The following is a 57,235-nucleotide window of genomic DNA, read 5'->3' as shown; positions in this document are numbered from 1 at the left end:
CCAAGCTGACCACCGAGGAAGAAGCGCTCAAGCACCGGATCGTCACCCGCGCGGTGCACGAGGCGGGTGGCAAGATCTGCATGCAGATTCTTCATGCCGGGCGTTATGCCTACAGCCCGAAACAGGTGGCACCGAGCGCGATCCAGGCGCCGATCAACCCGTTCAAGCCTAAAGAGCTGGACGAGGAAGGCATCGAGAAGCAGATCAGCGATTTCGTTACCTGCTCGACCCTGGCGCAAAAAGCCGAGTACGACGGCGTCGAGATCATGGGTTCCGAAGGTTATTTCATTAACCAGTTCCTCGCGGCCCACACCAACCATCGCACTGACCGCTGGGGCGGCGCTTACGAAAACCGCATGCGCCTGCCGGTGGAAATTGTCCGTCGGGTACGCGAAGCGGTCGGCCCGAACTTCATCATTATCTTCCGCCTGTCGATGCTCGACCTGGTGGAGGGCGGCAGCACCTGGGAAGAAATCGTGCAATTGGCCAAGGCCATCGAGCAGGCCGGTGCGACGATCATCAACACCGGCATCGGCTGGCACGAAGCGCGGATTCCGACCATCGCCACCAAAGTGCCCCGGGCGGCGTTCAGCAAAGTCACGGCGAAACTGCGTGGTTCGGTGAGCATTCCGCTGATCACCACCAACCGCATCAACACCCCGGAAGTCGCTGAGCAGATCCTGGCCGAAGGCGATGCCGACATGGTGTCCATGGCGCGGCCGTTCCTCGCCGACCCGGACTTCGTCAACAAGGCGGCGGCCGGTCGTGGCGACGAAATCAACACCTGCATCGGTTGCAACCAGGCCTGCCTGGATCACACGTTCGGCGGCAAGTTGACCAGTTGCCTGGTGAACCCTAGGGCCTGCCATGAAACCGAACTCAATTACCTGCCGGTGCAGCAGATCAAGAAAATCGCCGTGGTTGGCGCCGGTCCTGCGGGGCTGTCCGCCGCGACTGTGGCGGCCGAACGCGGTCATCAGGTGACGCTGTTTGATTCGGCCAGTGAAATCGGCGGCCAGTTCAACATCGCCAAGCGCGTGCCGGGCAAGGAAGAGTTCTTCGAAACCCTGCGCTACTTCAACCGCAAGTTGCAGACCAGCAACGTCGAGCTGTGCCTGAACACCCGTGTGGACGTGGCGCAGTTGGTCGAGGGCGGTTACGACGAAATCATCCTGGCCACCGGCATTGCGCCACGGGTGCCGGCGATTCCGGGCGTCGAGAACGCCAAGGTGCTGAGCTACCTGGACGTAATCCTCGAGCGGAAACCGGTGGGCAAACGCGTCGCAGTGATCGGCGCTGGCGGTATCGGTTTCGACGTGTCGGAATTCCTTGTGCACCAGGGCGTGGCCACCAGTCAGGACCGCGAAGCGTTCTGGAAGGAGTGGGGCATTGATACGCATCTTGAAGCGCGTGGCGGTGTCGCGGGCATCAAGGCTGCGCCGCATGCGCCCGCCCGTGAAGTGTTCCTGCTGCAACGCAAGACATCCAAGGTCGGCGACGGCCTGGGCAAGACCACGGGCTGGATTCACCGCACCGGGCTGAAAAACAAAAAGGTGCAAATGCTCAACAGCGTCGAGTACCTGAAGATTGACGACGAAGGCCTGCACATCCGCATCGGCGAAAGCGGCGAACCGCAGGTGCTGCCAGTGGACAACATCGTGATCTGCGCCGGGCAGGATCCATTGCGCGAGTTGCACGACGGTCTGGTCGCCGCCGGGCAGAACGTGCACTTGATCGGCGGCGCGGACGTGGCGGCGGAGCTGGATGCCAAGCGTGCGATCAACCAGGGTTCGCGGTTGGCGGCTGAACTGTAATCAACACAAAATCTGTGGCGAGGGAGCTTGCTCCCGCTGGAGGCCGAAGGACTCCCTCTATCAGCGATGATGTAGTGTCTGGTTAATCAACGTCGCTGATTCTGTGGCTGCTGCGCAGCCAAGCGGGAGCAAGCTCCCTCGCCACATATCTGCTGTTAACATACCGGCTCTTTACCCAGAGCCGGCATCAATGCTTTCCCCTCCAACAGACTGGCTCCCCCAAGCCCCCCTCGAACCCCTTCACCTCGACTGGCTCACCACAGCCGGCATCGACGTCGCCATCCTGCGTCTGGACCGGATCGACCCGCTGATCAGCGGCAACAAGTGGTTCAAACTCATCGAACACCTGAAAGCTGCCGACCAGAACGGTGCCCAAGGCATCATCAGCCTGGGCGGTGCTCACTCCAACCATCTCCACGCCTTGGCCGCGGCGGGCAAGCGCTTCGGGTTCACCACCGTCGGTTTGCTGCGCGGGCATCCGCAAGACACCCCGACAGTAAAGGACTTGCAGGCGTTCGGCATGCAGTTGCACTGGTTGGGTTATGGCGGTTATCGGGCGCGGCATGAACCGGGCTTCTGGCAGCCGTGGCGGGAGCAGTATCCCGAGCTGCAACCGGTGCCGGAAGGTGGGGGCGGCTTGCGTGGGGCAAAGGGCTGCACGCAGTTGGTGGCACAGGCCCGTGAGCAACTGAGTGGCCTGGGCTGGAGCAACTATGATGGCTGGTGGCTGGCCTGCGGAACGGGCACGACCCTGGCCGGGCTGGTGCTGGCCGAGGCGGGTGAACACCCGGTGTATGGCGCGCTGGCGGTGCCCGACGATCATGGCGTGGCGCAGCAGGTCGAGATGATTGTGCAGGAAGCCGGCTTGGTCGATCCCTTGTATGAACTGCTGGACGCCAGCCGTGGCGGTTTTGCCAAAGTCGATCCGCAGCTGCTTGTATTCATCGAGCAGACCGAACAGGCCAGCGGCATTCCTTTCGAGCCGCTGTACACCGGCAAAGCGCTCATGGCACTCAAGCAACAGGTCGAAGCCGGTAAATTTCCTCAGGGCACGCGCCTGATCTTCATCCACACCGGCGGTTTGCAGGGCCGCCGGGGGTTCGAACAAGGTGGTCGCGACTAACCGCGTTTGGGCATCATCCGCAGCAAGGTGTTATCGCGCACCACATAGTGGTGGTAAAGCCCGGCCACCGCGTGCAGCCCGATCAGCCAATAACCGATGGTGGCGCCGAGCTCATGCCAGCCCTGGAACTGCTTGGCCAGCGGTTTGTTTTCTTCGATCAGCAATGGCAAGTCAACGCCATAGAACATCACCCGATGCCCCTCGGCGCTGGTAGTCAGCCAACCCAGAACCGGCACGGTGATCATGAAAATATACAGTGCCCAGTGCATCAGCTTGGCGAGCACGCTTTGCCAGTGAGGCGAGGCCGGGAAGATCTGCGGCGCTGGCCCCAGGCTGCGCGCGAACAACCGTAACCAGACCAACGCGAACACCGTCAGGCCGAGCATGAAATGCGCTTCCTTGATCAGCGTTCGGCCGCCACTGCCTTTGGGAAAGATCCCGCGAAATTCGATACAGGCGTAGACCAGTATTAACAGAACCAGCATCAACCAGTGCAGCGCGATCGATACGGTGCTGTAGCGTGATTCGGAATTCTTCCAGGGCATACGGTGTTTCCTCACAATTCTGGTCTGAAGTCACCGTTCTTGTTCGACGGCGTGCACTAACTGTAATCCTGTTTCGCAGGATTTGCCCGAGGCAAATGGGCCGTTCAATGCTCTAAATCAAGTGATCGACCACAGAAAGGCGCCAGCTCCATCAAAGGAACTGGCGCTTTTTTATGAGGCGAGAGGTGCAATCAGTTGGATTGCGGCATCTCGCCGTTGGCCAGGCGCTTGTTGATGTCGGCGATCACCTCGGGCAAGTCGGTGATGGTGTCGATCATGTAGTGCGGTCGCGAGCCTTCGAACAGGGCATGAATGCGCTTGCGCTCGCTGGCCAGTTTGCCGCTGCTCAGCGCGCGATAGCCTTCGTAGTCCAGACCCAGCGCATTGCCGGAGCAGATCAACGCCACGGTCCACATGCCGGCGCGGCGACCTTCGAGAATGCCCGGCACCGTGTCATCGACCTTCACGCAGGCCGCGACGTCGTCGATGCCCAGCGCAATCACGTTGGCCAGGGCCTGAGCGGGCCATGGGCGACCGTTGGGCACTTCGTCGGTGGCGACCACATAATCGGCGACGTAACCGTTGGTGGCGGCCAGTTCCACCACTTTGTCCATGACTTGTTTCGGGTAGCCGGAGCAGGAGCCGATCTTGATCCCTTGTTGGCGCAGGTTGGCGATGGTGTCCAGGGCGCCCGGAATCAGCGCCGAATGTTCGGCGATTTTTTCGATCTGCAGCGGCATGAAGCGTTGGTAGATGGCGGTGACGTCATCGTCGGTCGGCGTGCGGCCGAACACCTGGCGATAACGCTCGGCAACTGACGGCTGATCGCACAGGGTGCGGATGTGATCCCACTTGCCCATGCCCATCGGCCCGCGAGCTTCTTCGATGGAAACCTGGACGTCGAACTCGGCGAAGGCTTCGACGAAAATCTGCGTCGGGGCGAAGGAGCCGAAATCGACCACAGTGCCGGCCCAGTCGAGGATGGCGGCTTGCAGTTTGGTTGGGTTGCTGTAGTTCATGTCTCAAATCCTGTCTTGGGGAATGGTGATCCAGATCGTGGTGGATCAGATGTCGATGACTTCCATCTCGCTCAGCACCTCGGCGACGGCCGCCACTGCTGCGTGCATTTCGGCCTGGTTGACGTGGCCGATGCAGCCGACGCGGAAGGTTTCGACCTGGGTCAGTTTGCCGGGGTAGAGGATGAAACCCTTGGCCTTGACCCGTTCGTAGAATTCCTTGAACTGATAGCGAGGGTCTTTCGGCGCGTGGAACGTGACGATGATCGGCGCCTGGATCGCGGCGGGCAGGAAGCTGCGCAGGCCCAGTTTGGCCATGTCATCGAGCAGCACCTGGCAGTTGTTGGCGTAGCGCTGATGCCGGGCCGGCAAACCACCTTCTTCGTTGTATTGCAGCAAGGCTTCGTGCAGCGCCGCGACCACGTGGGTTGGCGGGGTGAAGCGCCATTGACCGGTCTTGGCCATGTAGGTGTGCTGATCAAACAAGTCCATCGCCAGTGAGTGCGAGTTGCCGGCGGCCTTCGCCAGCGCTTCTTTGCGCGCGAAGACGAAACCCATGCCCGGCACGCCTTCCAGGCATTTACCCGAGGCGGCAATCAGAGCGTCGAACGGCACCTGTTGTGCGTTGATCGGCAGCGCGCCAAACGAGCTCATCGCGTCGATGATCAGGCGTTTGCCGTGCTGCTCGATGACGTGGGCGATTTCCGCCAGCGGGTTGAGGATGCCGGTGCTGGTTTCGCAGTGAATCAATGCGACGTGGGTGATGCTGGTGTCGCCCCGCAGCAAGCGGTCGACGTCGGCGGCGGTGGTCGGTTCGTCTTCGGCGGTTTCGAAGGTGCTGAACGAACGGCCCAGCACCTCGCAGATTTTCGCCAGGCGTTTGCCGTAGGCGCCGTTGATCAGCACCAGCACTTTACCGTCCCGAGGCACCAGCGTGCCGATTGCCGCTTCGACCGCGAACGTGCCACTGCCTTGCAGGGGCACGCAGTGATGGCTGTCGCCGCCGTTGATGATCGCCAGCAATTGCTCGCACAGGCTGGCGGTCAGCTGGTTGAAGCGGTCATCCCATGAACCCCAGTCGACCATCATCGCCTGACGGGTGCGCTGCGATGTGGTCAATGGGCCGGGGGTGAGCAGGGTGGGCTCGGCAGTACGCATTCTTGTGTCCTTGCAAAAGCTCAGTGGGATGAAACTACGGGGCATAAATTGCAATTCGGCGTCTCATCAATCAAATTGTTTATTGTTATGCCAGCCATCAGTGAGGGTTATTCATGAATCTGTTCCAGCTGCGCGCCTTCGACGCCGTGGCCCGCGAGGGCAGCTTCACTCGTGCCGCAGCGCGCCTGTTCATCAGCCAACCGGCGGTCACCGGGCACATCAAGGCGCTGGAGGAGCACTACCAGATCACCTTGTTGCGGCGCACCGCGCGGCGGGTCGAGCTGACGGAGGAGGGCACCAGACTCGCGGCGATCACCCGGGCAATGTTCGGCCTGGCCGAAGAAGCGCAGGCGATGCTGGAGGCCAATCGGCAGTTACTCACCGGGCGCCTGGAAGTGGCGGCGGACGGGCCACACATGGTCATGCCGATGCTCGCCAGCCTGCGCGCGCGTTATCCGGGGATCACCGTGAATTTGCGGTTGGGCAATGCTCAGGAAACCCTCGCGGCGCTGCTGTCGGAGCATGCGGATGTGGCGGTGCTGACCGAAGTCGAGCCGCGTAAGGGCTTGCACCTGCAAGGGTTGAGCGAGTCGAGGATTTGCGCGTTGGTGCCCGCCGGCCATCCGTGGGCGCAGAAGTCGCAAGGGCTGCCGCTCAAGGAGCTGGACCAGGTGATCATGGTGTTGCGCGAGCCGAGTTCGATTACCCGACGCACGTTCGACGAGGCGTGCGTTCAGGCCGGGGTCAATCCGCGGGTGTTGCTGGAGCTGGACAGTCGCGAGGCCGTGACCGAGGCGGTGGCCGCCGAGTTGGGCGTAGGCGTGGTGGCGTCGGTGGAAGTCAGCCACGACCCGCGGGTGGCGGCGGTGCCGATCATTGGCGAGGGGCTGGTCAATCGGCACATGATCGGTTGCATGGAACGGCGGCGGGATTTGCGCTTGATACAGGCGTTTTTTGGGTTGGCGCCTGTCTGATCGACCGCGAAGGGGCCCGGTAAAATCATGGCATGAGATCCGAGCGGTTGATCAGCCAATCGAGCAGCAGACGGGTATCGCGGCGTGGTTCGGGAGTGGGTCGGGAAGGCTGGAGGCGGCCTATGCCGGCACACAACACCGGCCGGTCCGGATCACTGTCGAGAAAACTGACCAACACTTCGGTGCCGGCCATGGGCAGCCTGGACGGATCGATCCGACCGTCCGGTGCTGCGAGGGCGACCGGTAGCCAGAGCCCAACGGACTCATCCGCCTCGAACCCCGGTTTCGGCCACAAGCAGACCTGTATTCGGCCTTGCTCATCGAGCGCCGCCGGTTGCCCGACGGGGCCCAGCACCCGGGCGGTCTGATAGCCCGGGATGCTCGGCCTGGCCTGTTTGAGCGCCGGCCTGAATACCGTTGACCAGGGAATGGCGGTGAAACGATTGCTGTAGCGCCGGGCCATGTCATGGCCGGGCTTGTCTTCGGTGAGAATCGACGGCTGCTGCCCCTGGTGCTGGATGTCGGTAAGCAGCCACTGATCGTTGAAACTCGAGAGCGGGTGCTGCGCCACTTGTACGATTCGTCCACTGCGCAACTCATTCTGGGTGCTTTGGCCGTGGATCTGCCGATGCTGGCAACGCAGGCGTTCCAGCAAGCGGCGGCCGAGCTGCTCGCGATGAAGCTGTTCAGGCGCAGGTCTTGCCGTAACCGGGCCTGTTATGGCGAGCGGGTGGTTGGCCGCGCCGTCGCCGATCACGTGCGCGCCGCGGTTTCTGGCATCCCATTGTGCCGGGGCGGGGGCCGGGTCATGGCGCTGGAACAGTTCGCTGATCGCCGGCAAGAGCGGGTCGTTGAACACGTCGGCATGGAACGGCATCAGCAGCGGCTCCTGCGGGAAACTCAGGCTGTCATCGGCCAGGACCAGCACGTGCCCGTCGTGCTGATGTTCGAAGTGGAAGTGGATGCCTTCTTCTTCACACAGCCGCTGCATGAAGGCCAGATCGCTCTCATCGTACTGAATGCAAAAGGGCCGCAGCGGGTAGCGGCCGCAGGTCAGGTCGAAGCGATAACTGTGCTCGGGCAGCTGATGCTTCTCCAGCAACTGACGCACGATCGCCGGCACGCTGAGACGATGAAATACCCGACGCGAACTGTGCAGCTGAAGTCGTTGGACATGAGGCGCCAGCACCAGCGAGTAGCCGACCCGATGCGGGCCGCGATGTTCGCGGCTGACGCTGTGGATCACGCCGTGAATGCCCTGGTCGGCCGACAGCCTCAGGAACGCCGGTTGTTGCAGCAACCGGTCCAGGTTCATCGCCGGTGCGAGGCCGATCACCTCGATGTCGAATCGATAGGGCTGGTTGAGGCCTTCGCGGCCATTGAACTGCAACACCTGCAAACTCAAACCGCCGTCGAGGAGTGTCAGGGTGTAGGGGCTTTCCTGGTCGTTGTGCATCGAACGCGCTTCTGCCTTGGAGAACGGGCGCAGAGGGTACGAAACCACAGCCCAGAAGCGTCACCGCAAATCGACTTTTCAGAATCGCCCTACAAGCACTGGTGAAGATGTCGACCGGTCATGGGCTGAAGATGTTGGAATTTTTGGTCGATTGGCATCTTTAGGCCGTATAAACTTGCGCTACGCGTCGGCCAATAGATGTCTCGGCGCCACAGATCAAGAGAGTGAGTAATGGGCGCACAGTGGAAGGTTAAACACAAAGAAGCGGCAGCCAACGCCAAGGGCAAGATCTTCGGCAAACTGGTGAAGGAAATCACCATTGCTGCGCGCAACGGTGCCGATACCGCCACCAACGCACACCTGCGTCTGGTGGTCGAACAGGCGAAAAAAGCCTCGATGCCCCGCGAAACCCTGGAACGCGCGATCAAGAAAGGCTCCGGCCAGCTCGGCGAAACCGTGCAATACCATCGCGTGACGTATGAAGGGTTCGCACCGCATCAGGTGCCGCTGATCGTTGAATGCGTGACTGACAACATCAACCGCACCGTCGCTGAAATCCGCGTCGCGTTCCGCAAGGGCCAGTTGGGCGCTTCCGGTTCGGTGGCCTGGGACTTCAACCACGTCGGCATGATCGAGGCGTCCCCGGACAGCCCTGACGCCGATCCGGAAATGGCCGCGATCGAAGCCGGCGCCCAGGATTTCGAGCCGGGCGAAGACGGCGCGACGCTGTTCCTGACCGACCCTGCGGACCTGGATGCGGTACAGAAAGCGCTGCCGGAGCAGGGTTTCACCGTGTTGTCGGCCAAGTTGGGTTACCAGCCGAAGAACCCGGTGAGCGGCCTGAGCGACGAGCAGATGGCAGAAGTCGAAGCGTTCCTCGAAGGCCTCGATAACCACGATGACGTGCAGGATATGTTTGTCGGGTTGGCGGGTTAAGCGGTTCTGACAGCTGTGATTTAACCTGTGGCGAGGGAGCTTGCTCCCGCTGGGTTGCGAAGCGACCCCAAAAGCGACGGCTGCTGCGCAACCGAACGGGAGCAAGCTCCCTCGCCACAGGTTCTATATTTGCCGCTAGTTGAACGCGGCCATCTCCCGCACCACCTCACTGAACCCCGGCCGCGCCAGCACATCCGGCTGACAGCAGCGCTGCTGTAAATCCTCTAGCGCGCCCCGCTGTTCAGCGCTCAACCCCGAGTCGATCCGCTCCAGCAATTCCCCCAGCAAAATCCCGAACGCCCGCACCTCGAGCCGTTGCAGCGCGCGGCTTTCAAGGCTGTCCGAGGTGGCATGGAAAGACGCCGCGCCAAAATCCCCCAACAGACAATCACCGTGCTCGTTCCACAGAATGTTGTGGCCATAGAGGTCGCCGTGGGTGATGCCTTGGCGGTGCAGGTGCTCGGCCACCGAGGCGATGCCACTGGCGATGCGCATGGCCACGCTGGCGCTGAACCGGGTGTCGTCGGCATAGATGTCGCGGGAGCACGACGCCAGGCTCGGCAGGCTGGCCAGGTTGCGGTAGCTCGGATCGATCAGTTGCATCACCAGCCCGGCTTGCGCCTGTGGATGCCCGACGATCCGCCCTTCGACCCGGATCAGGTTGGGGTGGATGCCGGCGGTGATGCAGGCGTTCATTTCGTGCAACGGTGAGCCGTCGCTGGTCATTTCGCCTTTGTAGAGTTTTACCGCGACCTGTTTTGTCTGCTCCCACAACGCCTGATGAATGACCCCTGACGCGCCTTCGCCGAGTTTCTGCTCCAGGCTCAACTCGGACCAGGGAATGCTCGTCGTGGCTTCAAGCGCCGCCGCATCGGCTTCGGTTTCCAGCGGGTTACCGGCGTACGCCAGCCAGGTCAGGGCCGGAAGGGTCAGCAGCCACTCGGGAAGCTCGGTGAGCTGATTGGCGGCAATGCGGATCAGCTCAAGTCGATGACACTGGCTCAGGCTCTCGGGCAAACGCTGTAACCGGTTGCCGGCGAGCATGAGTTTTTGCAGATGCGGGCGTTCGCCCAGTTCGGTGGGCAGATCGGTGATGCGGTTGTCGGTCAGGATCAGCCAGCGCAACAGTGGCGGCAGGGCGGCGGCCGGCACGTGTTCGATGGCGTTGGCCTTGAAACCGATCATCGTCAGCGCCGTACACTGGCCGAGGCAGGCGGGCAGTTCGGTGAACTGATTGTCCGAGCAGAACAGCACGCGCAAACGGGTCAGGCGGTGCAGATCGTCCGGCAGGCTGCGCAAGGCGTTGCCGCTGAGGTTGAGCACTTCCAGCGAGTCCGCCAGGTCGAAGATTTCCCGGGGGAATTCGGTCAGGCCACAGACCAGGTCCAGGCGGGTGATGCCCGACAGTTGGCCGGCGCGCAGTTGTGCGAGGGTGTGCATAGGCAGGTTCGCTATTGATCTGAAGGAGGGCGCGGGGGCCTGGAAATGGGCGACATGATAGCGGGAAAGTGGTGGTGGCTGTCAGGCGAGTTCCCTGACTTCCACCAACTGCCCCAACCGGCTGCGCGTACGCGCCAGGTCGATGGCATCGCCACCCAGGCTTTCGCGCAATGACTGGTAGCCGAGCAGAATCAAGTGTTTATCCTGGTCGTACAAGACGTCGATCAGGTTGATGAAGCGCTGCTGGGCGGCGATTGAACAGTCGGCGAGGCTGGGCAGTTTGTCGATGATCCAGCGGTCGAACCGCCGGCACAGTTCCAGGTAGTCCATGACGGCGGTGGGGTGTTCGCACAGGTCGGCGAAGGTGAAGCCGATGGTTCGCCCTTCGCAGTATCGGGCTTGTAGGTGTCGTGTCCCGACGGGCAGTCGAATGGCCGGTGCGTCGTGTTCGAGCAGGTGCAGCGCCTGACGCTGGGTCACCGTGGCCGGCCAGACGTACTGGCCCTGGGTGAACAGCTGCTGCGCATGGGTTCGCGCCTGACTGCGGTAATCATGGGGGCCGCCGACTTCCATCACCTGCATGCGCGTGTTGATCAGGTCGATCACCGGTTTGAAACGGGCGTGGTAGAGCGGGTTGGGCAGTAAACCTTCCGGCGGGTAGTTTGAGGTCACCAGCAGCAGAATCCCCCGGCGAAACAGCGCCTTGAACAGCCGGGTGATGAGCATCGCATCGCCGATGTCATGCACGTGGAATTCATCGAAACACAGCACCCGGCAGTCTTGCAGCAGTTCGTCGAGGGTGGTTTCCAGCGCATCGGGCTGATCGCGATGGCTGAACATGCCCTGGTGCAATTGCGCAAAAAACTCATGGAAGTGCAGGCGCTGTTTTGCCGTGACGGGGATGGCCTGGAAAAAACCGTCGAGCAGCCAGCTCTTGCCGCGCCCGACCGCACCATGGAGGTAAAGCCCGGGGAGTGGCGCCGATGACCTCGGCAGCGCCGACGCGTGCTGCGCCATGCAGTCGATCACGCGCAACTGGCTGTGGCTGAGGGTGTAGCCCTGAACATGGGCCTTGTGACGGAAGTAGTCGTGGATCACCCGGCTTTGCGCGCTGCCACTGGTTGGCGCCGCGAATGCCTTGCCGAAAAAACGGCGTAGCGCGGGCCAGCGTGATGTGAGTCGCGGACGGTTGGGTGGTTGAACGGCCACTGTGATGTTACCCCCGTAGTCTTCAGGCCGGCTCCTCCTGAGCCGCGGCGGCGTAGTTTAACCAAGTGGGTAATTTCCCTTCCACTGCTGCCGACGAAGCTTTTGTGGTGAGAGGGTTTTTGTGGCGAGGGAGCAAGCTCCCTCGCCACAAAAGCCCTCTCACCACAGGCGATCTTTTGATCTTCGAGGTTAGCGCTCGATACTGCGATTCCACCGGTCATTCCACGCCGGGCGCTGTTCGTTGACCTGATCCCAATCGATGGCAATCGCCGTTTCCAGATAGTGCTTCATCGCCTCGACCTGACCGCGGGTCTTGTCGGTGGTCGGTGTATTCGGGTTGGACGGAATCTGATCGCCATCTTCAAGAGCGGCGGCCTGTGCTTCAGGTGTCAGCAAGAAGGCTGCGAGTTTCTGCGCCAGTTCCGGCTGGGTGTTGTTGGCAATGGCGCATTCGGCCACGTTGAGCACCACCGAACCTTCCTTCGGCTGCGCATATTCCACCGGCATGCCCTTGAGTTTCAGCGCGGTGACCTGGGTCGGGGTCAACGGGAACAGCGCCGCTTCGTCGGTCTGGAGCATTTCCGAGATTTTCGCCGAGCTCGGAATGTACTCCAGCACGTTGCGCCCGACGGTGTTCGGCCAGGCCTTGAACCCCGGTTCGACGTTGGTTTCACTGCCGCCCTGAATCCGGTTGAACATCAGGAAACCGTGCAGGCCGAAGGTCGAGGAGGCCATCGACTGGAACACCAGTTTGTCCTTGAACCGCGGGTCGGCCATGTCCATCCAGGAGGTCGGCGCGTTCCAGCCTTTTTCCTTGAACAGCCGGGTGTTGTACGCCAACCCGGTAACGCCGAGGCTGACTGCCACCGCTTGATCCTTGATGCGGCCCTTGGCCGGAATCTGCGCCAGCGTCGGGCTGTCTTCGAGTTTGTCGCACAAGCCCATGGCAATGGCGCGGTACATGATGCCGTCGTCGAGGAACATCACGTGCAATTGCGGGTTGCCTTTGCTGGCCTGGACCTTGGCCAGAATATCGGCCGAGGTTCCCGGCACGATCACCACTTTGACGTGATTGGCTTTCTCGAAAGCCGGCAGCACCTTGTCGGCGTAGAGCCGCTCCATGGTCCCGCCGTTCATACCCAGGTAAAGCGTCGGTTCGGCGTGGGCCTGAGTGACCGTGAGCAGGGCGCTCATGCAGGACAAACCGAGCAGTGCAGTGCGTTTGAGGTTATTCATTGGCGCGACCTTCCTCTATCAAGCTACGGAGATGGAGTGAAACCGGGTGATGGAAAACGCATCCAGCGGCGTCTTTGACGCGCCGCTACAGATGATCTCGGTGAGCGCCTGGCCCACCGCAGGCCCGATCTGAAAGCCCGCGCCGGCAAAGCCGAACGCGTGCAACAGACCGGGTTGCGTGCTGCTGTGGCCGATCACCGGTTGACGATCGGGTAAATAACCTTCGGTGCCGCTCCAGGTGCGAATCGCCTGGGCGCCTTCAAGAAACGGGTAGAGCTCGACGGCCTGACGCAGGATCTCGATCACCGCGCTCTGACCAGGCCGGGCGCGGGCGCCATCAAGGGCAAAGCCCTGGCCGCCGCCCAACACACAATTGCCCCGCGCGACCTGACGGGCGTAGATGCCGCCGCCCTCGACACCGGTGCTGGCATTCATCACCAGTGGCAATGGTTCGGTGACCAGCATCGCCGGGTGCCCGGCGTGCATCGGCACCGCTTCGCCGAATTGCGCGGCAAGGTTACCGGCCCAGGCGCCGGCGCAGTTGAGCAGCCAGGGTGCGTGCAGCTCGAGGCCGGATTGAGTGCTGACACGAAAGCGCTGACCATCGTGTTCCACCGCCGTGACTGCGCATTGCTCATGCACCTGCGCGCCGTGCCGACGTGCCGCTTGGGCAAACGCTGGAGACACCAGGCGCGGGTTGGCGTGGCCATCGTCCGGGCACAACGAAGCACCGACTGCGACGTCTCCGACCCACGGAAAACGCGCACGCAACTCATCGCGATCAAACAGCTGCAAATCAAGGCCGAACCCCTGGCTGCTGGCGGCGTAGTCCTGCAAGGCGTGCAGATCGTTGAGGCAGCGGGCGAGTTTCAAGTGGCCGCTGCGCTGGTACTCGCCGTCGATGCCGATCAATTGCGGCAGCTGTCCCCAGATTTCGTGGGCCCGTTGCGACAACGGCAATTGCGACAGCGGCCGGCCCTGACGACGCACGCCGCCATAGTTCACGCCGCTGGAATGCGAGCCGCAAAAGTCCCGTTCCAGCAGCGCCACACGTCGGCCGGCCTTGCTCAGAAACAGGGCGGCGGAAGCCCCGACAATGCCACCGCCAATGATGACTGCCTCGACTTCGATCATGGCTCGACCTCCAGACCGAACGGCAAGGGTTTGATCGGTGCCTGAGCCCGCAACCGACCGATGTCGGCTACCGAACGCTGGCTTTCGCAGGCAATGATTTCCGCCGCGGCGGCCCCGCACATCCGACCCTGACAGCGACCCATACCGACCCGGCAATGGGCCTTGACCCGGTTGATCTCCCAGTGACCTTCGCGCACCACCTGGCGGATGTCGCCGGCGCGTACTTCTTCGCAGCGACAGATCATCAGGTCATCCGCAGCGTCGGCGGCCCAGCTTTCGGGAAAGGCAAAGGCACGCTCAAGACCCTGGCGGAATTTGCCGATTTCTTTCAGCGACTGTTCCAGCTGGGTGGCACGTTGCGGCGGGAGCAGGTGACCGAGGTCTTCGAGCAGCGCCAAGGCTGTCCGTTCACCGGCCATTTCCGCCGCGTCGGCGCCCATGATGCCGGCACCGTCACCGGCCAGGTAGACCTCGGCGACACTGCTGCGCCCGGCACTGTCACGCTGTGGCAGCCAGGCGCGGTTGAGCGGGTTCCAGGTGAATTCGCAGCCCAGCAGGTCGGCGAGTTGGGTTTCGCTGCGCAGGCCATGGGCGAAGGCTACGGCGTCGCAATCGATTTGATGTTGGCCTTTTGCGTTGCGCCAGTTCAGCGATTGCACACGCCGTTGGCCATCGATGTCTGACAGGCTGGCGCCCTGATGCACCGGGATGCCGTGGGCGGTCAGCCAGGTGCGGTAATAGAGGCCTTTGGCGAGGGTGAGCGGTTGCGACAACAGACCGGGCAGGGCGTGGGCCTGAGCGCTGAACGGCGAACTGTCGAGCACCGCGACTACGTTCGCGCCGGCCTTGGCGTATTGATAGGCCACCAGGTACAGCAACGGTCCGCTGCCGGCGAACACCACGCGTTCACCAATGGCACAGCCCTGAAACTTCAAGGCGATCTGCGCCGCGCCGAGGCTGTACACCCCTGGCAACGTCCAGCCCGGCACCGGCAGAATCCGGTCGGTGGCGCCCGTGGCGACAATCACCCGGGAGAACGCCACACGTATGGCACGGCCATCGTGCAAGGTGTCGAGTGCGTTGGCCTCGGCGTTCCATACCAGCGTGTCGGGGCGGTAATCGAGTTGTTCGCGCAGTGCGTCGATGGTTTGATGCAGCGCGTTGGCCTTGGGGGCTTCGAAGCCGTACAACTTGACGGGCGAGCGCTTGAAGTTGGCCGGTTGTCGCCGATAAATCTGCCCGCCAGCGCGTGCGGCTTCATCCAGCAGAACCGGGCGCACGCCATGCGCCACCAACGTCTGTGCCGCACGAATCCCGGCGGGGCCGGCGCCGATGATCACTACAGCGTTCATACCGAGCGCCCCGGTTCGCGGCTGATGTGCTGTCCGGCTTCAAGCAGGGTCGAACAGGCCCGCACCCGGCGGCCATCGCCCAGGCGTACCCAGCAGTCCTGGCAGGCGCCCATCAGGCAGAAGCCGGCGCGGGGTTCGGCGCTGAAGTCGCTGCCGCGCAGGTGTTCGCTGCAGGTCAGCACGGCGGTCAGCAGGGTGTCGCCGAGCAAGCCACTGGCAGGCACGCCGTCGAGGGTAAAGTCCAGGGCCGGGCGGTCGCCTTCGGCCAGTCGTTTCAGCAGAGCCATGGCGCCCTCATTGTTTACCCACCAGAACCCGATCCAGGCCGTAGACCCGATCGAGCAGAATCATCGTCAGCGCGGTCAGCGCGATCACCAGGGCCGACACCGCCGCCATCATCGGATCGATGGATTCGGTGGCGTACACGTACATGCGCACCGGCAAGGTTTGCGTGGCCGGCGAGGTGACGAAGATCGACAACGTGACCTCGTCAAAACTGTTGATGAACGCCAGGAGCCAGCCACCGGCGACCCCCGGCAGAATCATCGGCAAGGTGATTTGCCGGAACAGCGTGAAGCGTCCGGCACCCAAGGATTGCGCGGCGTGTTCGGCGCTGCGGTCCAGGCCGATGGCCGACGCCAATACCAGTCGCAACACATACGGCGTGATTACCAGCACATGCGCGAAGATCAGCCAGGCGAAGCTGCCGTTGACGCCCATCAGCGCGAACAGGCGCAGCAACGCCACCCCCAGCACCAGGTGCGGAATGATGATCGGCGACAGGAACAGGGCGTTGAAAAAGTCCCGTCCGGGGAACTCGAAGCGGGTGATCGCCAGCGCCGCCGGCACCGCAATCAGCGTCGCCAGACTGGCCGCGCTGAAGGCCAGGATCAGGCTGTTGTAGAACGCATCGACAAAGTCCGCGCGTTCGAACACGGCGCGGAACCAGCGCAGGGAGAAATCCGTGGTCGGCAGGCTCAGGGTGTTTTCCGGGGTGAAGGCGACGAGGCACACCACCACCAGCGGCGCGAGCATGAACAGCACCACCAGGGCATGGAACAGCAGGGCGAAAGGACCGTTTCTGGACATGACGAATTATCCCAATGACTTCTTGTAGCGGCCTTCGATCATCCGGTTCCACGACAGCATGATCAGCAGGTTGAGCAACAGCAGGGCCACGGCAATCGCGGCGCCCATCGGCCAGTTCAGCTCCGACAGGTACTGGTCGTAGATCAGCGTGGCGACCATCTTCAGCCGGCGTCCGCCCAGCAGGCCGGGAATGGCGAAGGAACTGGCCGCGAGGCCGAACACGATCAAGGTGCCGGAGAGCACGCCGGGCATGACCTGCGGCAACACCACTTTGCGTATCACCGTGAAGTGGCTGGCGCCCAGTGACAGCGCAGCCTGCTCGGCGGCCGGGTCGAGTTTTTGCAGCGAGGTCCAGACCGGAATGATCATGAACGGCAGCATCACGTGGACCAGCGCGATCACCACTGCGAACGGCGTGTAGAGCAGCTTCATCGGCGAGCCACCGAAGGCTTGCAAGGTCTGGTTGACCAGCCCGTCGGCGCCCAGCAACAGGCTCCAGCCGAACGCCCGCACCACCACCGAAATCAGCAGCGGCGTGAGGATCAGAATCAGGAAAATCGAACGCCACGGTGCGCCCATGCGACTGAGGATGTAGGCCTCGGGCACGCCGATCAGCACGCAGAGCAGGGTGGTCAGGGCGCTGATCCACATCGTGCGCAGAAAGATCTCGTAGAAGTACGGATCGCCCAGCAGGCTGCTGTAGTGGGCGAAGGTGTAGGCGTCGCTGTTGATCCCCGCGCTGTAGTCGAAGACGTTCAACGACAACACCAGCGTCAGCAGCAGCGGGATTGCCAGCAGGCCGACGTACAACGCCAGGGCCGGCGCCGACAACACATACCCTTGGCGTCCCTGGCGGATGGCGGCGAGCGTATTCATGCCGACACCTCGTCGACACTCAGCACCCGCAGCAGTGCCGCGTCCCAGTCGAGGCCGACCGCCGTGCCTTCGGCCAGTGGCGCCGAGCCGTCGTTGCGACGCACCACGCAGAGTTCGCCCAGGGTTGTCGTTACGCCGTACAACCACTGGCTGCCGAGGAAGAAGCGGCTGGCGATCTTGCCTTGCAGACGACCATGGCCTTTTTCCCGCAGATCGATTTTTTCCGGGCGCAGGCTTAACGACAGTTCGCCGTTGCCGGTGTTGCACACCTGAACCACACCGGCGCCATCTCGCTCACCGGGCAGCAGATTGGCTTTGCCGACGAACCCGGAAATGAACTCGGTGCGCGGGTGTTCGTAGAGGGTGTAAGGGGCGTCGATCTGGGTGATGCGCCCGGCCTGCATCACCACCACCCGATCGCTGATCGACAGCGCTTCGGACTGGTCGTGGGTGACCATCAGCGTGGTGATCCCGACTTCGCGCTGGATGCGGCGGATTTCGAACTGCATCTCTTCGCGCAAATTGGCGTCGAGGTTGGACAGCGGTTCGTCGAGCAGCAACACCGGCGGCTCGATCACCAACGCCCGGGCCAGTGCAACACGCTGGCGCTGGCCGCCGGAAAGCTCTCGCGGGTAACGCTCGGCGTGCTGGTGCAGGCGAACCAGTTTCAGCACCCGGTCCACCCGTTGCTGCAACTCACTGCTGGGCACTTTGCGCATGTGCAGGCCGAAGGCGACGTTGTCTTGCACGGTCATGTGCGGGAACAGTGCGTAACTCTGGAACACCACGCCCAGGCCTCGGCTGGCGGGTTTGGCGTGGGTGATGTCGCGACCGTCCAGCACAATCCGCCCGCTGCTGACTTCGACGAAGCCGGCGATCATTTGCAGGGTGGTGGTTTTGCCGCAGCCGGAGGGGCCGAGCAGTGAGACGAACTCGCCTTTTTCCACCGACAGGTTGGTGGCGACGACTGCGTCGATCTCGCCATATCGTTTGCCGAGGTTTTCAAGCTGCACAAAGGCCATGACTGCGCTCCACCTGAGATTGTTATGCGTCGCCAACGGCGCGCTTTTTTGTATGGGCAGATACGAAAAGATGTTGCGGGGGGTGTTGGCGCTCGACATGTGTCGGCTGCCGTTGTTGTTCGAATCGCCCCTGTATGGACGCAGAGTAGGACGAAGAATAGGATGGGCTCAATAACCTATTTCACTGAAGCGATGACTATTTTCAGTTTTATTCAGTGAGTAAATTTATTAATGAGAAATCAAATGTCAGATTCCACTGATCGGAATGAAAACAAAAATGAAGTCGGTGTCGGTGCGGTCTCAAGACTGTTTGCGGTGCTGCGCAGCCTGGGTGACACCGTCGAGGGCGGCGAGCGCGTGACGCAACTGGCGCAGCGCATCGGTTTGTCGCAACCGACTACCCACCGCTTGCTGCGCAGCCTGATGGACGAGGGCATGGTCGAACAGGACGCCCGCAGCAAGCGCTATCGCCTGAGCCTGGAGTTTTTTGCCTTGGCGGCCCGCGCCGGCAATACCAACAACCTGCGCGAACTGGCGCGGCCGGCATTGCTGCGGTTATCGGCATCGTTGGGTGATTCGCTGTTTTTACTGGCGCGCAGCGGCTTTGATGCGATTTGTCTGGACCGCAGTGAAGGGCCGTTTCCGATCCGCACATTTACCGGTGACATCGGCGGGCGGGTGGCACTCGGCGTGGGTCAGGGCAGCCTGGCGATTCTGGCATTCCTGCCGCAAGAGGAACGCGACACGGTGATTCACTACAACTTGCCGCGGCTCAAGGATTTTCACCTGTATGACGAAGTGTTCCTGCGCTCGGAGGTCGAGAATGTGCGCGCGCTCGGGTACGCCGGGCGCAACACCGGCGTGTTGCAAGGCATGGCCGGCGTAGCGGTGCCGATCCTCGATCGCGACGGCCGGGCGGTGGCGGCGTTGAGCGTGGCCACGATCAGTGATCGCCTGGGGCCGGATCGTTTGCCGACCGTGGTGGAAATGCTCAAGCGCGAAGCGGCGTTGATCGGGCCGCGGATCAATCCGTTCGACCCGCTGTTGCGCAGGCCTTCGCAGGTGTTTGGGCAGGGGTGACCACAACCCGGATCAGAACTTCAGTGTCTGCTTGAGCATCTGCGCCGCCGGTGTGTCACTCGGGCTGACCATCGCGTAGTTGTACCCGGCATCCGACCAATACTCGGCCTGCAGTTCGCCGTCGCTGCGGCTGCCGCGGGGCAGGAGGAAGTTTTTCGGCCCCGGTGGCCGGACGTAGAAGCTGACTTTGTGGCCGCCCTGATCTTCGTAGACCACCATCGCCGCCGGCCCTTGTTCGGTACTGAGCAAACGGCCGCTGACCGGTTTGTAGCCAGCCCCCGCCAGGTTCGGCAGACGATGGGCCTGGCTGAAATAGCGGTCCAGCCAACCCTGCATGTCGCCATCGTCGCTGACTTGGTAATCCGCCGGCAGGATGCCTTGCTGGGCAATCAGTCGGTAGGCCTGCATCGCATCGGCCATCGGCAGTGGGGGGCTGACCAGAGTCATCTCCCGCGCGTGCCAACCGCCCAATCCGCCGACGCTGACCGCAATCAACAACACCGCGGCACTGGCCAGATGACGGCGCGACTGGCGTTTGAGGCGCTGGCGAATCAGCGCCGGGTCAAGTTGCGGGTTGGCCGGTTGCTGCAAGGCGCCGCTCAGGGCCGCGCGCAATTGCTGGGCGTCCTGCTGCCAGGCGCGCACTTGCGCGGCCACCTCGGCATTGCTGGCCAGATAAGTGTCCACCTGATGTCGGTCGGCATCGCTGAGTTGGTGATCGACGTAGGCGTGCAGGTCACGCTCGCTGGGCGGCATGCTGATCATTTGAGTCTCCGCAGGGAAGGGCGGGTGATTTCGCCGTCGCTGAGCTGGCGCAAGGCCTGGCGCGCGCGGGACAGGCGCGACATTACGGTGCCGGTGGGGACGTCGAGAATCTCGGCGACCTCCTTGTAACTCAAGCCTTCCACCGACACCCAGAGCAGCAGCGCGCGCTGTTCGGTGCTGAGCTGATCGAAGGCTTGCAGGGTCGATTGGGCGATTACCGTGCGTTCTACCGAAGGCTGCGCATCGTCGCGCCCAGTAAAGAATTCGAGCATCCGCGCATACCGCCGGGATCGGCGGTGGGCGTCGAGAAACTGCCGATAAAGAATCGAAAACAGCCAGGCCCGCAGGTCGCCCTCCGGACGTTTGGCGCTCCAATTCGACAGCGCTCGTTCCAGGCTTGCCTGCACCAGATCGTCGGCACTGCTGGGGTTGCGCGTCAGCGACACGGCGAAGCGCTGCAGCCTGGGAATGATTTCACGCAATTGTCCGTCGATGTTGTTCATGGAAAAGGCGTGTTCTCTGGCTGTGATGAATGGCACTGACAAGAAGGACGCCGGCCACCGTGGTTTATTCCTTCGTCGGGGAAAACTATTACTTATTTGTGTAGGAGATTTCTGAGGGGTTTGTAATCCATGTAATGGCATCGAACTTCGCGGCTCAACCCATGCAGCAAGCTCAGGCAGTCAGCCCAGCCTCTCATCAGGCTGCGCAGAACCACCCGTGCTTGAACGTAAATATTGAGCCTGAAGAGAATTTTTTTTATGCAAGAGTGCAAAATTTCCCTTGAGTCGGCATCGATTTGTTCGCTGCTTCCGGACAACAACACCGATGACATGTGGCCGCGGTTCGGTCGTGGGCCGACGGTTGAGCCTGAGTATCTTCTGATCCATCACGCCATCGAGGCGCAAGCTGCCACCAGACCTCAGGGCATTGCCGCCCATTGTGAGGGCGAAACCATCACCTATGGTGAACTGAACCGGCAGGCCAACCGACTGGCCACGCTGTTGCGTCAGCAGGGCGTCGCCCCGGGCGATCACGTGGCCTTGTTTGTGGAGCGTTCGATCCCGATGCTGGCGGGAATGTTGGCCGCATTGAAAGTGGGTGCTGCCTACATCCCTCAGCACGTAGGGATTACTCCCACCGCGCAATTGCGTCACATCATGGACGTGGCCTCGACGCGGGTGGTGCTGACACTGTCGAGCCTCGAGTCGCGAATTCCCCTGACGTCGCAGCAACACTGCATTTGCCTCGATGAGTTCATGGCGGTTGCGTCAACACCCGCTGATGACCTGAATGTGGCCTGTTCGCTGTCATCGACCCCGGATCGATTGTGCTTCGTGCTGTTTACCTCCGGCACCACCGGCCTGCCCAATGGGGTTCGGGTGACCCACCGCAATGTGTGCAATATTTTGCTGACAGCCCCTGGCAATCTCGGCATGCGGCCTGGGCTCAAGGTCGGACAGATACTTAACATCGCCTTTGACATGGCGGCCTGGGAAATACTCGGGTGTCTGGCTCATGGTGCGACCTTGATGATCCGTGGCAAGGACATCGCCCAGACGGCCGAACAATGCGATGTGCTGATCGCTACGCCTTCGATACTCGGCACACTCGATCCATTGCGGTGTCAGCAAGTCAAGGTTGTGGCCCTTGCCGGGGAGCCATGCCCGCAGCCCCTGGCTGATCGCTGGTCCTCGTTCTGCACTTTTTACAATGCCTGCGGCCCGACCGAAACCACGATCGTCAACACCATGCAGCATTACAGGGGCGCAGGTGCATTGACGATCGGCAAACCCACGCCCAACAACACGGTGTACGTGCTGGATGAGGCGGGCCAGCTCTGTCAGGCGGGTGAGCAAGGTGAGATGTGGGCTGGCGGCGACTGTGTGACCGCCGGTTATTTGAGTAACCCGACGCTGACCGCCGAACGCTATCGACCCGATCCGTTTCTGGGGCAGGGCCGGATGATGTTTCGCACACGTGATCTGGGGCGCTGGACAGCGAACGGCGAACTTGAACACCTGGGACGTGTCGATGATCAGGTCAAGATCAGAGGGTTTCGGGTGGAGCTCGACTCTGTTTCTGCAGCTCTGGAGTCATCTGATCGCTGCGAGCGGGCGGTCACGTTGAAACTCGACAGTCGCCATCTGGTGGCCTTCGTCTATCCCGTTACCACGGACATCGATGATGCAAGACGGCGCTGTGAAGAGCGGCTTGCCTATTATTGCGTCCCTTCGCTGATCCTCGCCGTGGAGCACATTCCGCTGACCTCACGCGGCAAGGTCGACAAACGCTTGCTGCTGGAGTGGGCGATGACGCACCAGGCTGACGCGACGACCCGGCAAGGGGTGAGCGCATGAAGGGGGGGAATCCGGATACCGCACTGCCGGTCAAGCGCGTGCTGTGGCGGCGATTGGGGACGTTGCCGATATTTTCGCATTACAACCGCCTGTTAGCCCTGGTGCTTGCACTCAATATCGCGGCACTGGCGCATGGGTTGACCGCCGGGCAGTGGTGGACATCCACGGGGATAGTCCTTGAGGCGCTGTCGGGATTGGTGGTGGCGAATCTGTCGCTGGCGATTTTGATTCGCCAGCAGTACATCATCAATCTGCTGTTCTGGCTGGCAACCCGGGCGCCCACTTCCTGGCCGCTTGCGATACGCCGATCACTGGCCAAGGTTTACCACTTCGGCGGCTTGCACAGTGGCGGGGCGCTGGCGGCGATTGGCTGGTTCGCGGTGTTGATCGGCTCCCTGGCCTGGCATTGGACTGAAAGCTTGGGCGGCGTTTCTCTGGCGCTGCTCGGGGTGAGCACCGGGTTGCTGGGGATCTTGCTGCTGGTGGCCGTCATGGCTCACCCTCGGATTCGCGGGCGTTTTCACAACGGCTTCGAGCGCATGCACCGCTTTGGTGGATGGACCGCACTCGCCCTGTTCTGGGTATGGAGCGTTCTGTTTACCCGGGACCAGAACCCGCAGGCCTCCGTGAGCGAGGCGCTGTCGACGTCGGTGGCATTCTGGATGCTGATTGTGTTGACGTTCAGCATCGCCTTGCCATGGTTTCGTCTGCGCAAAGTGCCGGTGCAACTGATCAGGCCTTCTTCTCATGCGGTAATAGCCCGTTTTGGCCATGTCACGCCGTTTGCCGGCTCCTCCAACGCCATCAGTCTCAACCCGCTGATGGAGTGGCATTCCTTTGCCAATATTCCCGCACCGGGTGAAGCGGGCTTTCGCCTGATCATTTCCCGGGCAGGTGATTGGACCGGCGAGTTCATCGAACAAATGCCGTCTCATGTCTGGGTCAAAGGCATTACCACCGCCGGCGTGGCGCACATTGAAACCCTGTTCAAATCGGTGGTGTACATCGCCACGGGCAGTGGCATCGGCCCGGTGTTGCCCCATTTGCTGGCCAGACAGGTGCCGATACATCTGGTCTGGTCGACCCGCAGCCCGCGAAAAACCTACGGTGACGAACTGGTGGAAGAGATCCTGCGGGCCAATCCTGATGCCTTGATCTGGGACACCGATGTGCTCGGCAAGCCAGACCTTGTGCAACTGGCTTATGACGCGGTTCGCTCGTTCGGTGCCGAGGCGGTGATCTGCATTTCGAACCAGACGCTCACCCAGCGAGTGGTTGAGGAAATGGAAGGGCGGGGCATTCCGGCGTATGGCGCAATCTGGGATTCCTGAAGTGTGCCAAGAGCGTTTTTTCATTCAAACATTTCACATCTATTTAATGAGATCACCATGCACACATTGATCGAGCGTCATGATCGAGTCGTATTGATTCGTCTTAATCGCCCGCAGGCCAGGAATGCTTTGAGTTCGGCCCTGATGCGCGAACTACTGGACACGTTGCAACGGTTGGACCGTGACCCCGGAGTCGGCTGTTTCGTGATCACCGGGACAGCGGATTTTTTTGCGGCGGGTGCCGACATCAAGGAGATGTACGGAAAATCTTATCTGGACATGGTCCATGAGGATTATTTCGCCGATTGGGAAGCCTTTGCCGCGTTGCGTACGCCCAAGCTGGCCGCTGTTGCCGGTTATGCATACGGTGGCGGCTGTGAGTTGGCCATGATGTGCGATCTGATCTTTGCTGCGGATAACGCTCGTTTTGGCCAACCGGAAATCAGGTTGGGGGTGATGCCTGGAATGGGCGGGACCCAACGTCTCACGCGCCTGATAGGCAAGTCGAAGGCCATGGACATGATTTTGACCGGACGCTCGATGTCGGCCGAAGAGGCCGAGCGGGCAGGGTTGGTGTCGCGGGTAATCGTTGCCAGCGATCTGCTGGAGCAATCCTTGGCCGCAGCGCAGATCATTGCCGGTTTCGCCAAAACCGCCACACTCGCTGCGTGCGAGTCAGTGGACCGGGCGCTGGAGTCAGGGCTGCGTGAGGGCCTTCTTTTCGAGCGAAGAGTGTTTCATGGTTTGTTTGCCACGGAGGGGCAACAGGAAGGTATGCAGGCTTTTTTGCAGAAGCGTGAGCCGAGTTTTAACCCGGTTTGACCAACCTTGAGGATTCGTCGCTAGCGGTGCTTTGAAAGAAACTACAGTTCAGGGGGAATAATCCTACGTGACGTTCGTCTCATAGCTCTTTTCCCCTGTGGCCCACGGCCCCGGAGACTTTCATGGTTGATCGCTCATCTACAACAGGGCCGTCTCGGCCGCCCCTGAGCACCGCGAGCCTGACGTTGCGCCTGACCGGCATCGCCGTGGTGGTCGCCGCGCTGGCCGGGGCTTTTGCCTACGTCAACGGCACACTCGACCCACAGCGCCTGACGCCGAAAGCGTTGATCAATGTGCTGGAGAAAAACAACGGCGTGCACCCGGGGTTTCGTCGTAACCACGCCAAAGGGGTGTGCGTGATCGGGCATTTCGAGAGCAGCGGCCTGGTGCGCGAGTATTCCAGCGCCCAAGTGTTCAATGAAGCGCGGACCCCGGTGGTCGGGCGTTTCGCACTGCCTGCCGGCAACCCTTACGCGCCGGACAACAGCGTGCCGATCCGCAGCCTGGCGTTGCGCTTTACCCAGGCCAACGGTCAGCAGTGGCGCACCGGGATGAACAGCATGCCGGTGTTCCCGGTGGGCACGCCCGAGGCGTTCTATCAGCTGCAACAGGCGCAGTCACCGGACCCGGCCACCGGCAAACCGAATCCTGCGGCGGTGCCGGCGTTCTTCGGTTCTCACCCGGAAGCCGCGCCGTTTCTTGCCTGGATCAAGACCGCCAAACCTTCTGCCAGTTATGCGACCGAGACGTATAACAGCGTCAATGCGTTTTACCTGGTGAACGCAGCGGGGCAGCGGCAAGCGGTGCGTTGGAGCATGACCCCGGTTGCTCAGGACGCGGCGGGCGCGACGGCACCGGAGGGCGCTGACTTTCTGGAGAAAGATCTGGCTCAGCGCTTGTCCGCCGGACCGCTGCGTTGGCAGTTGAACATCACCCTGGCGAACCCCGGGGACCCGGTCAACGATGCGAGCAAGACCTGGTCCGGCGACCGAAAAGTGCTGAACGCCGGCACGCTGGTGCTTGAAAGTACCCAGCCACAACTCAATGGCGAGTGCCGCGACATCAACTACGACCCGCTGGTATTGCCCAGCGGTATCGAAGGTTCCGACGACCCGTTGCTCGCCGCTCGTTCAGCGGGCTATGCCAATTCCTATCTGCGTCGCACCAGCGAAGTGAATCAGTTGCCCAACGCCAAGCAGGAGGCTCATCAATGAGCGCTCAACCGAACCATTTCGCTCCCCTGGCGCGGCTGCTGCATTGGCTGATGGCGCTGATGATCATCGCGATGCTGTTCATCGGCGCCGGCATGGTGGCCTCGGTGTCCGAGCGTCACGAGTGGCTGATCCACCTGCACAAACCGTTGGGCATCGCCATTCTGCTGTTGGTGGTCGTGCGTCTGGCCGTGCGTTTTTCGACCCGGCAACCACCGCTGCCGGCGAACCTGCCGGGTTGGCAAGTGCTCGCGGCGAAGGCCTCGCATGTCTTGCTGTACGCCTTGATGCTGATTTTGCCGCTGCTTGGCTGGGCGATGATTTCGGCGGCTGGCGATCCGGTGATGCTCAGCAGCTCGTTGCAACTGCCGTCGATCCTGCCGGCGAATGCGCAGGTGTTTGCATTCCTGCGCAAGGCACATAGGTATCTGGCGTATCTACTGTTCCTGACCGTGCTGCTGCACCTGGCGGCGGCGTTGTTTCACGGTTGGGTGCGCCGCGATGAGGTGCTGGACAGCATGTTGCGGGGCAGGGACCGTGGATGAGTCGGGGGACTGCCGATAACTGTGGCGAGGGGGCTTGCCCCCGTTGGGCTGCAACGCAGCCCCAAATGCGGTTGGTCAGACGCTTCTGCGTCTGATCGATTTACGACTGCTGCGCAGCCGAGCGGGAGCAAGCTCCCTCGCCACAGGTGTTGGGTGTTTTGGCGGCGAGCGTCAGCCACCAATAGATCAACGCTACGGCGTTGATGCCCGCACCCAGCCAGCACACCGCGATCCAGCCGCCCCAGGCATACATCGCCGTCGAACCGATCGAGCCCAAGGCGCTGCCGATCGAATAGAACAGCATGTAGCCGGCGGTGAGTCGGCTTTGCGCTTCGGGGCGCACGCTGTAGATCATGCTCTGGCTGGTGACATGGACGGCCTGCAAACCCAGATCCAGCGTAATCACCCCGAGCAGCAGCGCCCACAGCGAGGATTGAGTGAGGGCGATGGGCAGCCATGAGGCGAGCATCAGCAACAGCGACAGTCCGCTGGTCCATTGACCCAGGCCACGATCGGCCAGATGCCCGGCGCGAGCCGCGGCCAGTGCGCCGGCAGCCCCAGCCAGCCCGAACAGCCCGATTTCGGTGTGGGACAGTGAAAGCGGCGGGGCGCTCAACGGCAATACCAAAGGGGTCCACAGCACCATGGCACTGGCGAACGTCAGCAGGGCAAGGATGGCCCGTTGACGCAACACCGGTTCTTCCTTGAACAACGTGAAGACTGAGCCGATCAGCGCGCCGTAAGCGCTATTCGGTCGCGCGTCTTCGTGCCTGGGCAGCACACGAAACAACAGCAGCGCCATCACCAGGGTCAACCCGGCGGACAACAGATAAATCGAACGCCAACCAGCCAGGTCGGCCATGCCGCCGGCTACCGTTCGTGCCAATAGAATGCCGACGACAATGCCGCTGGTGATCACGCCTACCACACGTCCACGTTGCGCCGGGATGGCCAGCGTCGCGGCGTAGGCCACCAGGACTTGCGTCACGACCGCCAGTAGCCCGGTCAGCGCCATGCCGAGCAACAGCCAGGTGCTGCTCGGCGCTAACGCGATCATCAACAAGGCCAGTGCCGACAGCAGGGTTTGCAAGACGATCAATCGGCGACGGTTGAGCAGATCTCCCAGAGGGACCAGCAACAACAGGCCCACGCCATAACCGATCTGAGTGAGGGTGATGACGATACCGATGGTTGCCGGGTGCATGGCGAAGGCTTCGGCCATGGCATCGAGCAATGGTTGTGCGTAATACACATTGCCGACGGCCAGGCCGCAGGCGACGGCAAACAGCAGCACCACGGCGCCGCTTAACGGGTGGTCAGGTTTCATCACAGGCTTCCTTGTGTGGTTTCAATATAAAACCAGTTGTACGGTAAGGAGTCTGGTTTTATATTGCAACCATATTGGTTGCCGGCGGACGCGGTCATGGTTAAACGTACAAGCATGGAAGGCGCCGAATGCCCGGTCGCCCGTTCACTGGATGCGATTGGGGATTGGTGGTCGCTATTGATCGTGCGCGATGCGTTCGATGGCCTGCGACGCTTCGGTGAGTTCCAGCGCAATCTGGGCATGGCCAAGAACATTCTTTCAGCACGCCTGCGCACATTAGTGGCCCACGGGATTTTCGATCTGGTGCCGGCGTCGGATGGCAGCGCGTATCAGGAATATGTGCTGACGGAGAAGGGCCAAGGCTTGTTCCCGTTAATCATCGGGTTGCGGCAGTGGGGCGAGGCGTTTTTCTATGAGGTGGGGGAGGCGCATTCGCGGGTTGTCGATCGTGAGAACGGTCGACCGGTGCGGCCGCTGGAATTGCGCGCCGAGGATGGGCGGTTGTTGGGGCCCCAGGATTGTGTGCGGGTTCCGGTTGAGTAAAAGATCAAAAGATCAAAAGATCGCAGCCTGCGGCAGCTCCTACACTGCGATCTTTTGATCTCAAATAATCAACGCAGCGCATCGACCATGTCGGCAATGGTCGTCAGCACATCCTTACCCAACTGCTTCGAACGCTTGCCAGACCAGCCAGTCAGCGCATTCGGCGCGTCGTTGTTGTCCTTGAAGGGCATTTCAATGGTAAAGGACAGGCAATCGAACTTCTGACCGACGCTGTTGCAGGCCAGGGTCATGTTGGCTTTGCCCGGTTCGTCGCGGGTGTAGCCGTGTTTGGTCTGGAAGTCCTTGGTCAGGTGCTTCAGATGGCTGCGGAAGCGCTCTTCGAGTTTTTCGATCCGTGGCGTATAGCCGGGGTTGCCTTCGCAACCGGCGGTGAACACGTAGGGAATTTCTTCATCGCCATGGATGTCGAGGAACAGGTCGACGCCATATTTTTCCATTTGCTGCTGAACGAACAGCACTTCCGGGCTGATTTCCGGGCTGGCGTTCTGCCAGGCGCGGTTCAGGTCCTGGCCCATGGCGTTGGTGCGCAAATGACCGTGGAAGGCACCGTCCGGGTTCATGTTCGGCACCAGGTACAGGTCGGCGCTGGCCAGGAGTTTTTTCAGTACCGGGTCGTCATGTTTTTCCAGACGCTCGATCACGCCCTCCATGAACCATTCGGCCATGTGTTCGCCGGGGTGTTGCTGGGCGATGATCCAGACCTTGCGCTGACCTTCGGCACCAGTCCCTTTGCGCAACAGCTGGATATCGCGACCTTCAACGCTCTTGCCGGTGGCCAGCAGTTCGGTGCCGGCCTTGGTCAGTGCCTCTTCGATCAGCCAGTCGTGACGGCCACGGCTGTAAGGTTCGAAATAGGCGAACCAGGCATGGGTGGCGGTGGCTTCAAGGCTGAAACGCAGGCAGTCGCCTTCGAAGATGGTCGGCACCCGGAACCAGTTGACGTGGTCGTAGGACGCCACCGTCTGATAACCATCCCAGGCCTTGTTGTATGAGGATTTGCTGGCGTTGTTCAGACGAAACCAATGCTCCTGGCCCACGTGCAGGCCGCTGGCCTTGAAGTGGAACCACTGGAAATGCTGGCTGCGGGTATCTGGCCTGATGGCCAGCAACGCTTGCAGAGGATTGCTGATGTCCAGAACATCAATGTTGCCGCTGTCGAAGTTAGCGCTGATGTCGAAAGAAGATTTAGCCCCGGCCATAATCAATTCCTGAATACGATTTTTATGGCTGCTACTTTACACGCAAGAGGGGGAGAAACCGGGGGGAAATTACGGGGGTGAAAAAGGGGGGCGTCCTCCTTGACGCCGATGCAGCTTAGAGACTGCGCAATTGATTCTCAAGTGCTATTTTTCGTTAGTTTGGCCCAGTGCTGCCGGGCTTCTCTTGCCAGTAGATATTCTTTTGATATCATCCACGCCAATCGAATTTTGCAGCACCTACAGACTTCGTTAGCCTGAAGCCAAAGCCAGATGAACTGGCAAAAAAAAGACCCGGCAAAAAGCCGGGTCAAAAACCGTGATTAGCCTGATGAGGAGATAGTCCAGGAGTCCGACCTAAGGTCTCTTGGTCTATCGACTGATCTCGCGATCAGTTGGTGCAATAATAATCATTATCATTTGCAAGTCAAATGTTTTTATCTGCGCGATTGGAAAATTTTTCCTGTCCTCCTCCAATGCGCTCCCGCCTCAATTGTTCTGATTGCCCTCCAGGGCCCGGTCGACCATCGCCTTGGCCATGTCGATCATGTGCACCGTCGAAAACGCCAGATCCCGGCTTGCGCCCTGCAGCTGGTTGGCTGACTCGTGCGCAGTGGCAACGGCGCACCGCAGCAGATCCGAAGCATGGACCAGCGCCTCTTCGCTGCTGATGTTACGGTTCACATCAAAGAAACGTTCTTCGCTGGCCACGTCCGACACAGCTGGTTTCAAGTAATAGTCCAGTGCCCGCTGCGCCGCGGCAGAGCCTTTTGGCGAGGTGAGGCTGGTGTCGATTTGCATATCGGGCAAGGTATTGCTGGGGATAGTCATGACGATGGCGAGCTCCGTGAGAGATTCAAATCCGTGAGCCCAGCTTAGTACGTACTGTATTTGTGTCTTCAGTTTTAATACTACAATTTGTGTTTTGTTGGTCGGAGTACCCCACGTATCGTGCCGCACATGGATAAATGGATTGAATTGGTCAAGGCCAAAATGAGTGAACTCAAAGTCACTCAAGAAATACTCGCCGAGCGCATCGGGATGTCCCAGGGTGGCGTCGGCCACTGGCTCAATAAACGTCGTCAGCCCGGAATCGGAGAGATGAATCGTGTCTTGCGGGCGCTCGGCATGGACTATCTGGAAGTGGCGATGGTGATCAGGGAGCCGCTGCCCTCAGAGGATGAGGAGATCTGTCTGACGCAAAAGTACAACCCGTACTTTCGTTACCCGGTCAGTGATTGGCGGGAAACCGGGGAGGTGCGCGACGGAGAGCTATCGACCTACGGCAACTCGCTGGCTGTCAGCAAGCCACGTTTCGAACTGTCCGATTACCACGCACAGGGCGCGGCGTTCTGGCTGGTGGTGGTCGGCGATGCGATGACGGCACCCACAGGTGCGAGCATTGCCGAGGGCATGCTGATTCTGGTCGACCCGGCTATCGTGCCGGAGCCTGGCAAACTGGTGATCGCTCAATGGCCCGGCAGTGCCGAGGCAGTTTTTCGCAAGCTGATCGAAGAGGGCGGGCAGCGTTATCTGGTCCCGCTCAATCCGACGTATCCGAAAGCCCTTTACACCGAGGAATGCCGAATCATCGGCGTGGTGGTTCAGGCGACTGCCAAATTCTAATCGGATCGGTCCTCGCAACGCGTAGGACCGATCTTCATTTCACGCTTGTTCCAACTCCACCAATGCACTGCCTTCGCTGACCATTTCGCCTTCCTGGCAATACAACGCCTTGATTACCCCGGTGTGGGGCGCGCGAATGCTGTGCTCCATCTTCATCGCTTCCAGCACCACCAGTTGTGCCCCGGCTTCGACCGTTTGCCCGGCCTCCACCAACACCCGCACGATGCTGCCGTTCATGGGCGCGGTGAGCCCGCCCTGATGGCTGTGACTGGCTTCGACGGCGCCGATCGGGTCATACGACTCGATGCGGCGTAGCTCGCCGTCCCACTGCAGATACAGCGCATCGCCACGACGGATGGCCCGGTGCTGGCGGCGCAAACCGTTGTGTTCGATCAGCAGGTATTCACCTTGAAGCCGTGCGGTCTGCGCGTCGGCATCGCCCAGGGTCAGCGCCCGGTCTTGCCCTTCGCAACTCAAGTGCAGGGTGATTTCTGTCGGCAACCCGGCACGGAAACCATTGTTGAAGGCCCACGGCGAACTCGGATCATCGGCGCGCAAAACAGCCGGCTGACTTTGCGCAAACGCCTGGGCCGCCGCTTGCCAGAACTCATCACTGAGCGGTGAAGGTGCTGGCAGCAGTTGCTCCTGGTAACGCGGAATGAACCCGGTATCCAGTTCGGCGGCGGCAAACGCCGGGTGGCCGATGATCCGGTGCAGGAAGCTGATATTGGTCTTCAGCCCACCAATGGCAAACTCCTCGAGCATGCTCAGCAACCGCAGCCGCGCCTGTTCACGGTCTTCGCCCCAGGCAATCAGCTTGCCGAGCATCGGGTCGTAGAACGGCGATACCTCGTCGCCTTCTTCGACGCCACTGTCCACGCGACGCCCCGGCCCTTCGGCGGATTCGCGGTACAACGCCAGACGCCCGGTGGCCGGCAGAAAATCGTTGCCCGGGTCTTCGGCATACAACCGTACTTCGATCGCATGGCCGATCAGAGGCACCTGATCTTGCGTCATCGGCAGCGCTTCGCCGCAAGCTACGCGAATCTGCCAGGCCACCAGATCGAGGCCGGTGATCGCTTCGGTCACCGGGTGTTCGACTTGCAGGCGCGTGTTCATCTCCATGAAGAAGAACTCACCGCGCGCATCCAGCAAAAACTCCACGGTGCCGGCGCCGACATAGCCGATCGCTTGAGCCGAACGCACGGCGGCTTCGCCCATGGCGCGACGCAATTGCGGGGTCAGGCCTGGAGCGGGTGCTTCTTCGACGACTTTCTGATGCCGACGCTGAATCGAGCAGTCACGTTCGTTGAGGTACAGACAGTTGCCATGCTGGTCGGCGAACACCTGGATTTCCACGTGACGTGGCTTGAGCAGGTATTTCTCGACCAACATCCGTGAATCGCCGAACGACGATTGCGCTTCACGCTGCGCCGAGGCCAGGGCTTCGGCCAGTTGGCTGACGTCCTCGACCACTTTCATGCCTTTACCGCCGCCGCCCGCCGTGGCCTTGAGCAACACCGGATAACCGATGCGTTCGCAGGCATCGCGGAAGGTGTCGAGGTCTTGGGCTTCGCCGTGATAGCCGGGCACCAGCGGCACACCGGCGGTTTCCATCAAGGCTTTGGCCGCAGACTTGCTGCCCATGGCGTCGATGGCCGAGGCGGGCGGGCCGAGGAAAATCAGGCCAGCCGCCTCGATCGCCCGGGCGAACCCGGCGTTTTCCGAGAGAAAACCATAACCGGGATGAATCGCCTGAGCACCGCTGGCTTTCGCGGCGGCGATCAGTTTGTCGATTTGCAGGTAACTGTCGGCGGCTTTGCTGCCGCCCAGGTCTACGCGGATATCCGCTTCGCGGCTGTGCCGGGCGTCACGGTCGGTGGCGCTGTGCACGGCCACAGTGGTCAGGCCCAGAGCCTTGGCGGTGCGCATCACCCGGCAGGCGATTTCGCCACGGTTGGCCACTAGCAGGGTGGTGAGAACAGGTGCGCTCATCAACGCGGCTCCTTGAGGGTGGTTTCGGCTTGCCAGGTGGGCGAACGTTTTTGCAGGAAGGCGCGCAGGCCTTCCTGGCCTTCCGGGCTGACGCGAATTCGGGCGATGGCATTCTCGGTGTAGCGGCGCAGCGCCGGAGTCAGCGCGCCGTTGCCGACTTCACGCAGTAGATCCTTGCTGGCGCGCATGGCTGCCGGGCTGTTGAGCAATAGATTGTCGATCCACTGATCGACTTTCTGCTCCAGCTCAGCCATCGGATAGCTCTCCGACAACAGGCCGATTTCCCTTGCCCGTTGCCCGCCGAAACGTTCGGCAGTCAAGGCATAACGCCGCGCCGCGCGCTCGCCGATGGCTTGCACCACGAACGGGCTGATGACTGCCGGCGCCAGGCCGATGCGCACTTCCGACAGGCAGAATTGCGCGTCGTCGGCGCCAATCGCCATGTCGCAGCAACTGATCAGGCCCAGCGCGCCGCCAAACGCCGCGCCCTGCACCACGGCCAGCGTCGGGACTTTCAGTTTTGCGAGGTTGTACATCAACTCCGCCAGTTCCCGGGCGTCATCAAGGTTGGTGTGGTAATCGAGTTCGGCCGATTGCTGCATCCAGGCCAGATCGGCACCGGCGCTGAAATGCTTGCCGCGCCCACGGATCAGCAGAAAACGCAGGCTGGCATCGCCCGACACTTTGTCCAGCGCAAGAATCAGTTCGCGGATCATTTCGGCGTTGAACGCGTTGTTCTTTTCTTCCCGGCTGAGCCACAGGGTGGCGAAACCACGCGGATCGGTCTGCAGCTCGAGGGTGTTGAAGTCGCTCATGGTTTTCTCCAGATCACATCCGGAACACGCCGAAGCGGCTCGGTTCGATGGGTGCGTTCAGCGACGCCGACAAGGCCAGGGCCAACACGTCGCGGGTCTGGGCCGGGTCGATGACGCCGTCGTCCCACAGCCGGGCGCTGGAGTAGTAGGGGTGACCCTGTTCTTCGTACTGATCGAGGATCGGTTGCTTGATCTCGGCTTCCTGCTCGGCGCTGAAACGATGCCCGCTGCGCTCGGTTTGCTCCCGCTTGACCTGCACCAGCACGCCCGCCGCCTGTTCGGCGCCCATCACGCCGATCCGCGCGTTCGGCCACATCCACAGGAAGCGTGGATCGTAGGCGCGCCCGCACATGCCGTAGTTACCGGCGCCGAAACTGCCGCCGATGATCACGGTGAATTTCGGCACCTTGGCACAAGCCACGGCGGTCACCAATTTCGCGCCGTGCTTGGCGATGCCGCCGGCCTCGTATTTCTGGCCGACCATGAAACCGGTGATGTTTTGCAGGAACAGCAATGGAATGCCGCGCTGGCAGGCCAGTTCGATGAAGTGCGCGCCTTTCTGCGCAGCCTCGGCGAAGAGGATGCCGTTGTTGGCGAGGATCGCGATCGGGTAGCCATGCAGGTGGGCGAAACCGCACACCAACGTCGTCCCGAACAGTGCCTTGAACTCATCGAACACCGAGCCGTCCACCAGTCGCGCGATCACTTCACGCACGTCGAACGGTTGCTTGGCGTCGGCCGAGACCACACCGTACAACTCGTCGCTGCTATACAGCGGCGCGATCGGTGTGCGTTGCTGCAGTTCACCGAGCTTGCGCCAGTTGAGGTTGGCGATGCTGCGTCGAGCCAATGCCAGAGCATGTTCATCGCTTTCAGCGTAGTGGTCGGCGACCCCGGAAATCTTGCAGTGCACATCGGCCCCGCCGAGGTCTTCGGCGCTGACCACTTCACCGGTCGCGGCTTTCACCAGCGGTGGGCCGGCGAGGAAAATCGTGGCCTGCTGACGAACCATGATCGCTTCGTCGGCCATCGCCGGTACGTAAGCGCCCCCGGCGGTGCAAGAGCCCATGACCACTGCAATTTGCGGAATGCCCATGGCGCTCATGTTGGCCTGGTTGAAGAAAATCCGCCCGAAGTGCTCACGGTCCGGGAACACTTCATCCTGGCGCGGCAGATTGGCGCCGCCGGAGTCCACCAGATAAATGCATGGCAGGCGATTCTGCTGGGCGATGGTTTGTGCGCGCAGGTGTTTTTTCACGGTCAGCGGGTAATACGAGCCGCCTTTCACGGTGGCATCGTTGGCGACGATCATGCATTCGACGCCTTCCACCCGGCCGATCCCGGCAATCACGCCAGCGGCAGGAACGTCTTCGCCGTACACCGCGTAGGCCGCCAGTTGGCTGATCTCGAGAAATGGCGAACCCGGATCGAGCAGGCGATTGATCCGCTCGCGGGGCAGCAATTTGCCCCGTGAAGTGTGGCGTTCTTGCGCCTTCGGGCCACCACCTTGCTGCACTTGCGCGAGCAGGGTGTGCAGGGCGTCGACCTGTTTGAGCATCGCCGCGCTGTTGGCGGCGAACTCCGCCGAACGGGGGTTGAGCTGGGTATGCAGGATAGCCATGGACAGCTCCGTTTAGCGGGTTTCGTTGAACAGTTCGCGACCGATCAGCATGCGACGGATCTCACTGGTGCCGGCGCCGATTTCATACAGCTTGGCGTCACGCAGCAAACGACCGGCCGGGAATTCGTTGATGTAGCCGTTGCCGCCGAGAATCTGGATCGCGTCGAGGGCCATTTGTGTGGCGCGCTCGGCACTGTAGAGGATCACCCCTGCGGCGTCCTTGCGGGTGGTTTCGCCACGCTCGCAGGCTTGGGCCACCGCATACAGGTAAGCGCGGCTGGCGTTGAGTTGGGTGTACATGTCGGCGACTTTGCCCTGGATCAGCTGGAATTCGCCGATGCTCTGGCCGAACTGTTTGCGGTCGTGGATGTACGGCACGATCAGGTCCATGCAGGCCTGCATGATCCCGGTCGGGCCACCGGAAAGCACCACGCGTTCGTAGTCGAGGCCGCTCATCAGCACTTTCACGCCGCCGTTGAGTGCGCCGAGGATGTTCTCTTCCGGCACTTCGACGTCATCGAAGAACAGCTCGCAGGTGTTCGAACCGCGCATGCCGAGCTTGTCGAATTTGCTGCTGCGGCTGAAGCCTTTCCAGTCCCGCTCGACGATAAACGCGGTGATGCCGTGCGGGCCTTTTTCCAGGTCGGTCTTGGCGTAGATCACATAAGTGTTGGCGTCCGGACCGTTGGTGATCCAGGTCTTGCTGCCGTTGAGTACGTAGTGATCGCCGCGTTTGTCGGCGCGCAGCTTCATCGAGACCACGTCGGAACCAGCGTTCGGTTCGCTCATGGCCAGGGCACCGATGTGTTCGCCGCTGATCAGTTTCGGCAGGTATTTGCTTTTCTGTTCGTGAGTGCCGTTGCGGTTGATCTGGTTGACGCAGAGGTTGGAGTGCGCGCCGTAGGACAGGGCGACCGACGCCGAACCACGGCTGATTTCTTCCATGGCGACCACGTGCGCCAGATAACCCAGGCCGGCGCCGCCGTACTCTTCCGGCACGGTGATGCCCAGCAGGCCCATGTCGCCGAATTTACGCCACAGGTCGGCCGGGAACAGGTTGTCGATGTCGATCTGAGCGGCGCGCGGGGCGATCTCTTTGGCGACGAAGGACTGAACCTGATCGCGCAGCATGTCGATGGTTTCACCGAGGGCAAAGTTCAGGGATGGGTAGCTCATGGGGCACCTTTTGGCTTTTTTGTAGGGTGGGGAGGGCAGTGATTCGGCTCTCACCTTTACGTTAACGTAAGCCTGTGACGAATGGCTGTCAATCACCCTTTACGTTAACGTCAACTTGAGCGAGAGTAGAGCCAGTTCTGAAAGACTGTGGCGAGGGGGCTTGCCCCCGTTCGAGTGCGCAGCGCTCGCAGATCTTGGGTCCGCTGCGCGGCCCAACGGGGGCAAGCCCCCTCGCCACACAAGCCGGCTCCTACAGGTCGCCGGTACAGCCCATTAATAAAGACAATAGGGGTCGTCATGGATCAACCCAGTGCAAACCCGCAGCGCAGCTATACCCGTGGTTCCCAGGACAAAGCCTTGCTGGCGATGACCATCGGCCAGGCGTTTGATAACACCGTCACGCAATACCCGAACGGTGAGGCGCTGGTCGTGCGCCATCAACAGCTGCGTTACACCTGGCAGCAGCTGTCGGATGCTGTTGATCTGCACGCCAGAGCATTCCTGGCGCTGGGTTTGCAAACCGGTGACCGGCTCGGCATCTGGGCTCCGAACTGTGCCCAGTGGTGCATCAGTCAGTTCGCCAGTGCGAAAATCGGCGTGATCCTGGTCAACATCAACCCGGCTTACCGCAGTTCCGAACTCGAATACGTGTTGAAGCAATCCGGTTGTCAATGGCTGGTCTGTGCCGGGGCCTTCAAGACCTCCGACTATCACGGCATGCTGCAAGGGTTGGTGCCGGAATTGGCGGAACAATCCATCGGCCGCTTGCAGAGCGAACGCCTGCCGGAGTTGCGCGGGGTCATCAGTCTGGATGCGCAACCACCCTCGGGTTTCCTGCCGTGGTCGCAATTGGCCGATCTGGCGGCCAGCGTGTCGGTCAAGCAGTTGCACGAACGTCAGGACAGCCTGCATTTCGATCAGGCGGTGAACATCCAGTACACCTCCGGCACCACCGGTTTCCCCAAGGGCGCGACCCTCAGCCACTACAACATTCTCAACAACGGTTACATGGTCGGTGAAAGCCTCGGCCTGACTGCCCGTGATCGGCTGGTGATTCCGGTGCCGCTGTATCACTGCTTCGGCATGGTCATGGGCAACCTCGGCTGCGTCACCCACGGCAGCACCATGATTTACCCCAACGATGCCTTCGATCCGCTGCTGACCCTGACTACCGTCGCCGAAGAAAAAGCCACTGCGCTCTATGGCGTGCCGACCATGTTCATCGCCATGCTCGATCAGCCCAAGCGCGCCGAATTTGATTTGTCGAGCCTGCGCACCGGGATCATGGCCGGGGCGACGTGTCCGATCGAAGTGATGCGTCGGGTTATCAGCGAAATGCACATGAGCGAAGTGCAGATTGCCTACGGCATGACGGAAACCAGTCCCGTGTCTTTGCAGACCGGTCCGTCAGACGACCTGGAGTTGCGCGTCACCACGGTCGGCCGCACCCAGCCGCAACTGGAAAGCAAGATCATCGACGAGGCGGGCAATCCGGTGCCACGCGGCACCATTGGCGAGCTGTGCACTCGGGGTTACAGCGTGATGCTCGGCTACTGGAATAACCCACAAGGCACCGCCGAGGCTATCGATGAAGCAGGCTGGATGCACACCGGCGACCTGGCGAGCATGAACGACGAGGGTTATGTGTGCATCGCTGGGCGTAACAAGGACATGATCATTCGCGGCGGTGAGAATATTTACCCAAGGGAGCTGGAAGAGTTCTTCTTCACCCACCCGGCGGTGGCGGATGTGCAGGTGATCGGGATTCCGTGCTCGCGCTATGGCGAAGAGATTGTTGCCTGGATCAAATTCCACCCGGGCCACAGCGCCACCGAGCAGGAACTGCAAGCCTGGTGCAAGGAGCGCATTGCGCACTTCAAGACACCGCGTTACTTCAAGTTCGTCGAGGAGTTTCCAATGACCGTGACCGGCAAGATCCAGAAGTTCCGGATGCGTGAGATCAGCATTGAGGAGCTCAAAGCGATGCGTTGAAGATCAAAAGATCGCAGCCTTCGGCAGTTCCTACATGGTTTGGGTATGGCCGTAGGAGCTGCCGAAGGCTGCGATTTTTTGAGAAAAAAGAGGAATGCCGGGAAGCACAAAGGGGAGCCGAAGCTCCCCTTTAATTTTGTCGTTACGTGCTCTTTTTTTATTATTGAGGGGCGGTCTGTTGTTGTTTTTGGCAACCGTGGCCCTTTACCGCTGTTTTTGTCGATCCCCATCCGGGATCAAGAGCAAACGTATTTTTTTGAGCGCTGATCTACTTTTTCGCCAAGCGATCCAACCAGTTCGGGAGCTACCTGAAGGTAGTTTTATTGTTCTCTGCCCGGTTGCGGGTTACTCCGAAAAGCACCCTGAAAAGCACACCTTCTCCAAAAAAATCTGTTAGCTGCGTCTCTGCCGTGTTGTTCTTGTTATGTCAGAGTCGTTACGTCTTATTTTTATTGGTTTGCAGCTTTTTATTCTTGTTATGCCATAGAGATAGCAGAAGCCGTGCCAACTTTAAAAAGTCCTTTAAAATCAATGGTTTGGTTTTTTGTTGGATTTTTCATCCGTGCCAAAGCTGACAATTTGTTTCCGTGTTACTCGTTTCCGCCCCACGTTCCAGAACACGCGGTAACACCCGGACACATCCACGTTGTCACTGGGCGCTGCGGACCTTGGCCACGCGAGAACCGGTAGGGCGTCCCAGTACCGCGCAAATCTGCTGACCGGCGCGAATCAAGGCGTCCAGGTCGATGCCGGTCTCAATGCCCAGGCCGTTGAGCAGGTAAACCACGTCTTCGGTCGCGACGTTACCGCTGGCGCCCTTGGCGTACGGGCAGCCGCCGAGGCCGGCGATGGAGCTGTCGAACACCGCAATGCCTTCCAGCAAGCTGGCGTAGATATTGGCCATGGCCTGGCCATAGGTGTCGTGGAAGTGCCCGGCCAGTTTTTCCCGTGGCACGTCGGCCGAAACCACTTCAAACATCTTGCGGGTCGCGCCAGCGGTGCCGGTGCCGATGGTGTCTCCCAGCGAAACCTCGTAGCAGCCCATGGCATAGAGCTCGCGAGCGACCCGGGCGACTTGTGCAGGCTTGACATCACCCTCGTAAGGGCAGCCCAGCACACAGGACACGTAACCGCGCACGCTGACACCGTGTTGTTTGGCCGCGTCCATGATCGGCACGAAACGCTCCAGGCTTTCGCTGATCGAGCAATTGATATTGCGCTGGGAGAACGCTTCGGACGCTGCGGCGAACACGGCGACTTCCTTGACCCCGGCGGCGAGGGCATCTTCAAAGCCCCGCAGGTTGGGGGCGAGGGCGCCATAGGTCACCCCTGGTTTGCGCTGGATCAGCGCGAAGACCTCGGCGGAACCGGCCATTTGCGGCACCCATTTGGGCGAGACGAAACTGCCGACTTCTATATAGCCGAGGCCAGCGGCGGTGAGCGCATCGACCAATTGCACCTTATCCGCAACGCTGATGGGTTGGGCTTCGTTTTGCAGACCGTCGCGGGGTCCGACTTCGACCAGGCGTACGTGGGTGGGGAGGGACATGGGAATCGACCTGTTGAGATTGTATGAATGTTCACAGCTCCTACACGAGCTGCTGGCTCTTGATCGTTTGTTCCAGCGCCTGGGTGCAGCGCTCTTCGGCCGTGTCGAGTTCCAGCTTCATCTGTTCGATGTCCAGCAGTTGCTGCTCGAGTTGTTCCCGACGTTCGGCAATTTTCGCCAGCATGCTGTGCAATTGCTTGGTGTTACCGCTGGAGGGGTCGTAGAGCTCGATCAGCTCGCGGCATTCGGCCAGGGAAAAACCAATGCGCTTGCCCCGCAGGATCAGCTTCAGGCTGACCTTGTCACGGGGCGAATAAATGCGTTCCTGACCGCGACGCTCGGGGCTGAGCAGGCCTTGCTCTTCATAGAAGCGAATGGCCCGGGTGGTGATGTCGAGCTCGCGGGCGAGGTCGGAAATGCTATAGGTCTGGCTGCTCATGGAAGCGCTCGAAAAAGGTCATGGCGCTAAGCTAATGTCAGGTTGACGTTTACGTCAAGTGGCGAAAAGATCGCAGCCTGCGGCAACGCCCACAGACGCGTAGGAGCTGCCGCAGGCTGCGATCTTTTGATCTTTCCTCAAACCACCTGTTTATCCAGCTTCTTCTCATGCGCCGTGACCTGCTGGCACAACTCGATCATCTGCTCGCGCATCCAGCGGTTGGCCGGGTCCTGGTCGGTGCTTTCGTGCCAGTAGAGGTGGGTTTCCACCGGCGGAACATCGTTGACCGGCAGGTTTACCGAGTACAAGTCATGGCGACGGGCGAAGCGTTCCGGCACGGTCATGACCATGTCGGTCTGCTGCAATACTTGTGACGCCATCAGGTAATGCTGAGAGCGCAGGGCGATCTTGCGCTGGATGCCCATTTTGCCCAGGGCCAGGTCGACATAGCCCAGGCCGCTGCGGCGGCTGGAAATATGGATGTGGGTCAGGGACAGGTAATCGTCGAGGGTGAATTTTTCTTTGCCCGCCAGCGGATGGCCCTTGCGCATGGCACACACATAACGGTCTTCCATCAACTTGACGTGGCGCACCTGCGGGTCGGTGTTGAGCGGCGCATCCACTGCGAAATCCAGACGCCCGGCCGCCAGTTCCTTGGTGGTCTCGCGGCGTTTGGACAGGAAACTTTCGATGATCACCGTCGGCGCCAGGCGTCGCAGGCGCTGGAACAACGGCGGCAGGATCACCGCTTCGGTGAGGTCGGTCATGCTGATGCGGTAGGTCTTGACCGCCTGCAACGGGTTGAAGATGCGGCTTTCCTGCACCGAAACCCGCAGCAGGGAGAGGGCGTTACGCACGGGGCCGATGATGTTCTGCGCCATCGGCGTCGGCACCATGCCCTGGGCGGTGCGCACGAAAAGCGGGTCGTTGAAGGTTTCGCGCAGGCGGGCCAGAGCGTTTGACACCGCCGGTTGCGTAATGCCGACAATCTGCCCGGCGCGGGTCAGGTTGGCTTCGGTGTAGATCGCGTCGAAGACGATGAAAAGGTTGAGGTCGACCTTGCTCAGATTCATTACGCGGCTCTCTTGTTGTAGGGGCGGTTTTGGCCTTGGCAATCAGCCGATCATATATCGGTGATGAATGTTAATACACGCCGAGAATAGGTTAGGTAAATTTTCGTAGCTGTTCTAGCATCGATTGCATGACCTGAACAACTCCTCTGAACCCCAGATAAAAAGGTAGAGCTGCCATGGATTTCGCTTATTCGCCCAAGGTCCAGGAACTGCGTGAGCGCGTGACTGCGTTCATGGACACCTACGTTTACCCCGCCGAAGCGGTGTTCGAACGCCAGGTCGCCGAGGGCGATCGCTGGCAGCCGACGGCAATCATGGAAGAACTCAAACTCAAGGCCAAGGCTGAAGGCCTGTGGAATTTGTTTCTGCCTGAGTCCGAACTGGGTGCCGGCCTGACCAACCTCGAATACGCGCCATTGGCGGAAATCATGGGCCGCTCGTTGCTGGGCCCTGAGCCGTTCAACTGCTCGGCGCCCGACACCGGCAACATGGAAGTGCTGGTGCGTTACGCCAACGAAGAGCAGAAGCAGCGCTGGCTCGAACCACTGTTGCGCGGCGAGATCCGCTCGGCGTTCGCCATGACCGAACCTGACGTGGCCTCGTCCGACGCCACCAACATGGCCGCCCGTGCGGTGCGTGACGGCGATGAGTGGGTGATCAATGGCAAGAAATGGTGGACTTCAGGGGCCTGCGATCCGCGCTGCAAGATCCTGATCTTCATGGGCCTGAGCAATCCGGATGCCCCGCGCCATGCGCAGCACTCAATGATTCTGGTGCCGGTGGATACGCCCGGCGTGAAGATTGTGCGTCCGCTACCAGTGTTCGGTTATGACGACGCGCCTCACGGACACGCCGAAGTGCTGTTCGAAAATGTCCGGGTGCCGTACGAAAACGTCCTGTTGGGCGAAGGGCGCGGCTTCGAAATCGCCCAAGGTCGCCTCGGCCCGGGCCGGATTCACCACTGCATGCGTTCAATCGGCATGGCTGAACGTGCGCTGGAGCTGATGTGCAAACGGGCGGTCAACCGCACCGCGTTTGGCAAACCCCTGGCGCGTCTGGGCGGTAACGTCGACAAGATCGCCGACTCGCGGATGGAGATCGACATGGCGCGACTGCTGACGTTGAAAGCGGCGTACATGATGGACACCGTCGGCAACAAAGTAGCGAAGAGCGAGATCGCGCAGATCAAAGTCGTCGCGCCGAACGTGGCGTTGCGGGTGATCGACCGGGCGATCCAGATTCATGGCGGGGCAGGGGTGTCCAACGATTTCCCGCTGGCCTACATGTATGCCATGCAACGCACCCTGCGCCTGGCCGACGGCCCGGACGAAGTGCACCGCGCGGCGATCGGCAAGTTCGAGATTGGCAAGTATGTGCCTAAGGAAATGATGCGTAGCGGGAACTGAGACCTGTGGCGAGGGAGCTTGCTCCCGCTGGGTCGCGAAGCGGCCCCAACTCAGGCAGCACGGTTGGTTCAGATGCACCGGGCTGTCTGGTTTCGCGGCTGCTTTTCAGCCGAGCGGGAGCAAGCTCCCTCGCCACAATAAGCCCCCAAGCCCTCAAGCCACATTGTTCGGTGTTCACTTCAATACACCCAAACCTCAACCCGCCGATTTTTGATCCGCCCCTCATCCCCGCTGTTGGTAGCCACCGGCATTTCGGCGCCGAAACCGCGAATCTCGCGAAACACCACGCCGCTTTTCACCAGTTCTCGCCGCACCGCCATGGCCCGCAGTTTCGACAGCAGGTCAGCCCGCGCGGGGTCGCTCTTGGCGTCGCCAAACCCTACCAGCGTCACCTGCCGATTGGTTTTATCGTGCTGCTTTATATAGTCGAGCACCCGTGACAGGTCCTGTCGGGCCTTGTTGTCTAGCGTCGCGCTGCCTTCTTCGAAACGAAAATTCACCGTCAGCCGCTGGGCATGTCGACTGAGCGCCTGATAACCCTCGGGCATCAGCGCATTCGGCGTGACGGCCATGGCCTGAACGGTCTGTGCGATAAAACCATTGGCCGCGACAATCGCCTGGCCTTTGCTGCTTTGCGCGAACTTCACCAGTGCCTTGGCCCAGGGATTTTTCCCGTTCGGCGGCAGGTAAAAGAACAATCGGCGGGACAGCGGGTAATCTTCCGTCGCGATCAGGCTATTGAGCGGCAGCATGGCCTGGGAGTCACCATCGACAATGGCCACGGCCTTGGCCTGGCGCACATAAGGCAAACCGATGAAGCCGATGGCTTGCGGGTCCAGACTGACCGCGTCGGACAATTGCTCGCTGGATTCGAAGCGTTTCGCGTTGCCGCTCAGCATTTTTCCACGTGGACTGAGGACCAATTCCTTGAACGTGTCATAGGTGCCCGATTGGTCATCCCGCGCGTAAAGATGAATCGTCCCACCGCTGCCGCCGAGTTCTTCCCAGGTTTTCGCTTCGCCGCTGAAGATTCGCGCCAGTTGCTCGGTGTTGAGCTGCTTCAGCGGATTGTGCGGATGAAGGATGATGGCCAGCCCGTCGATGGCGATGACTTGTTCGGCAACCGGGCTTTTCAGGTCGCCCAGCGGTTCGAGATCCAGCCGTTCACTGTCCTTGATCGGCCGTGACGAGGTCGCGAGATCGGCAGCGGTGTTTTTCAGGGCTTTGAACCCGGTGCTCGAGCCGTGGGCCGCAACTTCCACCTCGACTCGACGGCCCTGAGCGGTTTCGCCGACGATGCGTTGTTCGTTGGCTTTGTCCGGGGCTTCGCGGTGCACCTTGAGCAGGCCCTGCTCATGCATCAACCCCTCGACCAGCGCCGGCCCCAATGCCGCGCCAATGGTGTTGGAACCCTGGATGCGCAGCACCGGGCCGCGTTCGGGTGTCGGCAAATCGCCGGCCGACACCGTCAACGGCAGCACGGCGCCGAGCAGCAACAGGAACAACACGCGCAGCGTCATGCCGACACCTTATAAGCCAAAGAAAGTGCCGGGAGAATAAGTCAGTAAGGTTTCTGAACGATGACAGATCAAAAGATCGCAGCCTGCGGCAGCTCCTACAGGATGTATGCCGAGCCCATGTAGGCGCTGCCGATGGCTGCGATTTTTTGCTCTTAGCTCAACTCAAGCCAGATCGGCGCGTGATCGGAGGGCTTTTCCATCCCGCGCAGTTCGTAATCCACGCCCGCATCTTTAACCCGCGGCAACAACCCGTTGGAGGCCATGATCAGGTCAATCCGCAGCCCGCGCTTGGGCTCATCTTCAAAACCGCGGCTGCGGTAGTCGAACCAGCTGAAACGGTCGGCAACGTCCGGGTTCAGGTGACGGAAACTGTCCACCAGCCCCCAGTTCTTCAGGCGGGCCATCCATTCGCGCTCTTCGGGCAGGAAGCTGCATTTGCCGGTTTTCAGCCAGCGTTTCATGTTGTCCGGGCCAATGCCGATGTCGCAGTCTTCCGGGGAAATGTTCACATCGCCCATCACCACGATCGGCTGGTCGTTGCTGAACTGGCTTTCCAGCAACTGCTGCAAATCGCTGTAGAAACGTTCCTTGGCCGGGAACTTGGTGGGGTGATCGCGGCTTTCGCCCTGTGGGAAATAGCCGTTCATGATCGTTACCGGCACGCCATTGGCGTCGGCGAATGTGCCCCAGATGAAGCGCCGCTGGGCGTCTTCTTCGTCAGTGGCGAAACCTTTGTGCAGCGCAATTGGCTCCTGACGCGACAGCAGGGCCACGCCGTAGTGGCCTTTTTGCCCGTGGAAATACACGTGATAACCCAGTGCCTGAACCTCGGCCAGGGGGAACTGGTCGTCATGGACCTTGGTTTCCTGCAACCCGATCACGTCCGGTTGATGCTTTTCGATCAGCGCCGCCAGCTGATGCGGGCGAGCGCGCAGCCCGTTGATGTTGAAGGAGACGATCTTCATGGTCGGCAGTCCTGGCAAAAGTGCGATGCTAGCTGACATGTAGGAATGGGGCCAGCTTTGGGGTGAGGGGATTCGTTGTGTCCTGTCAGAGATGCGTTGGCGCGGGCAAGCCCAGTCGATGAAGCTCCTCGCTTGGTCTATACCTGTCTGGGGAACTGTGAAGCCCCCCCAAGGTTCGTACCAAGAAGAGCGCGGCCATCTGAGCTGTGCCCCAGGGAGATCCGCCGTTATGCCCGAAACCTCGACCGCCATCGCCGATATTCACATGCTCGACAGCGGCTATTCCCGCGAAGCGCGTTCCCTGTTGTACCAGGCGTACCGGCACGAGCCGACGTTCGGCTACCTGTTCGAAGCCGAACGCCCCGGTTATGAACAGCGGGTCCGGGCGACGGTGCGCGAACTGGTCAAACAACATTTTCTGCAGGATTTACCGGCCATCGGCCTGCTGGTGAATGACCGCTTGATCGGCATCGCCCTGATCGCGCCGCCGCAACGCCGCCTGGGCATCACCGAGAGCTGGGCCTGGCGCCTGCGGATGGTGCTCAGCACCGGATTTCGCTGCACTCGGCGCTACCTCGATTACCATGCCGCCGTGATGGCGTGCGTGCCGTCCGACTCGGTGCACGTCCTGCCGTTGCTGGGGGTTCACCCGCAATTCCAGGGCAAGCACTTTGGCGAACAGTTGCTGCAAGCGGTGCATAACTGGTGCGCGGTTGATGAGCACTCCCAGGGCGTGATCCTCGACACCGGGAATCCTCGCTATCTTGAGTTCTATAAGCGTCAGGGCTATGAGGAAATCGGCGAAGTGGCCGTAGGACCGATTCGTGAGCACGTGTTTTTCCACGCCAACCCGCAGATGTTACAAACAGCAACAGCGTAATCGTCGAACTTTTTGGGACAAGTCCGGCTCTATCAGGCTCCCAAGCTCGTGATAGCATCCGCGCCTATGAATGTTCCAGGAAGAATGACCAGCGGCCTGCTGATGCTGTTATCCAGCTGCGCGGCGCTGGCGCAAAGTGAATTGGATGTGCGGATCAAACCGTCCAATGAAGAACTGAAGGCCAATATAGAGGGCTATATCGGTAGCCTTGGCGATCGCGATGAAGAAGCCCTGCTGCGCTTCAGTCGCGGCGCCGAAGAACAGGCGCGCAAGGCCGCCCAGGCCTTGGGTTATTACCAGCCGCAAATCGACAGCGACGTGAAGGGAGGCAAGACGCCGCGCCTGGTGCTGAACATCGATCCCGGCGAGCCGATCCATTTGCGCAACGTCACGGTGCGTATCGAGGGGCCTGCGGCCGACCTCAAATCCTTTCGTGTACCGAAAAGCGACCTGCTGAAACCCGGCGCGGTGCTTAACCATGGCCGTTACGAAGATGCCAAGCGGATGATCCAGAATCAGGCCTCGCGCTTCGGCTTTTTCAGTGGACGCTTCACCCGTCAGAAGTTGTTGGTGGACCCGCGTGCCGGCGTCGCCGACATCGAATTGATCTACGACAGCGGCCCGCGTTATGCGCTGGGCAAAGTCAGTTTTGAAGGCGACACGCCGTTCGATGAAGATCTGCTGCAACGCATGGTGCCGTTCAAGGCCGGTACGCCCTATGACTCCGAACTGATCGCCGAACTCAATCAGGCGCTGCAATCGAGCGGTTATTTCGAAGGCGTGCGCGTCGACGCGGCACCGACCGCATCCAAGGACGACGTGATCCCGGTGGCGGTCAAACTCGACACCCGCAAGCCTCGGACCATGGGCTTGGGTCTGGGGTTTTCCACCGATGTCGGCCCGCGAATCAAGGCCAACTGGACCCGGCACTGGGTCAACCCGCAAGGTGACAGCTATGGCTGGGAAGCCGAACTGTCGGCACCGCGGCAGAACGTCGGGGTGTTTTACGATATTCCCCTGGACCCACCGCTGACCGACAAACTGCGCTGGGCCGCTGGCTATCAATATGAAGATATCGCTGGCACCGACTCCCGCAGCAAACTGCTGACCCTCGGCCCCGAATGGCACAGCAAGTTGCCCAGCGGCTGGCAGCGGGTGGTGTCGCTTAAATGGCAGCGCGAGGAATACACACTTGGCGACGATTCGGGGCTCAGCACCTTGCTGATGCCCGGCGTGAGCTATTCGTACCTGAAAAGCGACAACCGCATCGACCCGCACAACGGCTATCGCCTGCAATTCGAAACCAAGGTGGCCAAGGAAGGATTGGGTTCGGACACCAACCTGATCTACGGCACGGCGTTGGTCAAAGGCCTGACCACGGTCTTCGACAAACACCGCTTCCTCGGTCGGGTGCAGGTCGGCGGCAGTGCCACCAACGGTTACAAATCGGTGCCGCCGTCTCTGCGCTTCTTTGCCGGTGGTGATCAGAGCGTGCGCGGTTACGACTACCAGAGCCTGTCCCCGGAGAACTCCGAGGGCGACCGTATCGGTGGCCGCTACATGGTGGCCGGCAGCGTCGAGTATCAATACTCCATCGCCGAAAAGTGGCGGGTCGCAACCTTCATCGACCAGGGCAACTCCTTCAACACCCTTGAATTGCCGAACCTGAAGACCGGCGTCGGTATTGGCTTACGCTGGGTTTCGCCGGTGGGGCCGATTCGCCTCGATCTGGCCCACGCGATGGACGACGACGGCGGCATTCGACTGCACTTTTCCATGGGGCCTGAGCTGTGAAGCGTGGTTTGAAAATAACGCTGCTGGCAATCCCGGCGCTGCTGATGCTGATCGTGCTGGCCTTGACCACCGTGCTTGGCACGGCGGCGGGCAGTCGCTGGGCGCTCGGGTTGGTGCCGGGTTTGACCGTGGAGAATTTCCAGGGACGCTTGGGGGGGCAATGGAGCGCCGACCATCTGCTGTGGCAACAGGACAGCAGCCGGGCTGAGCTGAATCAAGCGATTTTCGCCTGGTCGCCGCTGTGCCTGACGCGCATGACGCTGTGCATCGAGCAGTTGCAGGCCGAGCAGGTCAGCCTGCAATTCCCGCCCGGCGCAGAAGAGCAAAGCAGCGGGCCGATCAGCCTTCCGGACTTGAAATTGCCACTGGCCATCGAGTTGGGTGACGTCAAGGTCGGCCGTCTGCTGTTCAATGGCAGCGAAGAGCTCAAAGGCCTGCAACTGGCGGCGCACTGGACCGAAAAGGGTCTGCAGATCGACTCGGTGCACTTGCAGCGTGATGAACTGAGCCTGAACCTGTCCGGCCTGTTGCAACCGAGCGGCAACTGGCCGCTGACCGCCGAAGGCAAACTGACCTTGCCGGCACCCGGCACCGAGCCCTGGGCCCTGGCTTTGAAGGTCGACGGTGACCTGCTGAAAACCCTGAAGCTGAAAGCCGACAGCAGCGGTTACCTGAACGGGCAGCTGACCGGCGAATTGCAGCCGCTGGTGGAAAACCTGCCGGCCAAAGTGCGCATCACCGCTGACGGCTTCAAGGCCAGCGCCGAGCTGCCGGACACCCTGCAACTCAATCAACTGGAACTCACCGGCGACGGCGACCTGAAAAACGGCTACCAGTTGCTGGGCAAAGCCACGTTGCCCGCCGAGCTTGGCCCGGTCGCGTTGTTGCTGCAAGGCAAGGTCGACGCCAAGGGCGCGCAAATCGCTGGTCTCGACCTGACCGCCAATGACAAACAAAGCCTCAAGCTCACCGGGCAACTGGACTGGAGCAAAGGCCTGAGCGCTGATGCAAAAATCGACTGGCTGGATTTCCCTTGGCACCGCCTCTATCCGCTGATCGACGAGCCGCAAGTGGCACTGCGCAGCTTCAACGGTGAAGTCTCTTACACCGACGGCAACTACATCGGTAACTTCAAGGCCGCACTGGATGGCCCGGCGGGGGCGTTCAGCCTGAACAGCCCGTTCAGCGGCGACCTGAGCCAAATTCATCTGCCACAATTCAAGCTCGAAGCCGGGCAAGGCAAGGCCGAAGGACACCTGAACCTGCAATTTGCCGACGGCATCGCCTGGGATACCGCGCTGGACCTCTCGGCGATCAACCCGGCGTACTGGCTCGCGGAATTGCCGGGCACCTTGGCCGGCCCGTTGCGCAGCAAAGGCGAGATGAAAAACGACAGGCTCAGCCTGACCGCCGACCTGGACCTGAAAGGCAAGTTGCGTGGGCAACCGGCGGTGTTGCAAGCCAAGGCCGATGGCGGCGGCGAGCAATGGAACCTCAGCGCGTTGCAGATTCGCCTGGGTGACAACAGCATCAATGGCCAAGGCAGCCTGCAACAGAAACTCGCCGGCCAGATCGACATCAAAATGCCGCGCCTGGCCCAACTCTGGCCGCAACTGCGCGGCCAGTTCAATGGTCGGGTCAATGTCGCCGGCACGCTCAAGGCACCGCAAGGCAAGCTCGCCCTGCAAGGCACGCAACTGGTCTTCGAAGACAACCGCCTGCAAAGCCTCAATCTCGACGCCACCCTCGACAGCGCCCAACGGGCGAAGATCGACCTCAAGGGCAGCGGCATCCAGACCGGCGACACGTCACTGGGCACCTTGACCGCCAGCGGCCAGGGCGACATCAAAAACCAGAAACTGACCCTCGACCTGCAAGGGCCGAAGCTGAAGCTGGCGCTCGGTCTCGACGGCTCGCTGGATAAAGGCAACTGGCGCGGGCGCCTGGCCAGTGGCGATATCCAGGCCGGCGGTCAGGACTGGAAGCTGCAAAATCCGGCGAAGCTCGAACGGCTGGCGGACGGCAAAATCAACTTCGGCGCCCATTGCTGGATGTCCGGCCCGGCCAGCCTGTGCGGCGAAGACCAGCGCTTGATGCCTGAGCCGAAGCTGCGTTACCACCTCAAGCAGTTCCCGATCGACAGCCTGGCGCAATGGTTGCCGAAGGATTTTGCCTGGCAGGGTCGGCTCAACGCCGACCTGCAACTGGACTTGCCGGTCAGCGGCCCGAACGGCCAGATCAGCGTCGATGCCAGCGGCGGCACGTTGCGCATGAAGGAAAAGGATCAGTGGCTGGATTTCCCGTACCAGACCCTGAAACTCACCAGCAAACTCACGCCAAAACGCATCGACACCGACCTCAACTTCGTCGGTGGCAAGCTCGGTGAGCTGATGCTTCAGGCGCAGATCAACCCGTTGCCGAAGAACAAACCGCTGACCGGCTCATTCCGTCTCAACGGCCTGGATTTGTCGGTGGCGCGGCCGTTTGTGCCGATGGTCGAGAAACTCACCGGGCATTTGAACGGCAGCGGCACGTTGTCTGGCGGGTTGCTGGCGCCGCTGGTCAACGGCAACCTTGAGCTGCGCGACGGTGAAATTTCCGGGCCGGAACTGCCAATGGCGCTCCAGGCCCTGCAACTGCAAGCGGTGATTGCCGGCGAAACCGTGCAACTGAACGGCGGCTGGAAAAGCGGCAAGACCGGGCAGGGCAGTCTCAATGGCAATATTGCCTGGGGCCAGGCACTGGTGGTGGATCTGGCACTCAAGGGCTCGCAGTTGCCGGTCACCGTCGAACCCTACGCCGCACTGGAAGTCGCGCCGGACCTGAAGATATCCATGAAGGACGACAAACTGGCGATCGTCGGCAAGGTGCTGGTGCCCAAGGGCGAAATCATCGTGCGCGAGTTGCCGCCGTCGACGGTCAAGGTCTCCGATGACACGGTGATCGTCGGTCAGCAGACCGAAGAGGGCAAGCCGCCGATGGCTATGGCGATGGACATCGATGTGGTGGTCGGTGAGGAAAAACTGAGTTTTGCCGGGTTTGGCCTGACCGCCAACCTGCAAGGGCATGTGCACATCGGCGACAACATGGACACACGCGGCGAACTTTGGCTCAACGATGGGCGTTATCGCGCCTACGGCCAGCGGCTGACGGTGCGCCGGGCGCGCCTGCTGTTTGCCGGTCCCATCGATCAGCCGTACCTGGACATTGAAGCGATCCGTCAAACCGACGACGTGATCGCCGGCATTCGCTTGAGCGGCAGCGCTGAGCAGCCGACCACGCAGATCTTTTCCGAACCGGCGATGAGTCAGGAGCAGGCGTTGTCCTACCTGGTGCTGGGGCGTCCGCTGAGCACCACCGGTGAAGACAACAACATGCTCGCGCAAGCCGCCCTCGGCTTGGGTTTGATGGGCAGCTCCGGCGTGACCAGCGGGTTGGCCAAGGATCTGGGCATTCAGGACTTCCAGCTCGATACCCAAGGCAGCGGCAACACCACCAGCGTAGTCGCCAGTGGCAACATCTCCGAGAAGCTCAGCCTGCGTTATGGCGTAGGCGTGTTCGAACCGGCCAACACCATCGCCTTGCGTTACAAGCTGAGTAAAAAGGTCTACCTCGAAGCCGCCAGCGGCGTGGCCAGTTCGCTGGACATCTTCTATAAGCGGGATTTCTAACTCCCCCAAGATCGGTCGTGAGCCATTTATCAGCCAAATACAGAGCTTCCTAACTATTGCGTTGACATTGGCTGCCTAAGCAGTAATATCTCGACATACATTCACTGCCTAGGCAGCTAATTGGTGGTCAGATGAAACATTTCTCCTCATACGATTTCCATAATTGCCATCTCGGCCTCTTGCTCGGCCGCGCCGCGCTGCTCAAAGACCGGATCATCGACACGCACATGGAACCCCACGGCATCACCGCCGCGCAGTTCAAAGTGCTGATCATCATGGCCCAGTTCGGCGTCGATACCCCGGCTGAGCTGTGCCGTCACCTGTCGCTGGACAGCGGCTCGATGACCCGCATGCTCGATCGTCTGGAACAGAAAGGTTTCCTCGCCCGCCAACGCTCCGAGGCAGACCGCCGTCAGGTGCAACTGGTGCTGACCGAACAAGGCCAGCAGTTGACTGACCAGCTGCCGCAGATCGGCGCCGATGCCATGAATGAACTGGCCGGCGCCATCACCCCGGAAGAATTGAAAACCCTGGAACACATCCTGAAGAAAATCCTGGTAGCGGCGGGTGACTCGATCACCTTGCTGCGGGTAGGTGGCAATGAACAGTAAGCGCCTGCGTACCGGACTGAGCCTGGTGCTGTTGGCCATGAGCGTCGCCGGTTGCGCCAGTTACAGTGGCTTGAACACCGAAGGCGTCAGCCTCGATGCGAAGAACCTCAAGGCCGGGCAGTCGCTCAACGGCGTGACCCTGACGCCCGCCGCATGGCCGAAAAGCGATTGGTGGAAAAGCCTCGGCGACCCGCAGCTCGACGGCTTGATCCGCGAAGCCCTGCACGACAGCCCCGACATGCAAATCGCCGACGCTCGCGCTCATCAGGCCAGCGCTGCCGCCTATGCCGCCGATGCTGCGCGGATGCCGACCCTCGATGCCAACGCCGGTGTCAGCCGTTCGCGTCTGGCTCGCGATAAAGACCCGAGCGGGCAGGGTGGAACGTATTCCACCGTGCGTAATCTCGGTGCCAGCTTCAATTACACCTTTGACCTCTGGGGCGGTCAGCGCGATGCCTGGGAAGCCGCATTGGGCCAGGCTCGCGCCGCCGAAGTTGATCAGCAGGCCGCGCAATTGACCTTGTCCGCCGATGTCGCCCGCGCCTACAGCGATCTGGGGCAGGCGCACATCATCCATGACCTGGCCAGCGAAGACCTCAAACGCACCAAACAAATGCTCGACCTCAGCCAGCGTCGCCTGAGCTCGGGGATCGACAGTCAGTACCAGTTCCAGCAAACCGAAAGCCTTGAAGCCAGCGCCGAAGCCAGCCTGATCGACGCCGAGAAGCGCCTGCAAAGCGCGAAAATCGCCTTGGCGGTGCTGTTGGGCAAAGGTCCGGATCGCGGCAACGAAATCGCCCGGCCGAAAGTCCTTCAGGCCAGCGCCGTGGCGTTGCCATCGGTGTTGCCAGCGGAATTGCTCGGTCGTCGCCCGGACCTGGTGGCGGCACGCTGGCGGGTTGAAGCGGCGAGCAAAAACATCGCGGCGAGCAAGACCCGGTTCTACCCCAACCTCAACCTGAGCGCGGCGGCCGGTGTCGAGTCGTTGCTGGGGGATGCGATGTTCGGTTCCGCCAGTCGTTTCTTCAACATCGCCCCAACGATCTCGGTGCCGATTTTCGACGGCGGCCGCCTGCGTGCCGACCTCGATTCCCGCGACGCCGATTACGACCTCGCGGTGGCGCAGTACAACAAAAGCCTGGTGAGCGCTCTGGGTGATGTCAGCAACACCATCAACCAGTTGCACGATATCGGCCGGCAAATCGGTGCCCAGCAACACGCCACCGACATCGCTCAGGATTCTTACAACACCGTGGTCCAGCGCTACGGTTCCGGCATCGGTAACTACCTCGATGTGCTCAGCATCGAGCAGCAGTTGCTCCAGGCCCAGCGTCAACTGGCCAACCTGAATGCCGAGCAGATCGACCTGTCGATCCAACTGATGCAGGCGCTGGGTGGCGGTTTTCAGGGCGAAACCCTGACCGCCGCCAACACATCCCCAGCCACGCAGCACAACTAATTCAAGGTACTTGTCATGGCCACTGCCGATGCAACTCCAACCCCAACTCCTGACAACGGTCAAGACACGAGCAACCCGCGCAAGCGCAAAGTGATGCTGTTTGTCCTGACGATCCTGGTGATCCTCACCGGAGCCGGCGTCTGGGGTTATCACCAATTCTTCGGTCGCTGGAGCGAAAGCACCGACGACGCCTATGTGAACGGTAACGTGGTGGAAATCACTCCGCTGGTTACCGGCACCGTGGTCAGCATCGGCGCCGACGACGGCGATCTGGTCCACGAAGGCCAGGTGCTGGTCAACTTCGACCCGAACGACGCCGAAGTCGGCCTGCAAAGTGCCCAGGCCAACCTCGCCCGCACCGTGCGCCAGGTGCGCGGTTTGTACAGCAATGTCGACGGCATGAAAGCCCAGGTCAATGCGCAGCAGGCCGAAGTGCAAAAGGCTCAGGACAACTTCAATCGGCGGAAAAACCTCGCCGCTGGCGGGGCTATTTCCCAGGAAGAACTGTCCCACGCCCGCGATGACCTGACCTCGGCGCAGAACGCCCTGGCCAACGCCCAACAACAGCTCAAGACCACCAGCGCGCTGGTCGATGACACCGTGGTGTCGTCGCACCCGGACGTGATGGCCGCCGCTGCGCAAGTGCGTCAGGCGTACCTGAACAATGCCCGCAGCACCTTGATCGCGCCGGTCACCGGTTATGTCGCCAAACGTACCGTGCAACTCGGTCAGCGCGTCCAGCCGGGCACTGCGCTAATGGCAGTGATTCCGCTGGATCAGCTGTGGATCGACGCCAACTTCAAGGAAACCCAACTGCGTGACATGCGCATCGGTCAGCCGGTGGACATCGAAGCCGACGTCTACGGCAGCGACGTCAAATACAGCGGCACCATCGACAGCCTCGGCGCCGGGACCGGCAGCGCGTTTGCCTTGCTGCCGGCGCAGAACGCCACCGGTAACTGGATCAAGATCGTGCAGCGGGTGCCGGTGCGGATTCACATCAATGCCGAAGAACTGGCCAAGCACCCATTGCGGGTCGGCCTGTCGACTCAGGTCGATGTGAACCTGCGTGACCAGAGCGGTCCGGTACTGGCGCAACAGCCGCCGCAAAAGGCTTCATTCAGCACCGGCATCTACGATCGTCAGTTGGCCGAGGCCGACGCGATGATCACCCAGTTGATCCACGACAACAGCGCCGCGGTCAGCAAAACCGCGCACCGCTGATTCGCCATCACACCGACCCTGCGGGAGCGAGCCTTTGTGGCGAGGGAGCTTGCTCCCGCTGGGTCGCGAAGAGACCCCAAAAGCTCTGCGACTGCTTCGCAGCCGAGCGGGAGCAAGCTCCCTCGCCACAAAAGCTTGCTCCCATAAGGTCAGCTGCGTCAGTAACAGGCGCTGTGCCAATCCCGCTCCAAAAAATTCAGCTCCAAAGGATTCGCGATGAGCAATAACGCCTCTTTCTCGCCGCCCAGCCTGGTGCTCAGCACCATCGGCCTGTCGCTGGCGACGTTCATGCAAGTGCTCGACACCACCATCGCCAACGTGGCCTTGCCGACGATTTCCGGCAACCTGGGCGTGAGTTCGGAGCAGGGCACCTGGGTGATCACCTCGTTTGCCGTGAGCAACGCCATCGCGCTGCCGCTGACCGGTTGGCTCAGCCGGCGCTTTGGTGAAGTGAAATTGTTTCTCTGGGCGACGATGCTGTTCGTGCTGGCGTCGTTTCTGTGCGGTATCTCGACCTCGATGCCGGAGCTGATTGGCTTTCGCGTGCTGCAAGGCCTGGTGGCCGGGCCGTTGTACCCGATGACCCAGACGCTGTTGATCGCGGTCTATCCGCCCGCGAGGCGCGGCATGGCCCTGGCGTTGCTGGCGATGGTCACGGTAGTGGCGCCGATTGCCGGCCCCATCCTCGGCGGCTGGATCACCGACAGCTACAGCTGGCCGTGGATCTTCTTTATCAACGTGCCGATCGGGATCTTCGCGGTGATGGTGGTGCGCCAGCAATTGAAGGCGCGTCCGGTGGTGACCAGTTACCAGCCGATGGATTACGTGGGGCTGATCACCTTGATCATTGGCGTCGGCGCGTTGCAGGTGATCCTCGACAAGGGCAATGACCTGGACTGGTTCGAGTCGAATTTCATCATCATCGGCGCGGCTATTTCGGTGATTGCGCTGGCGGTGTTCGTGATCTGGGAAATGACCGACAAACACCCGGTGGTCAACCTGCGGCTGTTCGCCTACCGCAACTTCCGCATCGGCACTATTGTGCTGGTGGGCGGTTACGCCGGGTTCTTCGGCATCAACCTGATCCTGCCGCAATGGCTGCAAACCCAGATGGGCTACACCGCCACCTGGGCCGGATTGGCGGTGGCGCCGATCGGTATTCTGCCGGTGGTGTTGTCGCCGTTTGTCGGCAAGTATGCGCACCGGTTCGACCTGCGACTGCTGGCCGGTGGCGCGTTCCTCTGCATCGGTTTGAGTTGTTTCATGCGCGCCGGGTTTACCAACGAAGTGGACTTCCAGCACATCGCTCTGGTACAGCTGTTCATGGGTATCGGCGTGGCGCTGTTCTTCATGCCGACCTTGAGCATTTTGATGTCGGACCTGCCGCCGAGCCAGATTGCCGACGGTGCGGGGCTTGCAACCTTCCTGCGGACCCTGGGCGGTAGTTTTGCGGCATCGTTGACCACCTGGATCTGGATTCGCCGGGCCGATCAGCACCATGCGTATCTGAGTGAAAGCATCACCACCTATGAGCCGGCGACCCGGGAGGCGTTGAACACGCTGGGCGGGGCGGGCAACCCGGCCTACGCGCAGCTGGATCATGTGCTGACCAGTCAGGCGTACATGCTCTCCACCGTGGATTACTTCACGTTGCTGGGGTGGGCGTTCATGGGGTTGATTCTGCTGGTATGGTTGGCGAAACCGCCGTTTGCGGCGAAGGCGGGGCCGGCTGCCTCCGGCCACTGAGGCAGGAAGATCGTTCCCACGCTCTGCGTGGGAATGCCTCAACGGACGCTCCGCGTTCGGCTTTGGGAGGGACGCGGAGCGTCCCGGGCTGC

Annotated in this window: 48 protein-coding genes (1 of these 48 cut by a window edge); 21 read left to right on the top strand and 27 right to left on the bottom strand. The window is 61.1% G+C overall.

What is annotated here, in order from left to right; all coding sequences use genetic code 11:
- On the top strand, positions 1–1,814 hold the 3' portion of the coding sequence (locus tag AC1RO5_RS22740) for an oxidoreductase (protein WP_493177783.1). The gene continues 226 nt to the left of window position 1, outside the view; only the last 1,814 of its 2,040 coding nucleotides appear in the window; its start codon lies off the left edge, out of view; its stop codon occupies positions 1,812–1,814.
- A 190-nt stretch (positions 1,815–2,004) separates the two neighbouring features.
- Entirely contained in the window at positions 2,005–2,937 is a 933-nt protein-coding gene (locus AC1RO5_RS22735) for a 1-aminocyclopropane-1-carboxylate deaminase/D-cysteine desulfhydrase (protein WP_493177782.1), read from the top strand.
- Here AC1RO5_RS22735 and AC1RO5_RS22730 read toward each other — a convergent pair.
- The 3 genes from AC1RO5_RS22730 to AC1RO5_RS22720 form a co-directional block, all read right to left on the bottom strand.
- Positions 2,934–3,482, bottom strand: a complete 549-nt coding sequence (locus AC1RO5_RS22730; protein WP_493177780.1) for a cytochrome b — start codon at positions 3,480–3,482, stop codon at positions 2,934–2,936. The two genes, AC1RO5_RS22735 and AC1RO5_RS22730, sit on opposite strands and share 4 nt — an antisense overlap.
- Before the next feature lie 191 nt (positions 3,483–3,673).
- Positions 3,674–4,501, bottom strand: coding sequence for a phosphonoacetaldehyde hydrolase (gene phnX / locus AC1RO5_RS22725; protein WP_493177779.1), 828 nt, complete (start codon positions 4,499–4,501; stop codon positions 3,674–3,676).
- A gap of 45 nt (positions 4,502–4,546) precedes the next feature.
- Positions 4,547–5,656 (bottom strand): 2-aminoethylphosphonate--pyruvate transaminase, encoded by a 1,110-nt coding sequence (locus AC1RO5_RS22720; RefSeq protein ID WP_493177778.1) that lies wholly within the window; start codon positions 5,654–5,656, stop codon positions 4,547–4,549.
- A gap of 113 nt (positions 5,657–5,769) precedes the next feature.
- Here AC1RO5_RS22720 and AC1RO5_RS22715 point away from each other — a divergent pair, with 113 nt between their 5' ends.
- The gene (locus AC1RO5_RS22715) at positions 5,770–6,630 is read left to right on the top strand and encodes a LysR substrate-binding domain-containing protein (RefSeq protein ID WP_493177776.1); all 861 of its coding nucleotides are present in this window, start codon (positions 5,770–5,772) and stop codon (positions 6,628–6,630) included.
- 25 nt (positions 6,631–6,655) lie between these two features.
- On the opposite strand, the gene AC1RO5_RS22710 is transcribed toward AC1RO5_RS22715, so the two are convergent.
- Positions 6,656–8,086 (bottom strand): type VI secretion system Vgr family protein, encoded by a 1,431-nt coding sequence (locus AC1RO5_RS22710; RefSeq protein ID WP_493177775.1) that lies wholly within the window; start codon positions 8,084–8,086, stop codon positions 6,656–6,658.
- A gap of 231 nt (positions 8,087–8,317) precedes the next feature.
- Here AC1RO5_RS22710 and AC1RO5_RS22705 point away from each other — a divergent pair, with 231 nt between their 5' ends.
- The gene (locus tag AC1RO5_RS22705) at positions 8,318–9,022 is read left to right on the top strand and encodes a YebC/PmpR family DNA-binding transcriptional regulator (protein WP_007940960.1); all 705 of its coding nucleotides are present in this window, start codon (positions 8,318–8,320) and stop codon (positions 9,020–9,022) included.
- A 135-nt stretch (positions 9,023–9,157) separates the two neighbouring features.
- Here AC1RO5_RS22705 and AC1RO5_RS22700 read toward each other — a convergent pair whose 3' ends face one another.
- The 9 genes from AC1RO5_RS22700 to AC1RO5_RS22660 form a co-directional block, all read right to left on the bottom strand.
- Positions 9,158–10,462, bottom strand: a complete 1,305-nt coding sequence (locus tag AC1RO5_RS22700) for a leucine-rich repeat-containing protein kinase family protein (RefSeq protein WP_493177773.1) — start codon at positions 10,460–10,462, stop codon at positions 9,158–9,160.
- Between the two features lie 81 nt (positions 10,463–10,543).
- Entirely contained in the window at positions 10,544–11,671 is a 1,128-nt protein-coding gene (gene zapE / locus AC1RO5_RS22695) for a cell division protein ZapE (RefSeq protein ID WP_493177770.1), read from the bottom strand.
- 189 nt (positions 11,672–11,860) lie between these two features.
- Positions 11,861–12,907, bottom strand: a complete 1,047-nt coding sequence (locus AC1RO5_RS22690; RefSeq protein ID WP_493177769.1) for an ABC transporter substrate-binding protein — start codon at positions 12,905–12,907, stop codon at positions 11,861–11,863.
- 18 nt (positions 12,908–12,925) lie between these two features.
- Positions 12,926–14,041: an NAD(P)/FAD-dependent oxidoreductase gene (locus AC1RO5_RS22685; protein ID WP_493177767.1), complete on the bottom strand. Its 1,116-nt coding sequence runs from the start codon at positions 14,039–14,041 to the stop codon at positions 12,926–12,928.
- Positions 14,038–15,393, bottom strand: coding sequence for an FAD/NAD(P)-dependent oxidoreductase (locus AC1RO5_RS22680; protein ID WP_493177766.1), 1,356 nt, complete (start codon positions 15,391–15,393; stop codon positions 14,038–14,040). The genes AC1RO5_RS22685 and AC1RO5_RS22680 overlap by 4 nt, the downstream gene beginning before the upstream one ends.
- Positions 15,390–15,680 (bottom strand): (2Fe-2S)-binding protein, encoded by a 291-nt coding sequence (locus AC1RO5_RS22675; RefSeq protein ID WP_493177764.1) that lies wholly within the window; start codon positions 15,678–15,680, stop codon positions 15,390–15,392. The genes AC1RO5_RS22680 and AC1RO5_RS22675 overlap by 4 nt, the downstream gene beginning before the upstream one ends.
- Positions 15,681–15,687: 7 nt before the next feature.
- Entirely contained in the window at positions 15,688–16,482 is a 795-nt protein-coding gene (locus tag AC1RO5_RS22670; protein ID WP_019580025.1) for an ABC transporter permease, read from the bottom strand.
- A gap of 6 nt (positions 16,483–16,488) precedes the next feature.
- The gene (locus AC1RO5_RS22665; protein ID WP_019648426.1) at positions 16,489–17,358 is read right to left on the bottom strand and encodes an ABC transporter permease; all 870 of its coding nucleotides are present in this window, start codon (positions 17,356–17,358) and stop codon (positions 16,489–16,491) included.
- Positions 17,355–18,380 carry an ABC transporter ATP-binding protein gene (locus AC1RO5_RS22660; protein ID WP_493177763.1) on the bottom strand — a complete coding sequence of 342 codons (1,026 nt, stop codon included), beginning with the start codon at positions 18,378–18,380 and terminating at the stop codon, positions 17,355–17,357. The genes AC1RO5_RS22665 and AC1RO5_RS22660 overlap by 4 nt, the downstream gene beginning before the upstream one ends.
- 243 nt (positions 18,381–18,623) lie before the next feature.
- Here AC1RO5_RS22660 and AC1RO5_RS22655 point away from each other — a divergent pair, with 243 nt between their 5' ends.
- On the top strand, positions 18,624–19,460 hold the full coding sequence (locus AC1RO5_RS22655) for an IclR family transcriptional regulator (RefSeq protein ID WP_018925445.1): 837 nt from the start codon (positions 18,624–18,626) through the stop codon (positions 19,458–19,460).
- Between the two features lie 12 nt (positions 19,461–19,472).
- Here the strand turns inward: AC1RO5_RS22655 and AC1RO5_RS22650 are convergent, their stop codons facing one another.
- Together AC1RO5_RS22650 and AC1RO5_RS22645 are read right to left on the bottom strand one after the other, a co-directional pair.
- On the bottom strand, positions 19,473–20,225 hold the full coding sequence (locus AC1RO5_RS22650) for an anti-sigma factor family protein (RefSeq protein ID WP_019648428.1): 753 nt from the start codon (positions 20,223–20,225) through the stop codon (positions 19,473–19,475).
- Positions 20,222–20,728, bottom strand: coding sequence for an RNA polymerase sigma factor (locus AC1RO5_RS22645; RefSeq protein ID WP_493177762.1), 507 nt, complete (start codon positions 20,726–20,728; stop codon positions 20,222–20,224). The genes AC1RO5_RS22650 and AC1RO5_RS22645 overlap by 4 nt, the downstream gene beginning before the upstream one ends.
- A 258-nt stretch (positions 20,729–20,986) precedes the next feature.
- Between AC1RO5_RS22645 and AC1RO5_RS22640 the strand changes: the two genes are divergently transcribed.
- The 5 genes from AC1RO5_RS22640 (at position 20,987) to AC1RO5_RS22620 (ending at position 26,494) form a co-directional block, all read left to right on the top strand.
- Positions 20,987–22,585 carry an amino acid adenylation domain-containing protein gene (locus AC1RO5_RS22640; RefSeq protein ID WP_493177761.1) on the top strand — a complete coding sequence of 533 codons (1,599 nt, stop codon included), beginning with the start codon at positions 20,987–20,989 and terminating at the stop codon, positions 22,583–22,585.
- Positions 22,582–23,916, top strand: a complete 1,335-nt coding sequence (locus AC1RO5_RS22635; protein ID WP_493177759.1) for a ferredoxin reductase domain-containing protein — start codon at positions 22,582–22,584, stop codon at positions 23,914–23,916. Before AC1RO5_RS22640 ends, AC1RO5_RS22635 begins: the two co-directional genes overlap by 4 nt.
- Before the next feature lie 57 nt (positions 23,917–23,973).
- On the top strand, positions 23,974–24,738 hold the full coding sequence (locus AC1RO5_RS22630; RefSeq protein WP_493177858.1) for an enoyl-CoA hydratase-related protein: 765 nt from the start codon (positions 23,974–23,976) through the stop codon (positions 24,736–24,738).
- A gap of 122 nt (positions 24,739–24,860) precedes the next feature.
- Complete coding sequence (locus AC1RO5_RS22625; RefSeq protein ID WP_026345725.1) at positions 24,861–25,952, top strand: catalase family peroxidase; 1,092 nt, start codon at positions 24,861–24,863, stop codon at positions 25,950–25,952.
- The gene (locus tag AC1RO5_RS22620; protein WP_493177757.1) at positions 25,949–26,494 is read left to right on the top strand and encodes a cytochrome b; all 546 of its coding nucleotides are present in this window, start codon (positions 25,949–25,951) and stop codon (positions 26,492–26,494) included. Before AC1RO5_RS22625 ends, AC1RO5_RS22620 begins: the two co-directional genes overlap by 4 nt.
- Before the next feature lie 100 nt (positions 26,495–26,594).
- On the opposite strand, the gene AC1RO5_RS22615 is transcribed toward AC1RO5_RS22620, so the two are convergent.
- Positions 26,595–27,821 (bottom strand): MFS transporter, encoded by a 1,227-nt coding sequence (locus AC1RO5_RS22615; RefSeq protein ID WP_493177756.1) that lies wholly within the window; start codon positions 27,819–27,821, stop codon positions 26,595–26,597.
- A gap of 96 nt (positions 27,822–27,917) precedes the next feature.
- Here AC1RO5_RS22615 and AC1RO5_RS22610 point away from each other — a divergent pair, with 96 nt between their 5' ends.
- Positions 27,918–28,364 carry a winged helix-turn-helix transcriptional regulator gene (locus tag AC1RO5_RS22610; protein ID WP_258669597.1) on the top strand — a complete coding sequence of 149 codons (447 nt, stop codon included), beginning with the start codon at positions 27,918–27,920 and terminating at the stop codon, positions 28,362–28,364.
- 68 nt (positions 28,365–28,432) lie between these two features.
- Here AC1RO5_RS22610 and AC1RO5_RS22605 read toward each other — a convergent pair whose 3' ends face one another.
- Both AC1RO5_RS22605 and AC1RO5_RS22600 read right to left on the bottom strand, forming a co-directional pair.
- The gene (locus AC1RO5_RS22605; protein ID WP_493177754.1) at positions 28,433–29,584 is read right to left on the bottom strand and encodes a M14 family metallopeptidase; all 1,152 of its coding nucleotides are present in this window, start codon (positions 29,582–29,584) and stop codon (positions 28,433–28,435) included.
- Between the two features lie 486 nt (positions 29,585–30,070).
- Positions 30,071–30,412 carry a DUF6124 family protein gene (locus AC1RO5_RS22600; RefSeq protein ID WP_493177752.1) on the bottom strand — a complete coding sequence of 114 codons (342 nt, stop codon included), beginning with the start codon at positions 30,410–30,412 and terminating at the stop codon, positions 30,071–30,073.
- Positions 30,413–30,541: 129 nt separating this feature from the next.
- Between AC1RO5_RS22600 and AC1RO5_RS22595 the strand changes: the two genes are divergently transcribed.
- The gene (locus AC1RO5_RS22595) at positions 30,542–31,207 is read left to right on the top strand and encodes a LexA family protein (protein WP_493177750.1); all 666 of its coding nucleotides are present in this window, start codon (positions 30,542–30,544) and stop codon (positions 31,205–31,207) included.
- A gap of 39 nt (positions 31,208–31,246) precedes the next feature.
- Here the strand turns inward: AC1RO5_RS22595 and AC1RO5_RS22590 are convergent, their stop codons facing one another.
- Genes AC1RO5_RS22590 through AC1RO5_RS22575 form a run of 4 tightly spaced genes read right to left on the bottom strand, consistent with a single transcriptional unit; the run spans position 31,247 to position 36,814 of the window.
- Entirely contained in the window at positions 31,247–33,202 is a 1,956-nt protein-coding gene (locus AC1RO5_RS22590; RefSeq protein WP_493177748.1) for an acetyl/propionyl/methylcrotonyl-CoA carboxylase subunit alpha, read from the bottom strand.
- Positions 33,202–34,017 carry a gamma-carboxygeranoyl-CoA hydratase gene (locus AC1RO5_RS22585; RefSeq protein WP_305409413.1) on the bottom strand — a complete coding sequence of 272 codons (816 nt, stop codon included), beginning with the start codon at positions 34,015–34,017 and terminating at the stop codon, positions 33,202–33,204. The genes AC1RO5_RS22590 and AC1RO5_RS22585 overlap by 1 nt, the downstream gene beginning before the upstream one ends.
- A gap of 13 nt (positions 34,018–34,030) precedes the next feature.
- Positions 34,031–35,638, bottom strand: a complete 1,608-nt coding sequence (locus tag AC1RO5_RS22580) for a carboxyl transferase domain-containing protein (protein ID WP_007940934.1) — start codon at positions 35,636–35,638, stop codon at positions 34,031–34,033.
- A 12-nt stretch (positions 35,639–35,650) separates the two neighbouring features.
- On the bottom strand, positions 35,651–36,814 hold the full coding sequence (locus AC1RO5_RS22575; protein ID WP_493177746.1) for an isovaleryl-CoA dehydrogenase: 1,164 nt from the start codon (positions 36,812–36,814) through the stop codon (positions 35,651–35,653).
- Positions 36,815–37,111: 297 nt separating this feature from the next.
- On the opposite strand from AC1RO5_RS22575, the gene AC1RO5_RS22570 reads away from it, so the two are divergent.
- Positions 37,112–38,806 (top strand): AMP-binding protein, encoded by a 1,695-nt coding sequence (locus AC1RO5_RS22570; RefSeq protein ID WP_493177744.1) that lies wholly within the window; start codon positions 37,112–37,114, stop codon positions 38,804–38,806.
- 649 nt (positions 38,807–39,455) lie between these two features.
- Here the strand turns inward: AC1RO5_RS22570 and AC1RO5_RS22565 are convergent.
- From AC1RO5_RS22565 to AC1RO5_RS22555, 3 genes are all read right to left on the bottom strand, one after another.
- Positions 39,456–40,355 carry a hydroxymethylglutaryl-CoA lyase gene (locus AC1RO5_RS22565; protein WP_493177743.1) on the bottom strand — a complete coding sequence of 300 codons (900 nt, stop codon included), beginning with the start codon at positions 40,353–40,355 and terminating at the stop codon, positions 39,456–39,458.
- A gap of 40 nt (positions 40,356–40,395) precedes the next feature.
- Complete coding sequence (locus AC1RO5_RS22560; protein WP_007904077.1) at positions 40,396–40,794, bottom strand: MerR family transcriptional regulator; 399 nt, start codon at positions 40,792–40,794, stop codon at positions 40,396–40,398.
- Positions 40,795–40,931: 137 nt separating this feature from the next.
- On the bottom strand, positions 40,932–41,867 hold the full coding sequence (locus AC1RO5_RS22555; RefSeq protein WP_493177742.1) for a LysR family transcriptional regulator: 936 nt from the start codon (positions 41,865–41,867) through the stop codon (positions 40,932–40,934).
- A 176-nt stretch (positions 41,868–42,043) separates the two neighbouring features.
- Between AC1RO5_RS22555 and AC1RO5_RS22550 the strand changes: the two genes are divergently transcribed.
- Positions 42,044–43,273, top strand: a complete 1,230-nt coding sequence (locus AC1RO5_RS22550; RefSeq protein ID WP_493177741.1) for an acyl-CoA dehydrogenase — start codon at positions 42,044–42,046, stop codon at positions 43,271–43,273.
- Positions 43,274–43,452: 179 nt separating this feature from the next.
- On the opposite strand, the gene AC1RO5_RS22545 is transcribed toward AC1RO5_RS22550, so the two are convergent.
- On the bottom strand, positions 43,453–44,793 hold the full coding sequence (locus tag AC1RO5_RS22545) for a substrate-binding domain-containing protein (protein WP_493177740.1): 1,341 nt from the start codon (positions 44,791–44,793) through the stop codon (positions 43,453–43,455).
- Positions 44,794–44,945: 152 nt separating this feature from the next.
- Positions 44,946–45,758 carry an exodeoxyribonuclease III gene (gene xthA / locus AC1RO5_RS22540; protein WP_493177738.1) on the bottom strand — a complete coding sequence of 271 codons (813 nt, stop codon included), beginning with the start codon at positions 45,756–45,758 and terminating at the stop codon, positions 44,946–44,948.
- Between the two features lie 229 nt (positions 45,759–45,987).
- On the opposite strand from xthA, the gene AC1RO5_RS22535 reads away from it, so the two are divergent.
- From AC1RO5_RS22535 to AC1RO5_RS22505, 7 genes are all read left to right on the top strand, one after another.
- Positions 45,988–46,638, top strand: coding sequence for a GNAT family N-acetyltransferase (locus AC1RO5_RS22535; RefSeq protein ID WP_493177736.1), 651 nt, complete (start codon positions 45,988–45,990; stop codon positions 46,636–46,638).
- A 66-nt stretch (positions 46,639–46,704) separates the two neighbouring features.
- The gene (locus AC1RO5_RS22530; RefSeq protein WP_493177735.1) at positions 46,705–48,432 is read left to right on the top strand and encodes an autotransporter assembly complex protein TamA; all 1,728 of its coding nucleotides are present in this window, start codon (positions 46,705–46,707) and stop codon (positions 48,430–48,432) included.
- Entirely contained in the window at positions 48,429–52,103 is a 3,675-nt protein-coding gene (locus AC1RO5_RS22525; protein ID WP_493177734.1) for a translocation/assembly module TamB domain-containing protein, read from the top strand. The genes AC1RO5_RS22530 and AC1RO5_RS22525 overlap by 4 nt, the downstream gene beginning before the upstream one ends.
- A gap of 131 nt (positions 52,104–52,234) precedes the next feature.
- The gene (locus AC1RO5_RS22520) at positions 52,235–52,714 is read left to right on the top strand and encodes a MarR family winged helix-turn-helix transcriptional regulator (RefSeq protein WP_413697514.1); all 480 of its coding nucleotides are present in this window, start codon (positions 52,235–52,237) and stop codon (positions 52,712–52,714) included.
- Positions 52,704–54,173: an efflux transporter outer membrane subunit gene (locus AC1RO5_RS22515; RefSeq protein ID WP_493177732.1), complete on the top strand. Its 1,470-nt coding sequence runs from the start codon at positions 52,704–52,706 to the stop codon at positions 54,171–54,173. Before AC1RO5_RS22520 ends, AC1RO5_RS22515 begins: the two co-directional genes overlap by 11 nt.
- 15 nt (positions 54,174–54,188) lie before the next feature.
- Positions 54,189–55,397, top strand: coding sequence for an HlyD family secretion protein (locus tag AC1RO5_RS22510; protein ID WP_493177731.1), 1,209 nt, complete (start codon positions 54,189–54,191; stop codon positions 55,395–55,397).
- Between the two features lie 216 nt (positions 55,398–55,613).
- Positions 55,614–57,143: a DHA2 family efflux MFS transporter permease subunit gene (locus tag AC1RO5_RS22505; RefSeq protein ID WP_493177729.1), complete on the top strand. Its 1,530-nt coding sequence runs from the start codon at positions 55,614–55,616 to the stop codon at positions 57,141–57,143.
- Positions 57,144–57,235: the final 92 nt, after the last annotated feature.

The sequence above is a fragment of the Pseudomonas sp. GW822-FHT02G04 genome (genome assembly GCF_058802085.1).
Note: the sequence above shows the minus strand (reverse complement) of the source record. Positions and strands in the feature narration are given on the sequence as shown.

Bases quoted from the DNA above. Each gene is read 5' to 3' on its own strand.
- AC1RO5_RS22735 (WP_493177782.1), top strand. From the start codon at position 2,005: ATGCTTTCCCCTCCAACAGACTGGCTCCCCCAAGCCCCCCTCGAACCC.
- AC1RO5_RS22730 (WP_493177780.1), bottom strand. From the start codon at position 3,482: ATGCCCTGGAAGAATTCCGAATCACGCTACAGCACCGTATCGATCGCG.
- phnX (WP_493177779.1), bottom strand. From the start codon at position 4,501: ATGAACTACAGCAACCCAACCAAACTGCAAGCCGCCATCCTCGACTGG.
- AC1RO5_RS22720 (WP_493177778.1), bottom strand. From the start codon at position 5,656: ATGCGTACTGCCGAGCCCACCCTGCTCACCCCCGGCCCATTGACCACA.
- AC1RO5_RS22715 (WP_493177776.1), top strand. From the start codon at position 5,770: ATGAATCTGTTCCAGCTGCGCGCCTTCGACGCCGTGGCCCGCGAGGGC.
- AC1RO5_RS22710 (WP_493177775.1), bottom strand. From the start codon at position 8,086: ATGCACAACGACCAGGAAAGCCCCTACACCCTGACACTCCTCGACGGC.
- AC1RO5_RS22705 (WP_007940960.1), top strand. From the start codon at position 8,318: ATGGGCGCACAGTGGAAGGTTAAACACAAAGAAGCGGCAGCCAACGCC.
- AC1RO5_RS22700 (WP_493177773.1), bottom strand. From the start codon at position 10,462: ATGCACACCCTCGCACAACTGCGCGCCGGCCAACTGTCGGGCATCACC.
- AC1RO5_RS22690 (WP_493177769.1), bottom strand. From the start codon at position 12,907: ATGAATAACCTCAAACGCACTGCACTGCTCGGTTTGTCCTGCATGAGC.
- AC1RO5_RS22685 (WP_493177767.1), bottom strand. From the start codon at position 14,041: ATGATCGAAGTCGAGGCAGTCATCATTGGCGGTGGCATTGTCGGGGCT.
- AC1RO5_RS22680 (WP_493177766.1), bottom strand. From the start codon at position 15,393: ATGAACGCTGTAGTGATCATCGGCGCCGGCCCCGCCGGGATTCGTGCG.
- AC1RO5_RS22675 (WP_493177764.1), bottom strand. From the start codon at position 15,680: ATGGCTCTGCTGAAACGACTGGCCGAAGGCGACCGCCCGGCCCTGGAC.
- AC1RO5_RS22670 (WP_019580025.1), bottom strand. From the start codon at position 16,482: ATGTCCAGAAACGGTCCTTTCGCCCTGCTGTTCCATGCCCTGGTGGTG.
- AC1RO5_RS22665 (WP_019648426.1), bottom strand. From the start codon at position 17,358: ATGAATACGCTCGCCGCCATCCGCCAGGGACGCCAAGGGTATGTGTTG.
- AC1RO5_RS22660 (WP_493177763.1), bottom strand. From the start codon at position 18,380: ATGGCCTTTGTGCAGCTTGAAAACCTCGGCAAACGATATGGCGAGATC.
- AC1RO5_RS22655 (WP_018925445.1), top strand. From the start codon at position 18,624: ATGTCAGATTCCACTGATCGGAATGAAAACAAAAATGAAGTCGGTGTC.
- AC1RO5_RS22650 (WP_019648428.1), bottom strand. From the start codon at position 20,225: ATGATCAGCATGCCGCCCAGCGAGCGTGACCTGCACGCCTACGTCGAT.
- AC1RO5_RS22645 (WP_493177762.1), bottom strand. From the start codon at position 20,728: ATGAACAACATCGACGGACAATTGCGTGAAATCATTCCCAGGCTGCAG.
- AC1RO5_RS22640 (WP_493177761.1), top strand. From the start codon at position 20,987: ATGCAAGAGTGCAAAATTTCCCTTGAGTCGGCATCGATTTGTTCGCTG.
- AC1RO5_RS22635 (WP_493177759.1), top strand. From the start codon at position 22,582: ATGAAGGGGGGGAATCCGGATACCGCACTGCCGGTCAAGCGCGTGCTG.
- AC1RO5_RS22630 (WP_493177858.1), top strand. From the start codon at position 23,974: ATGCACACATTGATCGAGCGTCATGATCGAGTCGTATTGATTCGTCTT.
- AC1RO5_RS22625 (WP_026345725.1), top strand. From the start codon at position 24,861: ATGGTTGATCGCTCATCTACAACAGGGCCGTCTCGGCCGCCCCTGAGC.
- AC1RO5_RS22620 (WP_493177757.1), top strand. From the start codon at position 25,949: ATGAGCGCTCAACCGAACCATTTCGCTCCCCTGGCGCGGCTGCTGCAT.
- AC1RO5_RS22615 (WP_493177756.1), bottom strand. From the start codon at position 27,821: ATGAAACCTGACCACCCGTTAAGCGGCGCCGTGGTGCTGCTGTTTGCC.
- AC1RO5_RS22610 (WP_258669597.1), top strand. From the start codon at position 27,918: ATGGTTAAACGTACAAGCATGGAAGGCGCCGAATGCCCGGTCGCCCGT.
- AC1RO5_RS22605 (WP_493177754.1), bottom strand. From the start codon at position 29,584: ATGGCCGGGGCTAAATCTTCTTTCGACATCAGCGCTAACTTCGACAGC.
- AC1RO5_RS22600 (WP_493177752.1), bottom strand. From the start codon at position 30,412: ATGACTATCCCCAGCAATACCTTGCCCGATATGCAAATCGACACCAGC.
- AC1RO5_RS22595 (WP_493177750.1), top strand. From the start codon at position 30,542: ATGGATAAATGGATTGAATTGGTCAAGGCCAAAATGAGTGAACTCAAA.
- AC1RO5_RS22590 (WP_493177748.1), bottom strand. From the start codon at position 33,202: ATGAGCGCACCTGTTCTCACCACCCTGCTAGTGGCCAACCGTGGCGAA.
- AC1RO5_RS22585 (WP_305409413.1), bottom strand. From the start codon at position 34,017: ATGAGCGACTTCAACACCCTCGAGCTGCAGACCGATCCGCGTGGTTTC.
- AC1RO5_RS22580 (WP_007940934.1), bottom strand. From the start codon at position 35,638: ATGGCTATCCTGCATACCCAGCTCAACCCCCGTTCGGCGGAGTTCGCC.
- AC1RO5_RS22575 (WP_493177746.1), bottom strand. From the start codon at position 36,814: ATGAGCTACCCATCCCTGAACTTTGCCCTCGGTGAAACCATCGACATG.
- AC1RO5_RS22570 (WP_493177744.1), top strand. From the start codon at position 37,112: ATGGATCAACCCAGTGCAAACCCGCAGCGCAGCTATACCCGTGGTTCC.
- AC1RO5_RS22565 (WP_493177743.1), bottom strand. From the start codon at position 40,355: ATGTCCCTCCCCACCCACGTACGCCTGGTCGAAGTCGGACCCCGCGAC.
- AC1RO5_RS22560 (WP_007904077.1), bottom strand. From the start codon at position 40,794: ATGAGCAGCCAGACCTATAGCATTTCCGACCTCGCCCGCGAGCTCGAC.
- AC1RO5_RS22555 (WP_493177742.1), bottom strand. From the start codon at position 41,867: ATGAATCTGAGCAAGGTCGACCTCAACCTTTTCATCGTCTTCGACGCG.
- AC1RO5_RS22550 (WP_493177741.1), top strand. From the start codon at position 42,044: ATGGATTTCGCTTATTCGCCCAAGGTCCAGGAACTGCGTGAGCGCGTG.
- AC1RO5_RS22545 (WP_493177740.1), bottom strand. From the start codon at position 44,793: ATGACGCTGCGCGTGTTGTTCCTGTTGCTGCTCGGCGCCGTGCTGCCG.
- xthA (WP_493177738.1), bottom strand. From the start codon at position 45,758: ATGAAGATCGTCTCCTTCAACATCAACGGGCTGCGCGCTCGCCCGCAT.
- AC1RO5_RS22535 (WP_493177736.1), top strand. From the start codon at position 45,988: ATGCCCGAAACCTCGACCGCCATCGCCGATATTCACATGCTCGACAGC.
- AC1RO5_RS22530 (WP_493177735.1), top strand. From the start codon at position 46,705: ATGAATGTTCCAGGAAGAATGACCAGCGGCCTGCTGATGCTGTTATCC.
- AC1RO5_RS22520 (WP_413697514.1), top strand. From the start codon at position 52,235: ATGAAACATTTCTCCTCATACGATTTCCATAATTGCCATCTCGGCCTC.
- AC1RO5_RS22515 (WP_493177732.1), top strand. From the start codon at position 52,704: ATGAACAGTAAGCGCCTGCGTACCGGACTGAGCCTGGTGCTGTTGGCC.
- AC1RO5_RS22510 (WP_493177731.1), top strand. From the start codon at position 54,189: ATGGCCACTGCCGATGCAACTCCAACCCCAACTCCTGACAACGGTCAA.
- AC1RO5_RS22505 (WP_493177729.1), top strand. From the start codon at position 55,614: ATGAGCAATAACGCCTCTTTCTCGCCGCCCAGCCTGGTGCTCAGCACC.